This is a genomic window from Streptomyces sp. NPDC048057 (assembly GCF_040653095.1).
Classification (GTDB): domain Bacteria; phylum Actinomycetota; class Actinomycetes; order Streptomycetales; family Streptomycetaceae; genus Streptomyces.
Window position 1 is genome coordinate 1 of record NZ_JBEZNF010000030.1, and the last position, 55662, is coordinate 55662.

At 72.3% G+C, this 55662-nt stretch carries 55 protein-coding genes and 1 pseudogene (1 of these 56 only partly in view); 38 read left to right on the forward strand and 18 right to left on the reverse strand.

The window, feature by feature from the left end:
* Nucleotides 1–260 precede the first annotated feature (260 nt).
* From AB0E05_RS29265 to AB0E05_RS29290, 6 genes are all read right to left on the reverse strand, one after another.
* Nucleotides 261–1544, reverse strand: coding sequence for a hypothetical protein (locus tag AB0E05_RS29265; protein ID WP_361968890.1), 1284 nt, complete (start codon nt 1542–1544; stop codon nt 261–263).
* Complete coding sequence (locus tag AB0E05_RS29270; protein ID WP_361968892.1) at nt 1541–2563, reverse strand: hypothetical protein; 1023 nt, start codon at nt 2561–2563, stop codon at nt 1541–1543. Before AB0E05_RS29270 ends, AB0E05_RS29265 begins: the two co-directional genes overlap by 4 nt.
* On the reverse strand, nt 2560–3519 hold the full coding sequence (locus tag AB0E05_RS29275; protein WP_361968894.1) for a hypothetical protein: 960 nt from the start codon (nt 3517–3519) through the stop codon (nt 2560–2562). The genes AB0E05_RS29270 and AB0E05_RS29275 overlap by 4 nt, the downstream gene beginning before the upstream one ends.
* A gap of 2 nt (nt 3520–3521) precedes the next feature.
* Nucleotides 3522–4286, reverse strand: a complete 765-nt coding sequence (locus tag AB0E05_RS29280) for a peptidase (protein WP_361968896.1) — start codon at nt 4284–4286, stop codon at nt 3522–3524.
* A gap of 438 nt (nt 4287–4724) precedes the next feature.
* Nucleotides 4725–5234 carry an ATP-binding protein gene (locus AB0E05_RS29285; RefSeq protein WP_361968898.1) on the reverse strand — a complete coding sequence of 170 codons (510 nt, stop codon included), beginning with the start codon at nt 5232–5234 and terminating at the stop codon, nt 4725–4727.
* Nucleotides 5235–5497: 263 nt separating this feature from the next.
* The gene (locus AB0E05_RS29290; protein WP_361968900.1) at nt 5498–5869 is read right to left on the reverse strand and encodes an STAS domain-containing protein; all 372 of its coding nucleotides are present in this window, start codon (nt 5867–5869) and stop codon (nt 5498–5500) included.
* Between the two features lie 257 nt (nt 5870–6126).
* Here AB0E05_RS29290 and AB0E05_RS29295 point away from each other — a divergent pair, with 257 nt between their 5' ends.
* The 8 genes from AB0E05_RS29295 to AB0E05_RS29330 all read left to right on the forward strand — a co-directional run bounded on the left by AB0E05_RS29295 (nt 6127) and on the right by AB0E05_RS29330 (nt 16527).
* A complete protein-coding gene (locus AB0E05_RS29295; RefSeq protein ID WP_361968902.1) occupies nt 6127–7044 on the forward strand; it encodes an RNA polymerase sigma factor SigF in 918 nt (305 codons plus the stop codon).
* Nucleotides 7045–7219: 175 nt separating this feature from the next.
* Complete coding sequence (locus tag AB0E05_RS29300) at nt 7220–8461, forward strand: DegT/DnrJ/EryC1/StrS family aminotransferase (protein WP_361969095.1); 1242 nt, start codon at nt 7220–7222, stop codon at nt 8459–8461.
* Nucleotides 8454–10697, forward strand: coding sequence for an oligosaccharide flippase family protein (locus AB0E05_RS29305; RefSeq protein WP_361968904.1), 2244 nt, complete (start codon nt 8454–8456; stop codon nt 10695–10697). The genes AB0E05_RS29300 and AB0E05_RS29305 overlap by 8 nt, the downstream gene beginning before the upstream one ends.
* Nucleotides 10698–10967: 270 nt before the next feature.
* Nucleotides 10968–12932: a glycosyltransferase gene (locus AB0E05_RS29310; protein WP_361968906.1), complete on the forward strand. Its 1965-nt coding sequence runs from the start codon at nt 10968–10970 to the stop codon at nt 12930–12932.
* A complete protein-coding gene (locus AB0E05_RS29315) occupies nt 12929–13468 on the forward strand; it encodes a hypothetical protein (RefSeq protein ID WP_361968908.1) in 540 nt (179 codons plus the stop codon). The genes AB0E05_RS29310 and AB0E05_RS29315 overlap by 4 nt, the downstream gene beginning before the upstream one ends.
* A 20-nt stretch (nt 13469–13488) precedes the next feature.
* Complete coding sequence (locus AB0E05_RS29320; RefSeq protein WP_361968910.1) at nt 13489–14604, forward strand: glycosyl hydrolase; 1116 nt, start codon at nt 13489–13491, stop codon at nt 14602–14604.
* 43 nt (nt 14605–14647) lie between these two features.
* Nucleotides 14648–15661: a DJ-1/PfpI family protein gene (locus AB0E05_RS29325; protein WP_361968912.1), complete on the forward strand. Its 1014-nt coding sequence runs from the start codon at nt 14648–14650 to the stop codon at nt 15659–15661.
* Nucleotides 15658–16527: a DJ-1/PfpI family protein gene (locus AB0E05_RS29330; protein WP_361968914.1), complete on the forward strand. Its 870-nt coding sequence runs from the start codon at nt 15658–15660 to the stop codon at nt 16525–16527. The genes AB0E05_RS29325 and AB0E05_RS29330 overlap by 4 nt, the downstream gene beginning before the upstream one ends.
* 358 nt (nt 16528–16885) lie before the next feature.
* On the opposite strand, the gene AB0E05_RS29335 is transcribed toward AB0E05_RS29330, so the two are convergent.
* The 3 genes from AB0E05_RS29335 to AB0E05_RS29345 all read right to left on the reverse strand — a co-directional run bounded on the left by AB0E05_RS29335 (nt 16886) and on the right by AB0E05_RS29345 (nt 20281).
* The gene (locus AB0E05_RS29335; protein ID WP_361968916.1) at nt 16886–17674 is read right to left on the reverse strand and encodes a polysaccharide deacetylase family protein; all 789 of its coding nucleotides are present in this window, start codon (nt 17672–17674) and stop codon (nt 16886–16888) included.
* A 20-nt stretch (nt 17675–17694) separates the two neighbouring features.
* Nucleotides 17695–19041, reverse strand: coding sequence for a glycosyltransferase (locus tag AB0E05_RS29340; protein ID WP_361968918.1), 1347 nt, complete (start codon nt 19039–19041; stop codon nt 17695–17697).
* A 94-nt stretch (nt 19042–19135) separates the two neighbouring features.
* Nucleotides 19136–20281 (reverse strand): GNAT family N-acetyltransferase, encoded by a 1146-nt coding sequence (locus AB0E05_RS29345; RefSeq protein ID WP_361968920.1) that lies wholly within the window; start codon nt 20279–20281, stop codon nt 19136–19138.
* Between the two features lie 487 nt (nt 20282–20768).
* Between AB0E05_RS29345 and AB0E05_RS29350 the strand changes: the two genes are divergently transcribed.
* The 11 genes from AB0E05_RS29350 to AB0E05_RS29400 all read left to right on the forward strand — a co-directional run bounded on the left by AB0E05_RS29350 (nt 20769) and on the right by AB0E05_RS29400 (nt 30584).
* The gene (locus AB0E05_RS29350) at nt 20769–22622 is read left to right on the forward strand and encodes an ATP-binding protein (RefSeq protein WP_361968922.1); all 1854 of its coding nucleotides are present in this window, start codon (nt 20769–20771) and stop codon (nt 22620–22622) included.
* Nucleotides 22619–23065 (forward strand): roadblock/LC7 domain-containing protein, encoded by a 447-nt coding sequence (locus AB0E05_RS29355; RefSeq protein WP_361968924.1) that lies wholly within the window; start codon nt 22619–22621, stop codon nt 23063–23065. Before AB0E05_RS29350 ends, AB0E05_RS29355 begins: the two co-directional genes overlap by 4 nt.
* Entirely contained in the window at nt 23062–23421 is a 360-nt protein-coding gene (locus AB0E05_RS29360; RefSeq protein WP_361968926.1) for a DUF742 domain-containing protein, read from the forward strand. Before AB0E05_RS29355 ends, AB0E05_RS29360 begins: the two co-directional genes overlap by 4 nt.
* The gene (locus tag AB0E05_RS29365; protein ID WP_361968928.1) at nt 23399–24121 is read left to right on the forward strand and encodes an ATP/GTP-binding protein; all 723 of its coding nucleotides are present in this window, start codon (nt 23399–23401) and stop codon (nt 24119–24121) included. The genes AB0E05_RS29360 and AB0E05_RS29365 overlap by 23 nt, the downstream gene beginning before the upstream one ends.
* 80 nt (nt 24122–24201) lie before the next feature.
* Nucleotides 24202–25383, forward strand: coding sequence for a cytochrome P450 (locus AB0E05_RS29370; RefSeq protein WP_361969097.1), 1182 nt, complete (start codon nt 24202–24204; stop codon nt 25381–25383).
* Between the two features lie 73 nt (nt 25384–25456).
* Nucleotides 25457–25969, forward strand: a complete 513-nt coding sequence (locus tag AB0E05_RS29375; protein ID WP_361968930.1) for a hypothetical protein — start codon at nt 25457–25459, stop codon at nt 25967–25969.
* A gap of 16 nt (nt 25970–25985) precedes the next feature.
* Entirely contained in the window at nt 25986–26621 is a 636-nt protein-coding gene (locus tag AB0E05_RS29380) for a hypothetical protein (RefSeq protein WP_361968932.1), read from the forward strand.
* The gene (locus AB0E05_RS29385; protein ID WP_361968934.1) at nt 26621–28261 is read left to right on the forward strand and encodes a putative T7SS-secreted protein; all 1641 of its coding nucleotides are present in this window, start codon (nt 26621–26623) and stop codon (nt 28259–28261) included. Before AB0E05_RS29380 ends, AB0E05_RS29385 begins: the two co-directional genes overlap by 1 nt.
* A gap of 19 nt (nt 28262–28280) precedes the next feature.
* A complete protein-coding gene (locus AB0E05_RS29390) occupies nt 28281–28604 on the forward strand; it encodes a hypothetical protein (RefSeq protein ID WP_361968936.1) in 324 nt (107 codons plus the stop codon).
* On the forward strand, nt 28601–29872 hold the full coding sequence (locus AB0E05_RS29395; protein ID WP_361968938.1) for a YrhB domain-containing protein: 1272 nt from the start codon (nt 28601–28603) through the stop codon (nt 29870–29872). Before AB0E05_RS29390 ends, AB0E05_RS29395 begins: the two co-directional genes overlap by 4 nt.
* 130 nt (nt 29873–30002) lie before the next feature.
* The gene (locus AB0E05_RS29400) at nt 30003–30584 is read left to right on the forward strand and encodes an HD domain-containing protein (protein WP_361968940.1); all 582 of its coding nucleotides are present in this window, start codon (nt 30003–30005) and stop codon (nt 30582–30584) included.
* Here AB0E05_RS29400 and AB0E05_RS29405 read toward each other — a convergent pair whose 3' ends face one another.
* Nucleotides 30585–31004 carry a hypothetical protein gene (locus tag AB0E05_RS29405; RefSeq protein ID WP_361968942.1) on the reverse strand — a complete coding sequence of 140 codons (420 nt, stop codon included), beginning with the start codon at nt 31002–31004 and terminating at the stop codon, nt 30585–30587. It abuts the gene before it with no gap.
* 62 nt (nt 31005–31066) lie between these two features.
* On the opposite strand from AB0E05_RS29405, the gene AB0E05_RS29410 reads away from it, so the two are divergent.
* Both AB0E05_RS29410 and AB0E05_RS29415 read left to right on the forward strand, forming a co-directional pair.
* Nucleotides 31067–31816, forward strand: a complete 750-nt coding sequence (locus AB0E05_RS29410; RefSeq protein ID WP_361968944.1) for a class I SAM-dependent methyltransferase — start codon at nt 31067–31069, stop codon at nt 31814–31816.
* Nucleotides 31813–32718 carry an aminoglycoside phosphotransferase family protein gene (locus AB0E05_RS29415; RefSeq protein WP_361968946.1) on the forward strand — a complete coding sequence of 302 codons (906 nt, stop codon included), beginning with the start codon at nt 31813–31815 and terminating at the stop codon, nt 32716–32718. The genes AB0E05_RS29410 and AB0E05_RS29415 overlap by 4 nt, the downstream gene beginning before the upstream one ends.
* Before the next feature lie 22 nt (nt 32719–32740).
* On the opposite strand, the gene AB0E05_RS29420 is transcribed toward AB0E05_RS29415, so the two are convergent.
* Together AB0E05_RS29420 and AB0E05_RS29425 are read right to left on the reverse strand one after the other, a co-directional pair.
* Complete coding sequence (locus tag AB0E05_RS29420; RefSeq protein ID WP_361968948.1) at nt 32741–33427, reverse strand: ABC transporter ATP-binding protein; 687 nt, start codon at nt 33425–33427, stop codon at nt 32741–32743.
* A gap of 2 nt (nt 33428–33429) precedes the next feature.
* Nucleotides 33430–34893 carry an ABC transporter permease gene (locus AB0E05_RS29425; RefSeq protein WP_361968950.1) on the reverse strand — a complete coding sequence of 488 codons (1464 nt, stop codon included), beginning with the start codon at nt 34891–34893 and terminating at the stop codon, nt 33430–33432.
* 218 nt (nt 34894–35111) lie between these two features.
* On the opposite strand from AB0E05_RS29425, the gene AB0E05_RS29430 reads away from it, so the two are divergent.
* The 7 genes from AB0E05_RS29430 (at nt 35112) to AB0E05_RS29460 (ending at nt 39723) form a co-directional block, all read left to right on the forward strand.
* Nucleotides 35112–35774, forward strand: a complete 663-nt coding sequence (locus tag AB0E05_RS29430) for a response regulator transcription factor (RefSeq protein ID WP_361968952.1) — start codon at nt 35112–35114, stop codon at nt 35772–35774.
* A complete protein-coding gene (locus AB0E05_RS29435; RefSeq protein ID WP_361968954.1) occupies nt 35771–37078 on the forward strand; it encodes a HAMP domain-containing sensor histidine kinase in 1308 nt (435 codons plus the stop codon). Before AB0E05_RS29430 ends, AB0E05_RS29435 begins: the two co-directional genes overlap by 4 nt.
* A gap of 128 nt (nt 37079–37206) precedes the next feature.
* Complete coding sequence (locus tag AB0E05_RS29440; protein ID WP_361968956.1) at nt 37207–37464, forward strand: hypothetical protein; 258 nt, start codon at nt 37207–37209, stop codon at nt 37462–37464.
* The gene (locus tag AB0E05_RS29445) at nt 37439–37969 is read left to right on the forward strand and encodes a DUF6879 family protein (protein ID WP_361968958.1); all 531 of its coding nucleotides are present in this window, start codon (nt 37439–37441) and stop codon (nt 37967–37969) included. The genes AB0E05_RS29440 and AB0E05_RS29445 overlap by 26 nt, the downstream gene beginning before the upstream one ends.
* 29 nt (nt 37970–37998) lie before the next feature.
* Entirely contained in the window at nt 37999–38847 is an 849-nt protein-coding gene (locus tag AB0E05_RS29450) for a helix-turn-helix transcriptional regulator (RefSeq protein ID WP_361968960.1), read from the forward strand.
* A gap of 97 nt (nt 38848–38944) precedes the next feature.
* The gene (locus AB0E05_RS29455) at nt 38945–39169 is read left to right on the forward strand and encodes a DUF397 domain-containing protein (protein ID WP_361969099.1); all 225 of its coding nucleotides are present in this window, start codon (nt 38945–38947) and stop codon (nt 39167–39169) included.
* Nucleotides 39170–39234: 65 nt separating this feature from the next.
* Nucleotides 39235–39723 carry a hypothetical protein gene (locus AB0E05_RS29460; RefSeq protein ID WP_361968962.1) on the forward strand — a complete coding sequence of 163 codons (489 nt, stop codon included), beginning with the start codon at nt 39235–39237 and terminating at the stop codon, nt 39721–39723.
* An 89-nt stretch (nt 39724–39812) separates the two neighbouring features.
* Here AB0E05_RS29460 and AB0E05_RS29465 read toward each other — a convergent pair whose 3' ends face one another.
* Nucleotides 39813–40019, reverse strand: a complete 207-nt coding sequence (locus AB0E05_RS29465) for a hypothetical protein (protein WP_361968964.1) — start codon at nt 40017–40019, stop codon at nt 39813–39815.
* The gene (locus AB0E05_RS29470; RefSeq protein WP_361968966.1) at nt 40016–40435 is read right to left on the reverse strand and encodes an ATP-binding protein; all 420 of its coding nucleotides are present in this window, start codon (nt 40433–40435) and stop codon (nt 40016–40018) included. The genes AB0E05_RS29465 and AB0E05_RS29470 overlap by 4 nt, the downstream gene beginning before the upstream one ends.
* A gap of 228 nt (nt 40436–40663) precedes the next feature.
* Here AB0E05_RS29470 and AB0E05_RS29475 point away from each other — a divergent pair, with 228 nt between their 5' ends.
* The 3 genes and pseudogenes from AB0E05_RS29475 (at nt 40664) to AB0E05_RS29485 (ending at nt 42797) form a co-directional block, all read left to right on the forward strand.
* Entirely contained in the window at nt 40664–41620 is a 957-nt protein-coding gene (locus tag AB0E05_RS29475) for a helix-turn-helix transcriptional regulator (RefSeq protein ID WP_361968968.1), read from the forward strand.
* A pseudogene (locus AB0E05_RS29480) lies at nt 41580–41705 on the forward strand (DUF397 domain-containing protein); the annotation flags it as partial. The gene AB0E05_RS29475 and the pseudogene AB0E05_RS29480, both read left to right, overlap by 41 nt.
* A gap of 114 nt (nt 41706–41819) precedes the next feature.
* Nucleotides 41820–42797, forward strand: coding sequence for a helix-turn-helix domain-containing protein (locus tag AB0E05_RS29485; protein ID WP_361968970.1), 978 nt, complete (start codon nt 41820–41822; stop codon nt 42795–42797).
* 25 nt (nt 42798–42822) lie between these two features.
* Here AB0E05_RS29485 and AB0E05_RS29490 read toward each other — a convergent pair whose 3' ends face one another.
* The gene (locus AB0E05_RS29490; protein WP_361968972.1) at nt 42823–43125 is read right to left on the reverse strand and encodes a hypothetical protein; all 303 of its coding nucleotides are present in this window, start codon (nt 43123–43125) and stop codon (nt 42823–42825) included.
* A gap of 348 nt (nt 43126–43473) precedes the next feature.
* On the opposite strand from AB0E05_RS29490, the gene AB0E05_RS29495 reads away from it, so the two are divergent.
* The 5 genes from AB0E05_RS29495 (at nt 43474) to AB0E05_RS29515 (ending at nt 51888) form a co-directional block, all read left to right on the forward strand.
* Nucleotides 43474–44886, forward strand: coding sequence for a TerD family protein (locus AB0E05_RS29495; protein WP_361968974.1), 1413 nt, complete (start codon nt 43474–43476; stop codon nt 44884–44886).
* A gap of 81 nt (nt 44887–44967) precedes the next feature.
* Nucleotides 44968–45969 carry an NAD-dependent epimerase/dehydratase family protein gene (locus AB0E05_RS29500; RefSeq protein ID WP_361968983.1) on the forward strand — a complete coding sequence of 334 codons (1002 nt, stop codon included), beginning with the start codon at nt 44968–44970 and terminating at the stop codon, nt 45967–45969.
* A gap of 162 nt (nt 45970–46131) precedes the next feature.
* On the forward strand, nt 46132–50709 hold the full coding sequence (locus AB0E05_RS29505) for an RHS repeat-associated core domain-containing protein (protein WP_361968985.1): 4578 nt from the start codon (nt 46132–46134) through the stop codon (nt 50707–50709).
* 34 nt (nt 50710–50743) lie between these two features.
* Entirely contained in the window at nt 50744–51358 is a 615-nt protein-coding gene (locus AB0E05_RS29510; protein WP_361968987.1) for a hypothetical protein, read from the forward strand.
* Between the two features lie 38 nt (nt 51359–51396).
* A complete protein-coding gene (locus AB0E05_RS29515) occupies nt 51397–51888 on the forward strand; it encodes a hypothetical protein (RefSeq protein ID WP_361968989.1) in 492 nt (163 codons plus the stop codon).
* Here AB0E05_RS29515 and AB0E05_RS29520 read toward each other — a convergent pair.
* Nucleotides 51881–52318, reverse strand: coding sequence for a DNA-binding protein (locus AB0E05_RS29520; protein WP_361968991.1), 438 nt, complete (start codon nt 52316–52318; stop codon nt 51881–51883). The genes AB0E05_RS29515 and AB0E05_RS29520 overlap by 8 nt on opposite strands.
* Nucleotides 52319–52376: 58 nt before the next feature.
* Nucleotides 52377–52955, reverse strand: a complete 579-nt coding sequence (locus tag AB0E05_RS29525) for a TetR/AcrR family transcriptional regulator (protein WP_361968993.1) — start codon at nt 52953–52955, stop codon at nt 52377–52379.
* Between the two features lie 102 nt (nt 52956–53057).
* On the opposite strand from AB0E05_RS29525, the gene AB0E05_RS29530 reads away from it, so the two are divergent.
* Together AB0E05_RS29530 and AB0E05_RS29535 are read left to right on the forward strand one after the other, a co-directional pair.
* A complete protein-coding gene (locus AB0E05_RS29530; protein WP_361968995.1) occupies nt 53058–54173 on the forward strand; it encodes an agmatine deiminase family protein in 1116 nt (371 codons plus the stop codon).
* 56 nt (nt 54174–54229) lie between these two features.
* On the forward strand, nt 54230–55108 hold the full coding sequence (locus AB0E05_RS29535) for an SDR family oxidoreductase (RefSeq protein ID WP_361968997.1): 879 nt from the start codon (nt 54230–54232) through the stop codon (nt 55106–55108).
* 29 nt (nt 55109–55137) lie between these two features.
* Here the strand turns inward: AB0E05_RS29535 and AB0E05_RS29540 are convergent, their stop codons facing one another.
* Nucleotides 55138–55662 carry the 3' portion of an MSMEG_1061 family FMN-dependent PPOX-type flavoprotein gene (locus AB0E05_RS29540; RefSeq protein WP_361968999.1) on the reverse strand. It continues 135 nt past the right edge of the window, so 525 of the gene's 660 nt are visible here — the last part of the coding sequence; its start codon lies beyond the right edge, outside the window; its stop codon occupies nt 55138–55140.

Below are 55662 nucleotides of genomic sequence, written 5' to 3' on the forward strand. Positions count from 1 at the left end.
AACCGTCAAACGCCCCGCGACACTAACCGAACGAAATCAAGCCCGATGTTAAGGATCAAGCCCAGAAGGCGTGGTGGTACCCCCAGCGCCCCTGAACCCCTGCCACAGCCCGCAGACAAGCGACGGGGCAGCGAATCAGGGGCGCGGGGAACTGCGCGAACCCGCAGAGGGAAACGCACCCGAGGGGAAACGGCGGGGTTTGGGAGCGCTGGTGTCCCCCCACTCCCTAGGGGGCGGAGCTGCGTGACAAGCCGCAGGCGTCAGCGGCGGCGCCGGAGGCGGGTCCACGGGGTGAGGGCGAAGATCGCTGCGCCCAGGAGGAGCACCGTGCCGGCTGCCAGGGCCAGCGCGGGCAGGGAGCCCGAATCGTCCGCGCCCGTGTCCGCGAGGCCGCCGTTCGTACCGCCGCCGGACGAGCCACCCGCAGCACCGCCGGACGCAGCACCGCCGGACGCTCCGCCCTGCTGCGCCGCCGTCGTCAGCTCCAGGGACACCCCCACCGCGCCCTTCACCTCGCACGGGATCACGATCTTCTGGCCGCCGAGGTTGACGTCGATCGTCAGCTTGCCGGGGCTGAGCGTGGACTTGCCCGTCGCGCCGGGCTTGTACGTGCCCTTCAGCTCGCCGATGCCGACGGGCTTGCCCGCCTCGATGGGGTCCTTGTTCGGTTGGCCGACGACGGTCACCGCGCCCTTGTCCGCGCCGCCGAGGGCGATGCTCATGGAGCCCTTCATCGCGCCGGCCGGCAGCGGTGCGGGGCTGTTCATCACCGATTCGCCGGTCTTGACCGTGAGGGCGTAGCTGCCGCCGTCCTTCTTCGCGTTGATCGTGATGGGCGCCTTGATGCTGGCGGGGCCGGGGGACGTACAGCCGTACGTCGTCTCGACGGTCCTGCCGGGGAAGTCGGTCTGCCCGCCGTTGCCGCCCGAGCTGCCACCGGCCGCAGCGCCACCGGCAGCCGCGCCGCCGGTCGTACCGCCGCCCGTCGTGCCGCCACCACCCGCCGTCACCTTGATCTTCGTCGCGACCTGCACCGCCTCCTTCGGCGCGCACTTGGTGTCCGTCGAGATCGGCTTGGAGACGTTGATCGCGTACTTGTCCGGCGTCAGCGTGATCTCGCCCGCCTTCTCCAGCTTCAGCTTGCCCTTCATGTCCGAGAGCAGCATCGGGCTGTTCTTCGGGATCGCCGGGTTCTGCCGGGGGCCCTCCACCGTCAGCGTGCCGGTGGCCGCGCCGCCGAGTTTGACGGTGCCGGTGGGCTTGACGGTGTCCTTGTCCAGGTCGAGCACGTCCGGGTTCTTCGACGCCGCCTGGACCGTCTTCCAGACGACCTCGACCTCGTCGCCGACCTTCGCTTCGGCGGGCGCGGTGATCAGCGCCTTGGTGGTGCCCTGCACGGGCGGCAACCCGGAGATCGGCGGCGGGATGCACTCCGTCGCGTACGCCACCTCCGCGGCCTGCGCGGGTGCGGCGGCGAGCCAGATCCCCGCGCCGCCGAGCAGCAGCGCGATCCCGGCCGCGCCCAGCCTCCGTTGCGTCCTCACGGTGGTCCCTTCGTCGTGGGTCGGTTCTCAGCCGGTGCGGAGTCGGGGGTGAACCACGGCAGCGAAGCCGTGGCGGCGATCTCGGACGGGGCCCGGGGCGGTGCCTCGGAGGGGGCGGCGGACGCGCGGGCCGGCCGGGCCGGCCGGACCCGGTCCACCACCGCCATGCCGACGCGGAACAGCGCCGCCGGGACGACGACCGCGAGCAGCACCCAGAAGACCGTGACGCCCCACGGCCGGCCCACGCCCCACGGCTGGGTCGCGATGACCTTCCCGCCGTACCTGACGGAGACCTCGTAGTCCCCGTGGGCGCCCGCGGAGAGTTCGACGGGCAGCGTCACCTTCGCCTTCTGGCCCGGCGCGATGGTGCCGCGCCACTGCCGTTCGTCCCACTGCGGCGCGTACACGCCGTGCGCGGTGCCGACCTGGAAGACGGGGTCCTTGACGGGGGTCGTGCCGAGGTTGCCGACGGTGAAGACCAGCCGGCGGGCGGGCGCGGCGCCGAAGAAGACGAGGACGCCGGAGTCCCCTTCGAGGCGGGTCGTGGCGAGGACGGCCAGCTTGCCCGTGCCGGTGGGGGCGGGCAGCGGCGCGGTGGGGTGGCCGGTGACGGCGAACGGGGCGTCCGCGGTGGTCGGCCCGCCGGTGACCGTCGCGACGTGCACCACGCAGGGGCACGGCTTGGGCGGTGCGACCACGGGCAGCTCCTTGCGGAAGGCGCCCCGGTCGTCCGTGGTGACGGCGCGCCCCTGCGCGTTGGCGCAGGAGTTCGTGCCGCCGAGCATGTTCTCCCCGCAGAGCAGCAGCATGAGCAGGGTCCGCTGCGGCCAGCCGCTGCCGCTGACGGTGACCTTCCCGCCCTTGGCGGCCTGTTGTCGGTCCAGGGCGACCTTCGGCCCCTCCTCGGCCGCGCCGGCGGTGGGGGGTGGCAGCAGGACCAGAAGGAGGGCGAGGAGCAGTACGGAGTACGTCCGCGAAGGCGCCGCGCTGCGGAGTGTGCCGGGCTGGTGCTTCGTCATGTGCCTGCCCTCGTCAAGTGCCGTTCGGTGTCGGGCCGGAGCGGGGACGGGGCGGGGCCGGCACGGCTACGGCGGCGGGCCCCGAGGCGGACGAGGAGGACGAGCACCGCGGCGAGGAGTACGGCGCCCGCGAGCCGGCCCCAGGGGACGAAGGTCACGGTGACGGCCGCGGCGGCGCGCGCGTCCCCCGCGGCCGTCGCGCTGACGCGCACGTCGACCCGGTCGAGTGCCGGTGGGTCGCGCCAGGCCTCGCTGACGGCGACGCGCTGGCCGGGCCGCAGCTCGGCGGGCACGCCCCGCGCGGCGCGCCGGAAGCCGGTGCCCAGCAGGGCGTCCGCGGTGAGGACGACCCGTGGTTCGAGGACCGTGTTGCCCCGGTTGACCAGGGTGTAGCGGAGGGTGGCGCCCTCGGCGGTGAGGCCCTCGACGGTGAGCGCGGCGAGCGCGGGCCCGGTGACCCGGAGCCTGATCCGTACGGCCGTCTCCCGCGCCGGGCGCCCCTCGGCGCGATGCGCGACCGTCGCCAGGACCGCGGCGCGGTGGTCGCCGGGGGCGGCGTCGGCGGGCACGGTGAGGGTGTACGGCACGTCGGCGCGGGTGCGGGGCGGGACGGTCACGGTGGGCGCGGCGAGCGCGATCCACCGGCCGACGCCCTTCGCGGCGCCCTTCGCGGGGCCCTTCTCCGGGCCCGGCGCGGGCTCGTCCGCGGGCTCGTCCGCGGGCCGTAGTCGTACGGTCAGCGGCGCAGCGCCCGGGTTGGTCACCGTGATCCGGTCTTCCAGTACGGCTCCGGGCGCGCCCTCCGCGTACGCGTACGGCCGGCTGCCGTCGCCCGGCGCGGGCCGCACGCTCCAGCCGGGCCGTTCGCCGGGCGCCGCGAGGGCCGGGCCGGGCGAGGGTGCGGTGGCGAGCAGCACCACCAGGCCCACCAGGGCGGTGCGCAGGCGGGCCGGCACGTTCAGCCCGCGGTGCGTCGGGCGCCGCGGCGGGTGAGCCAGAGGACTCCGGCGGCTCCGGTGAGCACGACGGTGCCGCCGAGGGTGGCGAGGGCGACGGCGGAGTCCAGGGGGCCGGTCTTGGGGAGTTCGGCGGCGCCGTCGGCGGAGCTGCCACCGGTGGTGCCGCCCGTGCCGTTGCCGCCGGTGGTGCCGCCGCTGTCGGATCCGGAACCGCCGGAACCACCGGTCCCGCCGGAGCCGGCCGCGCCCGTGACGTCCAGCTCCAGCGAGGGCCCCGGTTTGTTGGACGGCGTGCACGTCGTGGTCGTGCCGAGCGCCTTGATGGTCAGCACCCCGGCGGTGAAGGTCACCTTGCCGTTCTTCTTCGGGGCGTACTTGCCGGTGAGCTTGCCGATCTTGATCGGGGTGTTCGCGGGTACGGCCGCGTCGTTCGGCTTGCCCACGACCGCGACCTCGCCCGAGTCGGCGCCGCCCAGCTTGATCTTCGCGCTGGGGTTCATCGCGCCCTTGCCGAGCTCGATGGGGCTGGACGAGACGCCCTTCTCGAAGGACATCGTCACGTCGTAGCCGCTGCCGCTCTTGACGGCCTTGATGTCGACGGGCGAGACGGCGCCCTTGGGGCCGATGGGCGTCTGGCACTGGTAGTTGACGTCGACGACGGCGGCGTGGGCGGCGGGGGCGGTGAGCAGGAGCACCGGGGTCGCCGCGGTCACTGCGGCCGTTGCCGCCGCGAGTGCGAGAGCTGTCCGCTTCTGGTAGGTCACCTCAGAGCTCCCCTTACGTTTTACTGACGGCACATCAGATCGGCGGCCAAGGTACGCCGGGGGCGATGGGGAAGGAAGACAATGCGCACGCCTTGTTGACGCCCGGGATGCCCGCGCCCTCCCTGCGGGCGCGTTGACCTCTGCGGCCCGGTGGTGGGTTGTTCGCGCAGTTCCGCCCCCTACGCCCAGAGGGCGTGGGGGGACCCCCAGCGCCCCCGATCCCCGCCGTTTCCCTCCGGGTGCGTTCTCCCCCGCGAACCGTGGTGGGCTTGTCGCGCAGTTCCCCGCGCCCCTAAAACCCCTGCCCCTAGCCCGCAGACAAGTGACGGGGCCAGCGAAACAGGGGTGCGGGGAACTGCGCGAGCGAACTCAACGCGCCCGCGGGGGTACAGCGGCTCCGCCGTCAGCCGGCCGCACGCGCTGGGAAGGGGCGGGCCGTCAGGACGGCGCCGCCAGTTCCGCCCAGACCGTTTTGCCGGGGGCGCCGGGGGTCCGCTGGACCCCCCAGTCCAGGCACAGGCGCTGGACGATGAACATGCCGTGCCCGCCGGGGCGGCCCGCGCGGTGGGGAGTGCGCGGGGCCGGCTGGCCGGCTCCGTGGTCGGTGACCTCCAGGCGCAGCACCTTGCCGTCGCAGCCGACGCGGAGTTCGTCCGGGCCCTCCGCGTGCAGGCAGGCGTTCGTCACCAGCTCGGAGACGACCAGCAGGACGTCCTCCGCCGCGGCCCTGCGGTCCGCGGTCGCGGCCGGCAGCCAGCCCCAGTCGTACAGCGCCTGGCGAGTGAAGTCCCGGGCGAGCGGCACGATGCCGCTGGCGCTGGCCAGCGGCAGGCAGCGCACCGGCGGCCGGGCACTCCCGGGGGTGCGCGGCACGGCCGAGGTGCCGTTGCCACGGGCGTCGCTCGGCTCACGACCGAGGTCGCCCGGCTGCGGCCGGGTGGTGCTCATCAGCGCTTCACCTCACCGAATCACCAGATCGCCTGTGCGTGACATATGTGTCCCGCATATATGGAGTCCTGCTCACGCAGTCGCTTTTCACACGTCCGGATCTGCTCGGGCTCGCCCGCGGGTCCGTACTCAGAGTGCCCGACGCCCAACGCTCCGCGCGGGACCTGTGGAAACTCTCCTGCCCCATGCGGCAGTGACAACACTCACCCTCGCCGTGAGCGGAATCCGCTGCGGATCCGCCCCGGGGGTGCTGGGCCGTCGGCTCAGCCGTCGAGGGCCGCCTGCACGGTCTCGTGCATGGTGAAGACGGCGCCCGCTCCGGTGATCTCCAGGACCCGGGCCACCACGGGCTGCGTCTCCGCCAGGTGGACCCCGCCGCCGGCGGCCTCGGCTTTCAGCCGGGCGGTGAGCAGCACGTTGAGGCCCGTGGAGTCGCAGAAGTCCAGTTGGGAGCAGTCGATGACGAGCCGCGAGCGGCCGTCGGCGAGGGCTGCGTCGAGGGGCGTCTGCAGCAGGGCGGCCGTGTGGTGGTCGAGCTCACCCGCCGGTTTCAGCACTGCACTGCGGCCCTCGGTCCTGACGTCGACCCGAAGGCGGCCCTGGTTCACGCTGCCTGCGGCGGTCCCGCCGTCCATGCACGTCCCTTCGCGCCGTGGTTTGCCTCGAACATTACGCCCTTTCCCTGCTCCCCGGCCATGCGACCACCCCTGAAGAAACCCAATAAAACGGACATATAGCGTAATTGGCATTTGCATTCGATCGCGAGAAGCGGGTAGGGCTTGTAGGGAACCGCAACGGGACCTTCCCCACGACCGGCTTGGAGGCGCCGCTCACCCCCAGAGCTCACGTATGGGCATCGGCAGCCATATGCCGAGAACGACGGAGGAGATCCATGTCACCCCGGCTCGACGAATCGCGCACCCCCACCACCGCGCCGTCGGCACAGGCACTGCAGGCACCCCCCCAGACCCCCCTCGGGACCGACCCCGAGACGCACGACCCCCTCGCGGACCTCGACCTTCCCGAGATCCCCTTCGACGAGGTGGCGCCGCTGGACGCGCGCGCCCTGTCGAAGACCCTCTTCGCCCGGCTCCAGGAGCTGGAGGAGGGCACGCACGAGTACGCGTACGTACGCAACACCCTCGTCGAGCTCAACCTCGCCCTGGTCAAGTTCGCCGCCTCCCGCTTCCGCTCCCGCAGCGAGCCGATGGAGGACATCATCCAGGTCGGCACCATCGGCCTCATCAAGGCGATCGACCGGTTCGAACTCAGCCGCGGCGTCGAGTTCCCGACCTTCGCCATGCCGACGATCATCGGCGAGATCAAGCGCTTCTTCCGCGACACCAGTTGGTCCGTGCGCGTGCCGCGCCGCCTCCAGGAGTTGCGGCTCGACCTCGCGAAGGCCGGTGACGAGCTCGCCCAGCGCCTGGACCGCTCCCCCACGGTCGGCGAGTTGGCGGAGCACCTCGGCCTCTCCCGCGACGAGGTCATCGAGGGCATGGCCGCGAGCAACGCGTACACCGCGAGTTCGCTGGACGCCCAGCACGAGGAGGACGACAGCGAGGGCGCCCTCGCCGACCGCCTCGGCTACGAGGACCACGGCCTCGAAGGCATCGAGTACGTGGAGTCCCTGAAGCCGCTGATCGCCGGCCTCCAGCCGCGGGACCGCAAGATCCTCTCCCTCCGCTTCGTCGCCAACATGACCCAGTCGGAGATCGGCGAGGAGCTGGGCATCTCCCAGATGCACGTCTCCCGGCTGCTCTCCCGCACCCTCGTCAGGCTGCGAAAAGGGCTGACGCTGGAGGAGTGAGACCGGCGTCCCGACGACTCCGCACAGGGCCCACCCCCCGAGGGGGTGGGCCCTGTGCCGTGATTGACGACGGAGTCCGCTGAGGTCCACATTTGGGGGCGGGGTTTTCTGGGGGGACGCAATGGGCCTTGGGGAAGGCCGGTCGACGTCCGCGTACGCAGCGATCGAAGGGCTGATGCGCGAACGGCTGGGCCGGGAGTGTCTTTACGTGCCGTCGTGTCGGCTCGCGATGTACCTGGCGCTGCGCCACTGGTGCCGCCCGGGCGGACGGGTGCTGATGTCGCCGGTCAACGACGACGTCATCTTCTTCGTCGTGCTCGCGGCCGGGCTGCGACCGGTGCAGGCGCCGCTGCGCCCCGAGGACGGCTCCATCGACGTCGCCGCCGTGCCCGAGTCCGTCTGGCACGGGCTGTCCGCGGTCCTGACGGTCAATCTGTACGGGAACCCCGACCCCGCCCCCGAACTGCGCTCCCGCTGCCACCTCCTGGGCATCCCGCTGATCGAGGACGGGGCGCACGCGCTCGGCAGCGAGATCGAGGGACGGCTCGTCGGCACCTTCGGCGAGGCGTCCGTCTTCAGCCTCTCCAAGCTGCCCGACGCCGGGACGGGCGGCGTCCTCGCCCTCGCCGACCCCGCGCTGCGCCCCGCCTTCGAGCGGGCCAGGGACGAACTGCTCGCACCCGGAAATCTGCTGTCAGAACTGACGTACGGCATCCGCCCTTATGCTGAGGCGGGCGTTCGGGGACTGCGGTTGACCGCGGCGGCGCGCGCCGCGGTGCGCCTGCTGGGGCTCGTGGACCGGACCGACATCCGCCAGCCGCTGCGGATCGACGAGTTGCGGCGGACGATGCCGACCGCGGGCTACCCGAGCGCACTCGCCGACTTCGACTCCTGGATCCGGGTGGACATGCACGACTACCGCATGCGGCCCGGCGGGCTGCGGCTGCGGCGGACCGAGCGCATGGTCGCCCGACTCGACGACCGCCTCGCCGCGCACCGCGCCGGCACCGCGAAGCTGCTGGCGTCCCGCTGGGCGGTGCGCCGCCCCGGTCCCGTGCAGCCGCTGTTCCGGGTGCCGTTGCTGGTCGCCGACCGGGACGCGGCGATCGCGCTGCTGGACGAGCACCGGATCCCTACCGGCTACCTCTACGACCCCCCGCTCGACGACTACGCCGGCGAGTGGTTCACCGACGCCTCGCCGTCGCCGGACGCCGCCCGCTACTTCGCCCGGCACGCGCTGCCCGCCGACCCGCTCAAGGCCGAACGGATCCTCGCCGTGCTGGAGAAGGGCGCGGTGGCGCCGGCGCCGCCGTTCACGACCGGCCGGACGCGACGGCGTACGGGCCCGGCGGGCGCACCCGCGGTCGACGAGACCGTGCAGCTGCGGGCGTACCCCCACGGCGAGCCCCGTGTCTGACGTCGACACCACCCGACTGCGTGCCCTGCCCCCGTCCGCCGCCGCGGGGCGCCCGGAGCGCGAACCGGCCGGCGACGGGGACGGCCAGGAGGGCGCGGGCTCCGACTCCGGGGACTCGCTCTTCCGCAACGCGTACGCGCTGATGCTCTCCACGGGCGTCTCCGCCGCGCTCGGCCTCGGCTATTGGCTGGTCGCCGCCCGCTACTACACCCAGGAGGCGGTCGGCGAGGGCTCGGCCGCGATCGCCGCGATGCGCCTGCTGGCCTCCGTCACCGCGACGACGATGACGGGCGCCGTGGTGCGGTACGTGCCGCGGGCCGGCCGCCGCACCGGGCCGCTGGTGTGGCGCACGTACCTCACCAGCTCCGTGGTGGTCACGGTCGTCTCGATCGGCTTCCTGTTCACCCTGCCGCTGTGGGGCGAGTCGTACGAACCGCTCGCCGGCTTCTGGCCCGGGGTGTGCTTCGTGACCGCCTGCGTCAGTTGGGCGCTGCTGACCCTCCAGGACGGGGTGCTGACCGGGCTGCGGCGGGCGTTCTGGGTGCCCGTGGGCAATGCGGTCTTCTCGATCGCCAAGCTCCTGCTGCTGGCCGCCTTCGCGACCGCGCTGCCGGTGCTGGGCGTCTTCGTGTCCTGGGCGGCGGCGATCGCGCTCTCCGTACTGCCGCTCGGCTGGCTCGTCTTCCGCCGGCTGATCCCCCAACAGGCCGCGGCCGACCGGGACCGCGAGCCGCCGCGGCTGCGGGAGATCGTGCGGTTCCTCGCCGGTGACTCGGTGGGCTCGCTGTTCACGCTGGCGATGGTCAACCTGCTGCCGGTGATGGTCGCCGTCCGCTTCGACGCCGCCGACAACGGCTACTTCTACATCGCGTACACCGTCGGCGCGACGATGGAGGTCATGGCCATCAACATGGCCGCCTCGCTGACCGCGCACGCCTCCCACAGCCCGGAGACCCTGGCCGCCGGGGTGCGCGGGGCGCTGCGGCGGATGACGCTGCTGCTCGTGCCGGTGGTGCTGGTGCTGGTGCTGTTCGCCCCGCTGATCCTCGCGCCGTTCGGCGCCGCGTACGCGGAGAACGGCACCACCGTGCTGCGGCTGCTGGCCGCCGCGGCGCTGCCGCGCGTCGCGGTGGAGCTGTACCTCGCGGTGCTGCGGGTGCAGGGGCGCACGGGTGCGCTCGCCGTGGTGCAGAGCGCCATGTGCGCCCTGGTGCTGGGCAGTGCGGCGCTGTTGTTGGGCCCGACCGGGATCTCCGGCGCGGGCTGGGCGATGGTGCTGTCGATGACGGTGATGGCGCTGGCGTCCGCGCCGGGGCTGCGGGCCGCGCTCGCCGGTCGGGACCCCCAGCCGTCGAGGCTGTGGGCGCGGCTGACGGCCCGGCGGACGAAGCAGGAGACCGCGCGCGACGCGGACCGGGCCCGCAGGGCGGCCGAGCGGCGGGAGCGGCTCGCCCGGCACGAGCAGGAGTACACCAGCCCCGCGCCCGCGTACGTGTGGAGCGGGCACGACACGGCGACGCCGGCGTACGGCATCCCCGTCTTCGTGCCGCCCGAGCGGCAGCCGGAGCCGCAGGCCGTCGCGGCGACCGCGGGCGAGGTGGTGGAGCGGCGGATCGCGCTCGCGCTGTGGGGGCTGCTGGGGCTGGCGGTGGCCCTGTTCTGGGGGCCGCTGCTGTCCGCGCCCGACCTCGCGCAGGACGCGCTGTCCGGCAAGGAACTGCTGAAGGCGCTGCCGCCGGTGACGGTGACGGCGGTGGTGCTGCTGATCGTGGTGCAGAGCGCCGCGCTGTCGCTGCTGCGTCCGCGCACCGCGCTGCTCGCGGCCGGGATGCTGGTCACGTTCGCCGCGCTGCACACCGCGCCGGCCGTGCTCGGCTGGGAGCCGGAGCCGGTGGAGGGCGCGTGGTACGGGACGCTGGCGCGCTTCCTCGCGTCGGCGGCCGGCTGGGAGAGCGCGGACGGGCTGCTGCGCTGGCTGCCGACCGCGTGCCAACTGCTCGCGCTGCTGGCGGTGTCGGCGATCGCCCGGACGCTGGGGCTGCCGGCGCCGGCCCGGTGGGGGGCGGTGTGGGTGCTCGTGGTCCTGGGCTGGGCCCTGCAACGACCGCTGGCGCCCGTCGCACTGCCGCTCCAGCTCGCCCTGACGGCCGTGGCGCTGGGGCTGGTCCTGTTCCAGCGCCGCCCGCCGCGCGGGGCCCGGGCCAAACCTCGAACGAAGGCGCCGAAGGCCCCCTAGGGCGTGTCTTATGGATCAGGCTGGGTGAGGGAGCGTGGTTTGGTGCCGTGGATCGCAAGGCGGAGGAGGGAGGCTACGCGGAGCGTAGGTGACCGACGAGAACGCGGCGAGGCGCGGTGCCAGGGCACGCGAGCCCAGCAAGATCCATAAGACACGCCCTCAACGCAAGCGGCCGACCCGAACCATCTGCACGACTTGCATGACCTGCACGAACCGAACCATCTGAACGATCCGAGTGATCTGAACGACCTGAGCCACCCGAGGTGATCCGTGCGACGACCAGCCACCGATTCCGGCAGACCCGTGCCGCCGCCCGGTCGGCCCGACCGGGACCCGGCGGCCACCGGCACGGACCGGCCCACGATGGGCCTCGACGTCTCGGGTCTGCGCGCCGCCCGCGCCGGTGCCGCCGCGCCCGGCGACGGCGGCGCGCCCGGGCCGCGCGCCGCCCGTCGCGCCGCCGGGCCCGACCGGAAGACGCTCGTCGCCCTGGTCGCCCCGCTGGCGCTCGCGCTGGTGCTGTGGGCCGTCGCCGTCGCCACCACCGACGTCTCCGACCTCACGGACTTCGGTCTCACCGCCGAACTGCCGGTGGTCTTCTGGCTCGGTCTCGCCGTGCTGACGGCCGGGTTCTGGCACTGCGCCCGCGACCCGCGGCGCAGCCACTGGTGGCCGCTGGCGTACACCGTCGGCCTGTTGGTGATGGAGCGCGCCACCCAGGCCGTCGTGTATCCGAACCCGCTGTACGCCTGGGCGTGGAAGCACGACGCCGTCATCGAGCACCTGATCGACGCCGGTCGGCTCCAGCGCGGCGCCGAGCTGGGCGACATGGCCGTGTACGACCAGTGGCCCGGGTTCTTCGCGGCGCAGGCGGCGCTGGTGGAGCTGACCGGGGCGGAGAACGCGCTGGCGTTCATGGCCTGGTGGCCGCTGCTCTCCAGCCTGCTGCTGCTCCTTCCGCTGCTGCTGCTCTTCCGCACCTTCACCCAGGACCGCCGGCTGATCTGGACCGCGGTGTGGATCTTCTTCGCCGCGAACTGGGTCGGTCAGGACTACTTCTCGCCGCAGTCGACGGCGTTCGTGCTCTATCTGGGCGTGCTCGCGGTGGCGCTGCGCCGCGCCGAGGCGCCGACGCCGGGCAGGCGGGCCCGGCAGGTGGTGTGGACGGCGCTGCTGATACCGCTGATCGCCGCGATCGTCGTCTCCCACCAGCTCACCCCCGTGATGCTGGTGGTGAGCCTGGCCGCGCTGTGTCTGATGGGGCGCTACCGGGACTGGACGCTGCCGATCGTCCTCGCCCTGGTCTTCGCCGCCTGGAACCTGACGGCTTCGCTGCCGTACCTCAGGGAAGCCGTGCCGGACATGATCAAGACCTTCGGTGACCTGGGGAGCAATCTGGAGCGCGGCTACGGCGCGGTGCCCACCGGTACGGGCGCGCTGTTCGCGTCCTGGTCTGCGCGGCTCCTGTCGGCGCTGGTGGTGCTGCTCGCCGCGGTCGGGTTGCTGCGCGGCGGGAAGGCGCTGCGCCTGCGGGCCCGGCCGCTGCTGCTGCTCGCCGCGGTGCCGCCGCTGCTGGCGGTGGCCAACGGCTACGGCAGCGAGATGGTCTTCCGGGTGCTGATGTTCATGCTGCCGTTCCTGAGCTTCTTCGCCGCGGCGGCGCTGCTCCCGAAGGCCACGGAACCGAAGCCCGCAACGGCTTCGACTGCGACCGACCGTTGGCCGCGGCTCGCGACCGGCTTCCGCTACGGCGTCGCCCCCGCCCTCGCCCTGACCGTGCTCACCGTCCTGTTCGTCCCCAGCTACTCGGGCAAGGACCGGCTCAGCTACTTCCCGCCCGACGAGGTGGAGCTGGTCAAGGACCTGCTGAGCACCGCGCCCGAGGGCTCCCTGGTCGTCGCGCCGCACCGCAACTACCCGGCCGCGTACGACCGTTACTGGGACGTGGACCACTACTGGTTCCTGGACGACTCGAAGGTCCACGTCGACGAGATCGTGGCGGCCCCGGCGAAGACCCTCGCCAGCGACATGTCGGCGGTGGAGCCGCCGGGCGAGGCGTACTTCCTCTACACCCGCGGCCAGGTGGCGAACTCGGAGATGAACGGACTGCTCACCGGAGAGCAGATGGCCGACATCGAGAAGGACGTGGCGGCCTCGCCGCTGTTCGAGAAGGTGGCGAGCAACGAGGCCGGCGTCGTCTACCGGCTGAAGAGCTCCGCGGGGAGGACGTCATGAGATCCGAGCAGCACCCCCGGCCGGCATCGGCCCCGCAGCAGCCGCAGGTCGACCGGCTCCGGTCCGCCGTCCGCGCCGCCCAGGCCGGGCAGTCCCGCTCCCGCCGGGCGCTCGTGCTGCGTTGGGCCCCGCCGGCCGCCGGCGCCGTCGCGCTCCTCGCGACCCTCCTGCCCGACGGGAACCCGCTGCGCTGGCTGCCCGTCGTGCTCTTCCTGCTCGTCGGCCCCGGCGCGGCCCTGCTGCGGGTCTGTGCGCCGCGTCTGGGCCGGCACCCCGCGGTCGGCCCGGTCGAGGACTGGGACCCGCACTTCGGCCGGGACTCCGACCGGCTGGAGGCGGCACTGCTCGCGGTCTTCCTCAGCGTCAGCCTCGCCGTGCTCGGCGCGACCGGGCTGATCGCCGTCAAGTCGCTGAGCGGTACGGGCCTGTTGGTCCTCCTCCTGGGGGTGACCGTGGCCGCCGCGTGCTGTCCCCAGCTCCCCGCGGGGAAGCATCGCTACGAGAACCCCACCGCACCACCGCCCCGCAAGGGGTGACCGAAGGAGGCTGAACCTCCGTGCCCTCCGGCCCCGCCGTGCCCTCTGAGAACCCAGCGCACCGCACGCCCCCCGCCGAGCACTCCAACCCGAGTTCCCGTACGAGACGGCGGGGGCTGTACGCCGTGGTCCTCGCCGGCGCGCTGCTCCTCGGCGCGCTGGCGCTCGGCCGGGAAGCCGCCCCCTCCGACGACTCCCGCCCGCCCGCCGACTCCCCCGAGTGCCGGGTGACGGACCTCCTGGTGCCGCCGTGCGGGGCCTGGTTCGGCGCCTACGTGCGACACGAGAAGCCCGAGCTGGTGGAGAAGGTCGCCGCGTACGAGCAGCGGATCGGCCGGAAGTTGGACATCGTGTACGCGTACCACGACATGTCCACCGACGGGCTGGAGGGCCAACTCGTCACCGAGCAGGAGCGCGAGGTCGGCCAGGAGCGGATGCTGCTGCTGTCGTGGGAGAGCAAGTGGTGGGGCGGCACGGCGGCCCAGCAGCCGCGCTGGACGCAGATCTCCTCCGGCGCGCTGGACGCGACCGTGATCGACGTCCAGGCGCGCCGGATCAAGGAGTACGGCAAACCGCTGTTCCTCTCCTTCGACCTGGAGATGGACACGCGGGTGCCCGACGCCGGCACGCCGGAGCAGTTCGTCGCCGCCTGGCGCCACATCCACGACCGGTTCCGGCAGCTGGGCGTCACCAACGTGGTGTGGACGTGGACGATCACCGGCTACCCGGGCAACAACGAGCTGTTCCCGAAGCTGTACCCGGGGGACGCGTACGTCGACTGGATCGCCTACGACCGCTACAACTACTACCGCTGCCACGACACCGAGTGGGAGAGCTTCGCCGAGACCCAGGAGGACGTGCACCGCTGGATCCGGCAGAACCTCTCCGCCGACAAGCCGCTGATGCTCGCCGAGTTCGGCACCGCGGACGATCCGGACCGGCCGCAGCGGCAGGCCGAGTGGTACGAGGAAGTGCCGCGGGTGGTGAAGAAGATGGACGGGGTGCACGCCGCCCTCCAGTGGAACTGGCGCGACCCCGGCCCGTACTGCGACCTCTCCCTCGCCCGGGAGTCGTCGTGGCGGGCCCTGCGCAAGGCGGTGGCGGACCCCTTCTTCCACCAGGTGCGCCCGTGGTGACCGCGGCCTGCGGGGCGGGTGCGCCGCGTGATGGCATCACGGCATGGAGAGCGCGGAGAAGACCCGACGGGTGCTCGTCGTCGCCTACGACGACGCCCAGATCCTCGACATCGCCTGCCCCAGCGGGGCGCTGGACATCGCCAACCGGTACGGGGCCGATCCCCCGTACTCCATCGAACTCGGCACCCTGGGGCGGCGGGCCGTCCGCAGCTCCACCGGGATCGTGCTCGGCGCGGGCCGGCGCCTGGAAGGGGTGACGGGCCGGCTCGACACGCTGATGGTGGTCGGCGGGGCGGGCTCGGAGGTGGCCGCGGCCGATCCGCGGCTGGTGGCCCAGGTGGTGCGGCTCGCCGAGCGCAGCCGCCGGGTGGCGTCCGTGTGCACCGGTGCGTCCGTCCTCGCCGCGGCCGGTCTGCTGGACGGCCGCCGGGCGACCACGCACTGGGGGTACGGCGAGGGCCTGGCCGCCCGGCACCCCGAAGTCGCCGTCGACGTGGCGCCGCTGTACATCCGGGACGGGAACGTCTACACGTCCGCGGGCGTCACCAGCGCCCTGGACCTCACGCTCTCGCTGATCGAGGAGGACCACGGCGCCTCGCTGGCGCGGGCGGTGGCCCGGGAGCTGGTGACCCATCTGCACCGCCCCGCCGACCAGGCGCAGATCAGCGTGTACCTGTCGGCCCCGCCGTCCGGCAGCCGCGCGGTCGGCGACCTGATGGCGTACGTGGCGGGCCATCTCACCGCGGACCTCAGCCCGGGCGCGCTCGCGGCCCGCGCCGGGGTGAGCACCCGCCATCTGACCCGGCTGTTCGCGACCCACGCGGGGACGACCCCGGCGCGGGCGGTGCGGGCCGCGCGGACGGAGGCCGCGGCGCACCTGGTGCGCACCTCACGGCTCTCCCTCGCCGCGGTCGCCCGCCGCTGCGGGTTCCGGTCGGCGCAGACGCTGCGGCAGGCGTTCGTCGACCGGTACGGCACGAGCGGGGACACGATCCGCAGGATGCCGGACATGCCCGCGGTGAAGGCGCCGCCGGGCCGTGAGACTCCGGAGGCATGACGACGACACCAGCACCAGCGCCTGCACCAGCACCACGTCCGGCGGCCTCCCGGCGGGCCCTGATCCGTACGACCGTGGGCGCCGGGGCCGCGCTCGCGGCCGGCGTGGTGGCCGCGCCGCAGGCGTCGGCCGCCGAGCGCCCCGGGCCGCGGCGGAGCGGGGGCCCGCGCGTGGGCATCGTGCTCTACGACGGCTACAGCCTGCTGGACCCGACGGGCCCGGCCGAGGTCCTGTCCCGCCTCCCCGGCGCCGAGGTGACGATGGTCGCCGCGCGCCGGGGCCCGGTGCGCACCGACACCGGCGACGTCCGGGTGATGGCGGAGCGGGCCCTGTCCGAAGTCGACCGCCTCGACGTGCTGGTGGTGCCCGGCGCGGGCAACCGGGGCACGGTCGCCGCCATGAACGACCGCGCGCTGCTCGACTTCATCCGCCGCATCCACCGCACCAGCCGCTTCACGACCTCGGTGTGCACGGGCAGCCTGGTGCTCGCGGCGGCCGGCCTGCTCGACGGCCGTCAGGCCACGACGTACTGGGCCTCCGCGCCGTATCTGGAAGCCACGTTCGACGTGACGTACCGCCCCGAGCGCTACGTCCGCTCCGGCCGGATCGTCACCGCCGCGGGCGTCTCCGCCGGGCTCGACATGTCCCTGTACCTGGCGTCCCTGCTCGCCGACGACACCACGGCGGAGGCGATCCAACTCGCCCTGGAGTACGACCCCCAGCCGCCCTTCGACGCGGGCGACGCGGCCGAGGCCGACGAGCAGCGCAAGGCGTTGGCGCTCCGGCTCCTGGAGGAGTCGCAGACGGGGGCGGGCCGCGGCTGGGAGCCGGGCTACGCGAGTGCGCGCCCCGTCGCCTCGCCGTAGCCCGCGCGCCCGGTCCCTGCGGCCCGGTGTTGAGCTGTTCGCGCAGTTCCGCCCCCTGTGCCCAGAGGGTATGGGGGGGACCCCCAGCGCCCCTGGCGTACCCGCCGCTTCCCTGCAGGAGCATTGACCTCCGCGGCCCGTGGGTGGTTCTCGCGCAGTTCCCCGCGCCCCTGATTCGCTGCCCCCGTCATGTGCCTGCGGCGCGGAGGACGGGGTTTTAGGGGCGCGGGGAACTGCGCGACAAGCCACAGATAGGCCGCACAAGCCAACGCTCCCGCAGGGAAACGGCGAGAGGCTCTCGGGGCGCGGGGCTTCCGCTCCCGCACCCGCACCCGCAGGACACGCGCCGCGCGGGGTGTCAGCCCGCGAAGGTCGGGCCCTTCAGCGCCGCGCGCGCCCGGCGGTAGGCGCGCCAGCCGACCGTGGGGAGCGCGTCGCGGAACGGGGCCGTGCGGGCGCCCCGGCCCTCCATCCACTGCGTGACGTCCGCCACCGTGTGCGTCCGGCGCACGATCAACCGGGCGATCCGGTACGACTCGTCCCGCTCGGAGCTGAGCGCGTGCCGCACCGCGACGGCGGAGGAGTAGCCGGCGCGCAGCGCGGCGCGGCGCACCCGTCCGCTGTTGTAGCCGTGCGGATAGGCGAGGTGGGCGACCTCGTGGCCGAGCAGGTCCTCCAGCACTTCCTTGGGTTCGCGCAGCTCCTGTTCCAGGGCGCGTGCGCCGAGGGTGTCCAGTTGGGCGTGGGTGATGGTGTGGGTGCCGATCTCCATGCCGCGCTGCTCCAGCTCGGGGACCTGGGCGAGCGTCATCATCGGCGCGGGCGGCAGCAGGCTGCGCCGGCCGGGGGTGATGGCGCCGGTCGTCAGGTACGCGGTGGCCGGCAGGGCCCGTTCGGCGAGCGCGTCGGCGGTGGGGCCCGGCAGGTCGGCGAAGCCGTCGTCGAAGGTGATCACCACCGGTCGTGGCGGCAGCGGCGCGCCGTGCGTCAGATGGGCGACGAGGGTGCTGATCGGCACCGCGGTGCGCCCGCTGGCCACGATCGCGTCGAGGTGCGCCGCGAAGTCCTTGGGGGTGATGCTGAACTCGGCGATCCAGGCGGGCGGGTCGTCCGTGACCCCGTGGTACAGCAGTACGGGCACGTGCATGCGAGGACTCTCACGATCCGTCATGACGACGTCCCCTCACGCCTCGTCGGCTCCCACGGCAGACGCACGCCCCGCACCTTGCGGCGCGCCCTGACGTATCCGATGGGCCCGGCGAGCATGCCGCGCCGCTCCAGCCGGGACAGTCGGCGCGGCCACGGGTAGTCCTGCGCGCCGTGCGCGCCGGGCACGGCCGCGCCGGCCGAGTCGCGGTGCGCGGTGATGGTGCGGGCGCGGGCGAGTCCGCGCGGCAGTTTGCGCAGCAGCGCGGGGAGCACGGCGGGCCGCCGCACCAACAGCGCGGTGAGGTACGCGGTGAGCCCGGCGCCGTATCCGTACGCCTGGTTCTCCAGGTCCCGCCAGGTCTCGCGGTGGTGGTGCCACACCAGGGCTTCGGGGCTGTAGCGCAGCCGGTGGCCGGCGACCAGCACGCTCACGAAGGCGTACAGGTCGTCGCCGCCGCGGGCGGGCGTGCCGGTTCCGGTCGCCGGGTCGAAGCCGCCGGCGGCGCGCAGGGCGGCGGCGCGGAAGGCCATGTTCGCGCCGGAGCCGAAGCTGCCCGCGGTGAAGGGGAACAGCGGCTCGTCGGCGGGCGGGTCGTTCGGGTCGTACGTGGTGGGCGTGAAGCCCTTCGCGAAGCCGCCGTGGCTCTCCAGCAGGATCTGCGCGGGCGTGCCGAGCCGGGCGGGCAGGATCAGCCCGGTGGTGCAGCCGAGACCGGGGTCGTCGGCGAAGGGCCGGGTGAGCGCGGTGAGCCAGTGCGGGTCGGCCACGACGTCGTCGTCGGTGAACGCGACGACCTCGCCGTCGGCTTCGGCGACGCCCCGGTTGTGCGCGACGGCGAGCCCGGGGACGGGCTCGTGCACGTAGCGCACGCCCTGCTTGGCGTAGGCGTCGGCGATCAGGTCCCGGGTGGCGCTGGTGACGGGCGCGTTGTCGACCACGACGACCTCGAAGTCCGGGTGGTCCTGGGCGAGCAGGGAGTCCAGCGCGCGGGCGAGTTGGTCAGCGCGCTCGCGGGTGGCGACGACGACGCTGGTGCGCGGCGGGGGGGCGGCGGGCGCGGGGTCCGCGGCGGGCACGCCGGTACGGGCCAGCAGCGCGCGGGCTTCCGTCGCCACCACGTCCGCCGCGGACTTGCCCGGCGGCACGCGGCACACGACGGTGGCGACCGGGCGGCCCCGCAGTCGGACCAGCGCGTAGACGTCACTGCTCGCAGGGCCGTCGTCGGGCCCGGCGGGCGGCAGGGCGGGTCCGAAGGACAGGACCTCCCCGTCGGGTCCCGCCAGGTCGAGTTGGGCGACCCTCAGCGGCGTGGGTATCGCGCCGCGCCCCGGGGAGGCGGGGGGATTCGACTGCTGCGTGCTCATGGATGCGTCTTCCTCGGTGCGTGCGTGTTCCGCGCTGCGGTTCAAGGTGGCGTCGGGCCCGCTCGGTGTCGGTGGCCGCGCTCAGTGGCCGCGCTCAGTGGCCGCGGACCTTCGCCGCGCGGACCAGCGTCCGCTGGGCGAAGCCGGCGAGCCGGGGCCTGTTGCGTACGTACCCGTGGGCCATGCGCGAGGGCTCGCGGCTCAGCCAGGACACCACCGCCCCCGGCCCGGGCCGCATCGCGGCGCCCGCGAAGACCCGCAGCTCACCGGTCTTGAACGCGTCCTTGTACACGGCCGGGCCCTGCCCCAGGTCGAAGGTGGTGATCCCGGCGTCGGCCGCCGCCTCGGCCATCCGCAGATGGAGCACGAGGCCGGGCGAGTAGCGGGCGTACCGGATGTCGTACGCCGGGAACCAGCAGGCGAGGACGGTCCGCGAGCGCAGGCCGAAGTGCGCGGAGACGGGCCGCCCGCCCGCGTACAGCACGGACAGCACCCCGGAGCAGTCCGGGTCGCGGCCCGTGTGCAGATCGCGCACCAGACCGGCGATCCAGTCGGTGGCGAACCGGTCGCCGCGGTGGGTGCGCCGGTACTGCGCGGACTTCCACTCCATCAGTGTGCGCAGCGCCGCGGGGTCGCGCTCGTCGAAGACGAACCGCAGGTCGCCCTCGCGCCGGCCCAGTCGGCGCTCCTTGGCGCGGGTGGACTTCAAGAACTTCGGGGACCGGTCGCGGAGCTGGTCCTCGTACGCGGTGAATCCGTCGGCGAGGTCCATCACCGGGGAATCGAACTCTTCGGTGGCCGCTGCCGCGAAAAGGTTTTGACCGTCTTCGAGGTTGTCGAATTCCCACGTCGACAACGCGCATGCGGACAACAACTCGCGTGCGGTGATCTCCGTTTCGACACCGGGGGCGAGAATCGCGCCCTGGCAGTCGGAGACGCCGAGGCCGATCGCCCGGCCGCGGCCGAGCGGTCCGCGTTCGAAGGGGAAGAAGCCGACAGCTTCGCCGTCCCTCCACAGAACCGCCACTCTTGCGGCGGGCCGCGCCCGTCCGGCGGCGAGGGTGAACTCGGGCTCCATGAACGGACTGGCCGTCCCGCCGGCGGCGGCGTGCGCCGCGCGCAGCGCGCGCCAGCGCTCGACCTCGGAACGGCCCAGTTCGGCGGGGGGCACGAGCTGGACGCGCACCCCGCGGACGGCGGTCCCTCCGCCCCGCGCGTCACTGGTGCGTACAAGGCTCATCGCAGACCCCCCGGTCCTCCCCGTGAATTCCCCGGGACAGGACGGTACCGGGCCATATGCCGACAGGATAGGCAGTCCCTGCCCGGCTGTGTCGATGATGTGGAGACTTGGGGAACACGTTACTCGGGCCGCGCGCCGGGCCTTCGCCCAAGCCGACGAGCCGGCGCGGATCCGACTTCGCCAACTCATATTCGAACACGGTCAGTTGATCGTAGGATTACGGTGCGCTCCCGTCCCCCTGCGGGAGTCCGACGTGTCCGGGAAGGACTCTGTCTTCAGTGATCGTCGTTTCGAAAGTCGTGGTCGTCCCCGACGACCCGATCACCCTCCGCCGATTCCCACACGACCTCACGTCCCATCCCTCTCTTTCGTCTCGCGCGCCACATTCACCTCGCGCGTCACATTCGCGCCCCCTCCCGCCTTTGTCGGCGGGGCCGCACCGCAGCTCCTCCACGCTGCCGCCGCCGCGCCCCGGAGCGGAGCACAGATGGTGAGCCGAGCCGCCGCGCGGGCCGGCGCACCGCCCCCCGCCCCGGTCAGGACGCCCCTGTGGTGGCCGCTCGCCACCCTCACCGCCGTGGCCGCCGCGGGCGTCTTCACCGGTCTCCACACCCCCGTCGCGCAGTGGCGGATAGCCGCGGGCGGCGGCGCCGCCGTCGCCGTCCTGACCTTCTCCTGGGCCCTGCTGCTGGCCCGGCTGCTGCATCTGCAACGCAAGGGGTTCGCCGCCCAGTTACGCACCGGCGAGGTGCGCGCGGCCGAGGTGACCCACCTCGCGTCCGTCCGCCTCCCGGCCATCGTCGCGCGCAAACGCGCCGGCCAGGACGTGACCGACGTCCCCGGACCCCTCTCACCGGCCGCCGACACCGGTGAGGAGTTCGCGAGGGAGTTGGCCGAGGTCGTCGCCGCGCTGGGCTCGGACGAGGGCGCCCGCCGCGAGCGGGCCCTGCGCGACTCGGTGGAAGCCGCCTTCGAGACCGTGGCCCGCCACATGCACGCGATGGCCACGGTGCAGCAGCAGGTCCTCGACGACGTCGAGCAGTCCATCGAGGACCCCCATCTGATGGCGGGGGTCATGAAGGCCGACCACGCCGCGGCGCAGCTCACCCGCAAGGCGCAGACGCTGCTGGTGATGTGCGGGAGCTGGCCCGCGCGCCGGGAGACCCGACCGGTGTCGCTGTACGACTGCGTGCGCGGCGCCCAGTCGCGGATCGTCGAGTTCGGCCGGGTGGAGATCCACGGCGGTCAGACGCTGTACGTGGTGCCGTCCGCCGTCGAGGGCCTGATGCACACGATCGCGGAGCTGTTGGAGAACGCGACCGTGTTCTCCCCCTCCCGCACCCAGGTCGTGGTCACCATCCGCGAGGTGGGCGCCGGGGCCGTCGTCGAGATCGACGACGCGGGCCTCGGCATGGCGCCGGACGTGCTGGAGCTGGCGACGGCCCGGCTGCGGGACGGCCTGGACCTGACGAACCTGGGCGCGGTGCCGCGGCTGGGGCTGGCGTGCGCGGGCCGTTGGATGCGGGAGCTGGGCTTCGGCCTGGAGCTGTCGACGGCGTCGGCGTACGGCGGCACGCGCGCCGTGGCCTTCCTGCCGTACCGGCTGCTGACGGAGCCGTTCGCGCACTTCGCGTCGGCGGGCGAGGCGGTGCTGCCGCAGGCCCGGCCGACCGGGTACGGGGTCGATGCGGGCGCCGGAGTCGTCGGCGTCAGGGGTGGCGTCGCGGTCAGCGGCGGCGTCCGCGCGCGCTACGAGGAACGGGCCTACGAGGAACGGACGTACGACGAGCGGGCGCCCGGCGCGCACGCGCAGGTGCCGGATGCGTACGCGTCGGAGGCGTACGGCACCTGGCCGGAACAGGGCGTCGCGCACCCCGTGGGCGGCCCGCCCGTCGCTCCGCGGGAGGCGTTGCCGCGGCGGCGCAGCAGGCGGGGCGCGGCGTTGGAGGCGGCGGCGCAGCAGGCGTTGCAGCCCCCGCCCGCGCCGGAGCCGCCGGCCCGGGCCGGGTGGACGCCGGAGGCCGCGCGGACGTCCGTCGCCAACGTGGTGTCCGGCTCGCGCCGGGGGCGGGCGTCCGTTGCCGACGCGCAGGCCAGGTCCCGCACCCCCGCGCAGATCCACCCCCAGGCACAGGCGCAAGCCCAGGCACAAGCACAGATCCAGGCGCGGGCTCAGGCACAGGCCGAGGCCCAGGTGCCGGTCCAGGCACGGGGGCGGGCGGTCCGCGCGCAGGCTCCGGCCTGGGCCCAGCCCCGGGAACGGGTCCCGGGCTCCGTCCCGGTCCCCCTGACCGAAGCACACCCCACCGACCCCGACGCTTTCCGTGGAGGCAGACCGTGACCGGGACCCTTTCGACCCTTCCGGATCTCGGCTGGCTGCTCCGGCCGTTGATCGAGATCCCCGGCGTACGGCACGCCGTCGTCGTCTCCGAGGACGGCCTGCGGCTCGGGCACGCCTCCGCGAAGAAGCTGTCGGGTCCGGTGCCGGCGCTGAGCATCGGCGAGGCGGAGGCGCTCTCGGCGGCCTGCGCGGCGATGAACATGACCAGCCGGTCCACCACGTCCCTGCTGTTCGGCGCGGGCGCCGGGGTGCGCCAGTTGATGCTGGAGTCCGACCACGGCTTCGTGCTGTTCACCCACGCCGGGGTCGGCGCGCACCTGGGGGTGGCCACCGACCCGGACGCGGACATCGGCATGGTGGCCCAGCAGATGCAACTGCTGGTGGTGAAAATCGGCGCACACCTGAGCAGCCAGCCCAGAGATCCCGTGCCCAACCCGTCATGACGGACCGTCCGGAGGAGCGGACGCACCGGGCGGTGCGGCCGTACGTGATCACCGGGGGCCGGGCGGGTGCCGGCGGCGAGCCGCTGCCCTGGGAGGCCCTGGTGGTGGCCACGGACGCCGCGTTCCCCTCGTACCTCCAGCCGGAACACCACACGATCCTGCGGCAGTGCCAGGGGCTGCTGTCGGTGGCCGAGGTGGCCGCACACCTCGGCCAACCGCCGTCGGTGGTCCAGGTGCTGCTCTCGGACCTGGTGCAGTGGGGCCTGGTGGCGGTGCGTCCCCCCATCCCGCCGGCCGACCGCACCGACGTGACCATGCTGAGAAAGGTCCTCGATGGGCTCGAACGCCGTCTTTGACGCCGGTCACCGGGAGACCCCCGGGGACCGGGCGCGGCGACAACCCGGGCCGCCCGACCCGCAGGGCGCCCCCGCCCCCACGCACGCCACCCCGCACTCGGCGCACTCCGCGTACTCGTCGAAGTATCTGGCGCCCACCGTCACCGGCTCGGCCAAGATCCTGGTCGTCGGCCCGTTCGGGGTGGGCAAGACCACGCTGATCGGCACGGTCTCCGAGATCAGGCCGCTGTCCACGGAGGAAGAGCTGACGGAGACGGGCGCGGCGGTCGACGGCGCCGCGGCCAGTCCTTCCAAGGCGACGACGACCGTCGGCCTGGACTTCGGCCGGATCACGATCAACGGCGTGCTCGCGCTCTACCTCTTCGGCACCCCGGGCCAGCAGCGCTTCCTGCCGACCTGGCGCGACCTCGCGAAGGGCTCGCTGGGCGCGCTCGCGCTCGTCGACGCGCGGGACCCGGAGTCCTCCTTCGAGGCGCTCGACAACCTGGAGGACCTGGGCCTGCCGTTCGCGGTGGCGGTCAACCACTTCCCCGGCAGCCCCGACTACCCGGACGCGGAGCTGCGCGAAGCGCTGGACCTGCTGCCCGGGACACCGCTGGTGAACTGTGACGCGCGCGATGCGCGGTCCTCCGTACGGGCGCTGATCGCGCTGCTGCGGCACCTGATCGACGACCGCGCGGCGGGTGGGAGCCCCGAGTGAACCACCCGCCGCCGCACGCGTACCCCTCGTCCCGGACCGAAGCGTCCCGCACCGGTGGTGCGCGCCGCGCCGTCACGCCCATGCTGTACGGCCCGGAGCTGGACGGCGACGCCCTGCCCGCGTTCTACGAGGAGCTACGGCGCTCCCACGGCCCCGTCGCGCCGGTGACGATCGCGCCGGGCATCGCCGCATGGCTCGTGCTGGGCCATCGCGAACTGCTCCGGCTCACCCGCGACGAGCAGGACTTCTCCCACGACCCGCGCCGCTGGACCCCGTTCCGCGAGGGCCGGGTGCCGCCCGAGTCCCCGATCATGCCGACGGTGGGGTGGCGCCCCGCGCTGCTGTACGCGGACGGGCAACTGCACCGCCGGATGCGCTCCGCGGTCTCCGCCGCGCTCTCCCGCATCGACGGCCACGAGCTCCGGCGTGACGTGCGCGCCACCGCGGAGGCCCTGATCGCCTCCTTCGCCTCCCGCGGCGAGGCGGACCTGGTGGCGCACTACGCCCGCCGGCTGCCGTCCCAGGTGATCATCCAGCTCCTGGGCCTCGACGAGCGCACCGGCCAGCAGTTGGTGCACGCGATCACGGGCGTGGTCGCCGCGAACGCGGACTCGGTGAACGCGAGCAGGCGGATGAACGCCATCCTGCTCTCCCTCATCGCCGAGAAGCGCCGCACCCCGGGCTGCGACCTCACCTCGGCGCTGCTGCACCACCCGGTGGCCCTCTCCACCGACGAGGTGCTGCACAACCTGGTCGTCATGTTCACCCTCGGCAACGGCACCACGGTCGACTGGATCGCCACCACCCTGCGCGTGCTCCTGTGCGACCCCGCCTTCCGCTCCTCCCTGACGGGCGGCCACCTCACCGTCGACGACGCCCTCGACCTGGTCCTGTGGCGCCACCCCCCGACGCAGAACGTCCCGGCCCGCTACGCCACCCGCGACCTCACCTTCGGCGGACGCCACATCGGCGCCGGCGACATGCTCCTCCTCGGCATCGCCGCCGCCAACCAGGACCCGGAAGCCCTCCCTCCGACCGGCTCCCCCGTCATCGGCAACCGCGCCCACCTCGCCTTCGGCGCGGGCCCCCACACCTGCCCGGCCCAGGACCCGGCCCGCCTGATCGCCCGCACGGCGATCGACACCATCCGCCACCACCTCCCGGACCTGGAACTGTCGGTCCCGGAGTCGTCGTTGGCATGGGTGAAGTCCCCGTGGAGGAAGAGCTTGGCGGCGCTGCCGGTGCGTTTCCGGCCACGGTGACCACGCCCCGATCCGACTGCTCCCGGCCCATGGTTAGGGTCGTCAAGCCGTAGGAGCAGTGCGGAGGGTGGGGATGAGTTCCGGAACGGATCCCGGTTTCGCCGAAGAATGGCGCCAGTTGAAGGAACGGGCGCTGGCCCGCCGTGCCACGACGGCTCCGTCCGCCACGTCCGGCGCAGCGGTGGCCTCGCCGGTCGCCGTGGACGTCGAGGGCCCCGTGGAGCAGGCCCGGGCCCGGCTCACGGCCTTCCGCAGCCGCCTTGCGCTGGTCCCGCTGGACGAGGGAGACGGCCTGCTGACCGTCTCCTTCGGCAGTCTCGACTGGATCTGCGCGTTCACGGACGAGGATGCCCTTGCCCGGTTCGCGCGCGCCCGCGACGAAGCCGGACGGGAATGGACCTACCGAAAGGTCACCGGGGCCCTGCTGTTGGACGAGGTGGTGCCCGCCGCCGGCTTCCCGTGTGGGGTGGCGCTGGACCCGGCCGGGCCGGACCCGGTCATGTACCCGCCCCTGCGCGGGATCGTTCCGGACCGGGCAGCCCTGGACAGGGGCGACATTCGGCCAACAGGTCCGCTGAGCAGCTGACGACACATGGGGGGACATGAGCAAGGGTGACGGCGACCTCGCCGCGTCAGAGGCGGCCATCGCACAGATCACGGGTGGCATCGCCAAAGCGCTGGCCGAGCTACGCGAGCTGGGCATGGTGGGCTCCGCGAACGCGGGGCGGGGCTTCTCGGACATCGCGCTGTCGGGCCTGCAGACCGGCCACGACGGGCTGACGTCCGCCTTCGGCACGTACTGCGAGCGCTGGGAGTGGGGCGTACGGAAACTGATCGGCGACGCCAACGAGTTCGCCGAGGATGTCGGTCTTGCCGCGGGGGCCCAGTTCGAGACGGACCAGTACGTCCAGGGGAGCTTCAAGGTCCTGGTGAACGCGGGCATGGGCAACCCCTACGCGTCGGAGGAGGAGGTGATCGCCAAGGACTGGGGCGATGTGCTGTCCAGCAACCCCTACACCCACTTCCGGGACGCCGATTACAGCAGCGAATCCTTCGAGCGCGCCGACGAAGCCTCGAAGCAGGCGTGGCAACAGACGCTCCGGGACGTCAACGAGTCCAACACCGCGCTCGCCCCCCGTCTCGTCGACGCGGTGGGTCTGCGCGACGAGGTGGACGGCTTCGTCGACCGCGTGGCTCCGCCTCAGCCCCCTGCGCCGGAGCGGGAAGGCGAACGCTGATGGTCGATCTCGGCGACCTCGCCAACAAGGGCTTGGGCAAGCTGGAGGACGGCCTGGACGCCGGCAAGAAGGCCGTCGGCGAAGGCATCGACTGGACGACCGACCGCATCGGCGACGGCTTGGAGTACGTCGGGGCCGAGGGGGTCGCCGACGATGTCGAGGACTGGGGTGACGGCGTCGCCTCCCGTCTCGGGGCTTCCATCAGGGAGCAGCGCCTGGGAGAGACGGAGCAGGCGAACGAACTGGTCCACGGCTCGCCCTCGGCGATCAGGGCGTCGGCGAAGCACCTGGGCGACTTCCGGTCGGCGTTCGACGGCGTCGGCGAGGGCATGAAGGCGCTGAGTTCGGAGAGCTGGCGGGGAGAGGCAGCGGATGCCTTCCGCGCGAAGTTCGCGATGCACCCGGCGGAGTGGTTGAAGGCGGCCGACTCCTTCGAAGCCGCCGGCAAGGCGCTCGCCCGGTACGCGGACACCGTGACCTGGGCACAGGAGCAGGCCCACCAGGCAATCGACCTGTACAAAGCAGGTCGGCAGGCGTCCCGTGACGCGGCGAGGGCGCACAACGACAAGGTGGACGCCTACCGGACGGCCGTCTCGTCCGGAGGTGACCCCGGCCCGGCACCGGAGCCGTTCTCCGACCCCGGACTCGCCCAGCGCAAGCAGGCGCAGGACGTCCTCACGGAGGCCCGCCGCCAACGCGACGCGGTGGCCGGCACGGTCCAGGAGGCCGTCGAAGCCGCGACGCGCCACGCCCCGGCCGAGCCTCCCCCGCTGGACCGCGCCCTGGCGAACCTCTCCGACACGCGCACGGCACTCAACACCGAGCTGGCCCACGTCGGCGGCGGCATGATCAAGGGCACCGCCGGCATGCTGAACTTCGCCCGGGGCCTCAACCCGCTGGACTTCTACAACCTCTCGCACCCGGCGGAGTTCAAACAGAACCTCAACCTGACGGCCGCGGGCATCGTCTCGACGGCGGCGAACCCGGAACGCATTCCGGGGGCGCTGATCGCCCCTTTCAAGGACGACTTCAGCGAGGGCTTCGGTCGTCTGCTGCCCGAGCTGGCAGGCACGAAGGGCGCGGGCGCGGCCCGCAAGGGCACACAGGTGGCGGGCAAGCCGGGAAGCCCGCCGAACGTTCCCGAGAACAATTGGGCCTCCCTCGCGCGCAAGACGAAGGAGGTGAAGGAACCGTCCATCCACGCGGACTCGGTCTCGCCCGATGAGGCGCAGAAGTTCCTGGACGACCGGTATCCGTGGCTCAAGGACGTGAACAACACGGGGCATCCCGGCTATGTCGACAACTGCTCCTACAATGTCGTCACGGTTGACAAGCGTCTCGACGGCATCGAAGTCGGAGCTGCACGTAGGGACGAACCAGGGCACGTCCCCCTCAAGGAGTTGGGGGTTGATTGGGACGCGTACAAGCCTGTTGACAACTACGACGACATCATTAGCAGTCTGAAGGAGCGCGGGGACGGCTCACGGAGCATCGTGCACATCGAGCGACCAGACGGCACTGCCCATGTGTTCAACGCGGTCAAAACACCGGACGGCGTCGTGTTCCTGGACGGGCAGAGCGGGACGCTGGCCGTGCTGGAGCGCGGGACCACGCAAATCTGGCACGTCCCCTATCGATAGGTAAGGCGAAATTCTTCCCATGCTCACCAAAGAACAAGCCATTGAGGCTGCTCGGGCCCACATCGAACAGGCCTATGCCCACAGGTTGCCCGACGAGGCGCCGTGGACCTTGGTCGTTCTCCCCGACAAGTCTTATGCCTACTGTGCGGGCTGGATCATCTGGTACGACTCCGAGGAACGACTCAAAAGCGGACGGCCGTGGGACGGTCCCTTCACGAAGGTCCTGATCGTGCCCGGCGACGGCTCCGCACCCTACGGTCCGCCGACGAACGCCTCAGTCGAGGAGTTCCAGCAGTTCCGTGACACCGGCGTGTGGCCGCCCCACCTGCGGGCGTCGTCGTGATCGCCACCCCTGTGGACGTCGTTCGCCACTGGCTCCAGCACACCTACCACGGACTCGTCGAACTCGCCGTCCCCCAGCCCGTAGCACAGGACGCCCACACCTGGCTGTTCTCCTGCCGGACCGTCGCGACGCCCGGGTATCCGCAGACGCCGATGCTGGCCGCGTCCGTGGTCGTGCCCAAGGACGGGAGTCAGCCCTTCCACCCCGCCGCGGACGACCCGTTCGGTGACGCCTCCGCGTACCCCCGTACGCCCCCGGAGCAACGCACTCCTCAGGCCCGGGCGCGGCGGTTGAACGCCCGTGGGTGCATCGTCACGTCGGCCGCGCAGATCGCCGGAGGGGCGGCGTCCTCCCCCCTGCCGTGGCAGCCTGCGCATGAGGCGCCCGGGTGGTGGGAGCTGCTGCTCCGCCGCTACTTCCCGACCGCGGAGCAACTGCGCTGCCGAACCTGGGACGAGGTCATCCGGCACGTCAAGGAGACCGGCCCGGGTACGCACGGCGTGGTGTGGGTGCGCCGCGCCGTCGGCGGTGCGGAAGCCAGCGGACACCTGATGAACGTCCTCAACGACGGCGGTGACGCGGTGTTCCTCGACGGCATGAGGGGCGGCCTCGGCCGTTTGGACACGACCGGTGTGGTCGAACTCGTCCTCGCCCGGGCCGGCGGCTCCGCGCCGGCGACCGCCGGCGACCTCGACGCGGCGCGCCGCAAGGCGGAGGCATGGCTCCGCGGCGCGTATCAGGAGCCCGTGGAGCTGGTCGCGCCGAACCCCGGTGACGAGACCGCCCGCGGCTGGTTGTTCGCCATCCAGACGACCGCACATCGACGCGGGGGCGACTGGCAGGACGCGATGGTCGACGCGTCCCTCGTCGTCCCGAAGGACGCCGAGCCGCCCTTCCTTCTCCCGAACTCGGATCCATGGGCCCGCTTCGCCGCGTGGGACCGCGGCGAGCCCGTCGGCCCCACGCCCGCACCGGGTCCGGCGGCCTGGTTCGCCCCCACGATGCGGCAGCTCGGCCAGGTGCTGTCCGTCACCGACCACACGACGCTCAGCCAGGCGGTGGGTGCACTCCACGCGCTTCCACCCGGTGCGCGGGCGTTGGTGTGGGTCCTGCGGGCGGACGGTCAGGGTCGTTCGGCGACCGGACTCCTGCTCACCGGGTTCCACTCGCCGCAGGGCGTCGTGGGTCTGGTCGACGGCTCGGCGCGGGAGTTCACCGGAATCGACGGGCTGCGGGAATGCGGGGTCCGGGTCATCCGATACCGGTGACTGGGATCCTGTACGTCCGCTGCGCGGGCTCGCCGCAGAGCTGCGCCAGGCACCGGCGTAGACGGGAGCTCGCCGAAGTGCACTACGTTCCACGCGACAACCGCGCATGACACCCCGGAGGACGCACTTCATGGCGGACCAAGAGCAGGAGCAGGCGAGGGGCACAGCGGGCTTCCTGCTGGAAATGGGGGCGTTGAAGCGCGCCAAGCGGTCCGGATGGTGGATCGCCGGGGTCAAGGACCCCGAGACCATCGCCGAGCACAGCTTCAGGGTCGGCCTCATCGGCTCCGTGCTCGCCATGATGGAAGGGGCCGACCCCGCGAAGACGGCCCTCCTCGGGCTGTGGCACGACACCCAGGAAACCCGTGTCGGCGACATTCCGCACATCGGCCGGCGTTACCTCGAAGCCGCCAGCAATGAGAAGGTCACCGCCGACCAGGTGTCGGCCGCGCACCCCGCCGTGAAAGCCGGTGCCCGGCAGATCGTTGAGGAGTACGAGAACGGCGACTCCCTCGAAGTGGTCTGCGCGCACGACGCGGACAAGCTGGAATGCCTGCTCCAGGCCATCGAGTACCGCGAGCAGGGCTGTTCGAACGTCCAACCGTGGATCGACAGCAGCATCGCGAAGCTCAGGACGGCCTCCGCTCAGGCCCTCGCCGAAGCCGCACTCAGCATGACCTCGATCGATTGGCAGCAGACGTATCTGCGCTGATCAATCCCCCGACGGTGCCTCCGTCGCCCCGCCGTCGCCCAGCGCCGCCAGCACCCGCGCCCGCAAAAGCTCGTACTCCTCGTGGCGGCGCGGCAACCGGCCCGGGGGGCGCTGGACGACGCGGCCGGGGGTGACTATCTGGCCCTGGCGGAACTGCTCGCGCGTCAGGTCGGCCTCGGTGGCGTCGGGGAGTTGGTTCCACCAGTGGTAGCCGTGGTCCGCGCCGTCGAGGGTGACTTCGCCGACGACGAGGGCGCCGCCGAGCAGGTCGTGGACGACGAGGGCGGTGACGTCGCACTGGCCCCACGCCGGGTTGTCGGGTGTCCACGCCGACCGTTCGGCGTCGTCCGGGGAGCAGGTGTCGGCGGCCCAACTGGCCTGCAGGGCCCGGGCGATGTCGCTGAGTTGCCAGGTGGTCATGGGGTCACCGTGGCGGACGGCACTGACAATCCGTCCCGGGGGCGCCTGACTACGCTGCTCCGATGGAGCGCCCCGACGAGACGAACGACTACGACAGCTTCTCCGCCGCGTACTCGGCGGAGAACGAGAACAGCCTCGTCAATGCCTACTACGAGCGGCCCGCGATGCTGGCGCTCGCCGGCGACGTGGCGGGGCGTCGGGTGTTGGACGCCGGCTGCGGGGGCGGGCCCCTCAGTGCCGCGTTGCGGGAGCGGGGGGCGGTCGTCACCGGGATCGACGCCAGTGCTGGGATGGTCGCGCTGGCCAGGGAGCGGCTGGGGGACGGCGTCCCGCTGCACGTGGGCGATCTGGGCGACCCGCTGCCGTTCGGCGACGGTGCGTTCGACGACGTGGTGGCGTCGCTCGTGCTGCACTATCTGGAGGACTGGGGGCCGACGCTGGGCGAGGTGCGGCGCGTGCTGCGGCCCGGGGGGCGGCTGATCGTCTCGGTGAGTCATCCGTTCACCTCGTACGCGCATCGGGAACCCCGGCCCGATTACCACGCGACCACCAGCTACACCTTCGACTGGGCGTTCAACGGGCGGTCCGCGCAGATGCGGCTCTGGCGCAGGCCGTTGCACGCGATGACGGACGCGTTCGTCGCGGCCGGGTTCCGGCTGTCCGCCGTCAGCGAGCCGCTGCCCGATCCGGCGGCCCGGGAACTGTTCCCGGAGGGCTTTCGGGACCTTTCGACGCGGCCCAACTTCCTGTTCTTCGTGCTCGAACGGCCGGGCGGTCGCGGTTCGCCCGCCCCGTACAGTGGATTGGCATGACCGAGCCCCAGATCGAGATCACCGCAGACCTGGTCCGTGACCTCTTGCAGGAGCAGCATCCCGACCTCGCGGGGCTGACCGTCCGCGAAGTGGCGGGCGGGTGGGGCAATCAGATGTGGCGCCTCGGGGACGACCTGGCCGTGCGGATGCCGCGTACGGAAGGCGCCCCGGACCTGCTGCGCAAGGAGTGCCGGTGGCTGCCCGTGCTGGCGCCGCGGCTGCCGTTGCCGGTGCCCGCCCCCGTGCGGGCCGGGGAACCCTCCGCGCGCTTCCCGAAGCCCTGGACGGTCATGACGTGGGTCCACGGCGAGCCGCTGGACCGCACCGTGATCAGCCGTGCTGAGCACGCCGCCGACGCTCTGGCGGGCTTCCTCAAGGCGCTCCACGTGGAGGCGCCGGGCGACGCGCCGGCCATTGCGGACCGCGGCGCCCACCCCGGCAAGTACACGGACGGCTTCGACTACTTCTTCCGCGCCGTGGACGACCTCGGCGCCCTCGCGGACGGCGTCCGGGCCGTCTGGGAGGACGCGGTGGCGGCGCCCGCGTGGCAGGGGCCGCCGGTGTGGGTGCACGGTGACCTCCACCCCGCGAACGTCGTCGTCGTGGACGGGACGCTCGCCGGGGTGATCGACTTCGGTGACCTGTTCGCCGGCGACCCGGCGTGGGACCTCGCCGCCGCGTGGGTGCTCCTTCCCGAGGGCGCCGCCGCGCGCTTCTTCGCCGCGTACGGGGACGCGGACGAGGCGGCGGTACGGCGCGCCCGCGGGCTGGCCGCGTTGAAGGGGCTGTTCCTGATGTTGATGGGGCAGAACGGGGACCGGGGCCTGCCCGGCGGCAAGCCGGCGTGGGGGCCCGCGGGCCGGGCGGCGCTCCAGCGGGTGGTGCGGGACGGTTCGGTGTGAGGACAGGGCGTACAAGTTGGGGCTAGCGGGCGCTCAGCTTGCCCCGCTTGAGTTGCAGCACCTCGTCCGATGCGTCCGCGACCTCGCGGGAGTGCGTCACCACCACCACGCACTTGCCCTCGTCGTGGGCGAGCTTCTGGAAGACGGCGACGATGTCGGCCGCCGTCTCGTGGTCGAGGCTGCCGGTGGGTTCGTCGGCGAAGAGGATGTCGACCTCGCAGGCCAGCGCGCGGGCGATGGCGACGCGTTGCTGCTGGCCGCCGGAGAGTTGCAGGGTGCGGCGGTGGTGGTCGGCGGGGTCGACGCCGAGGAGGTCGAGGAGTTCGGCCGCGCGCTGCGCCTTCCTGCCGCCCCGCACCCCGGTGATCTCCATGGCGGAGGTGATGTTCTGGACCGCCGTCATGTACGTGAGCAGGTTCAGCGACTGGAAGACGGTGGCGACGTGGCGGTTGCGGTAGCGGCCGAGGCCCAGTTCCGCGACGTCCCGGCCGCGGAAGCGGACGCTGCCGGAGCTGGGTGAGTCCAGGCCGCTGGCGAGCGAGAGCAGGGTCGTCTTGCCGCTGCCGGAGGGGCCGATCACGGCGTACATGCGGCCGGGTTCGAAGGCGTAGCTGACGCCCTTGAGCACGGTGCGCTTGCGGTTGCCGCTCTGGTAGGAGCGGGTGACCTCGGTGAGTTCGAGGACGGGTGCCGGCGTGGGGGAGGTCATCGTCAGGCGCCCTTCGTGAGGATGTCGCGCGGGTGGAGGCGCAGCACGCGCGCGCCGGGCAGGAGCGTGGCCAGGGCGGCGATGCCGAGGCCGGTGGCGCCGACCTTGGCGATGTCCGCGGCGCCGAGTCGTACGTCGAGCGAGTCGATGGGCTCGGCGTCCGGGTCGTCCTCGGCGGGGACCGGGACGGGGCCTCCGGAGCCGATGGTGGTGCTGCTGTTGCCGGCGGCGTCGTCGTCCTCGTTCGCCGCGGACTCCTTGGCGGAGGACACCTCGCTGGACAGCAGCCGGTCCCCGACGGCCTGGGACAGGAACTGGCTGCCCGCCGCGGCGAGTCCGATCGCGATCAGCGCGCAGGCCACGACCTCCACCAGGTGCTGACCGAGCAGCTTGGGCTTCTTCTCGCCGAGCGAGAGCAGGATGCCCAGCTCCATGCGGCGTTCGCGCAGCGAGGAGGCGACGATGAGGGCGAGGATCACGGTGCCGGCGAGGGCGACGAGCCAGACGGTGACGGTCGCGAAGTCCGCGGTCTTGGTGATGGGGCCGACGAGTTGCCTGTACTGCTTGTCGTTGACGGTCATCGGGAAGATGTCGAGGTCGGCGCCGGCGGCCTTCGCGTCCTTCTTCAGCCGGGTCATGTCCGCGGGGTCGGCGAGGGTGAAGGTGGCCTGCTTGACCACGCCCCCGTCGGCGGCCGGTTTCAGGCCGAGGAGCAGGGTGCCGCCGTCCGGGGTGACGTACAGCTGGTTCGCCGGGTCCATCATGGGCGGTACGTAACGACCGGTGTCCGCGGTGCCGCTGGCGTACACGCCGACGATCCTGAACGTGAACTCGCTCTCGTTCTTCTTCTGTCCGGGCATCGGCAATTCACCGACCTTCAGCTTGATCCCGTCGCCGACCTTCCAGCCGTTCTGCTGGGCGAGGCGCTGTTCGACCACGACTTCGTCGCGCTTGCTCTTCGGGCCGATTCCGCGTCCGGCGACGATTTTCGCGTCCCCGTTCCGGAACGCGGCAACGGACTGCTGGTCGCGTACGCCGTCGGCCTTGAAGAGGTCGATGGCCGCGTCGGCGGCGCCGGGCGGCGGCGGCACGGCCCGGTACAGCTTCGCCGCGGCGGTGGGCGCGGCGGACGTCTCCGTCATGTAGTTGCACTGCTTGACCACGGGTGACGTGCAGATCTTGTCGACCAGCCCACGCGGCAAGTCACCCTTCGGACCGATCAAGCCGGGCATGGCGCCGTTGCTCTCGGTGCCCCCTCCCGAGTCGATCAGGGCGTTCACGTCCAACTGCATGGTGACGACGGCGCCGACGCTCTTCTTCGCGTCGTCGGCCGCCCGTGCCGCCGCGGACTGGATGAGGAATCCGGAGAGCACCAGGGTGCAGATGACGAAGAAGAGACCGACCAGCATCAGGGTCTTTCCGAGGTGGCTGGTCAGCCGCCACCACGCCCGTTTGAAGAGGTTCATTGCGTACGACGACTCCTTGCCCGGCGAATTCGGTGAAATCGGAAGTCAACGTAGCCAGGCGCCGATTTGGGTGGCGTTTGTCGGGCGGACGGTCCGGGCCGGCGCTCATACACGGTTCACATACCGGGTCTGATAGGTGTGGGGAGCGTTGGTGTCCGGGGTGTCGAATGCGCCGGGAATTCACAGGAAACGGGTGCGGGATAAAGGGGGCGCGGGTCGTGCGCGTGCTGGTGGTGGAGGACGAGCAGTACATGGCGCGGGTCCTGGAGATCGGGCTGCGCCGCGAGGCCATCGCCGTGGACGTCGTGCACGACGGGGAGGCGGCCTTGGAGAAGCTGGCGGTGTACGACTACGACGCCGTCGTCCTCGACCGCGACCTGCCCGGCGTCCACGGCGACGAGGTCTGCCGGCGCGTGGTCGCGATGCGTCTGGAGTGCCGCGTCCTGATGCTCACCGCCGCGGGGCGGCTGGGCGACAAGGTCGAAGGGCTCGGCCTCGGCGCGGACGACTACCTGGCGAAGCCGTTCGACTTCCCGGAGCTCGTGGCCCGGCTGAGGGCCTTGTACCGGCGCAGCCCCATGGTCCACTCCCCCGTCCTCACCTTCGCCGACCTGGCCTTCGACACCCATCGCCGCCGCGTGTTGCGCGCGGGGCGCGAGGTGCGGCTCACGCCGAAGGAGCTGGCGGTGCTGGAGCTGCTGATGCGCGCCGAAGGCGGCGTGCTGAGCGCGGAGTACCTGTTGGACAAGGCGTGGGACGCGCACACGGATCCGCTCACCAATGCGGTGCGTCTGGTCGTGCACACGTTGCGGCGCAAGCTCGGTGAGCCCCGGTTGGTGCACACGGCGATCAGCGCGGGCTACTACCTGGGCATCAAGTGAGGCGCCCGTCCTGGCCGGGCCCGAGGTGGCCCGGGCGAACCAGGTGGACCGGGGAGGCCGTCCCGACCGGGCGCCCCCTCCGCCCCGGGCGGACCCGCAGCATCCACGCCCGGCTCTTCCTCGGCTTCGCGGGCGCCCTCGCCGCCTCCGCCGTGCTGATGGTCGCCGTCATCTACACCGGCATGCGGTTCGTGCCGACGTACGACTTCCAGGAGACCGTCCTCGTCACGGACCCCGACGTGCCGCACTCGAAGCCCTGGTCGGAACTGAACCCGGTGCCCGGCATCGGGGAGCCGTTCCCCGAGTCCAGCGCACCACCGGGGGTCCGCCCCGGCCCCACGGTGGGCGGGTCGATCAGCAGCAAGGAGGACGTCTGGAACGCCGTGCTGTGGCTGTCCGTCTGCGGGCTCCTGCTGGTGACGGCGATCGGCCTGGCCGTCGGCTGGCGGCTGTCGAAACGCCTGCTCGCGCCCCTGGGCGACATCAGCCGGGCCGCCGCGCAGGCCGCCGACGGCCAGTTGCAGTACCGCATCAACGCGGACGGCCCCGCCGACGAACTCAAGCAGCTCGCCGACACCTTCGACACGATGCTCGCCCGTCTTGAGGAGTCCTTCGCAGCCCATCAGCGCTTCGCGGCGAACGCCTCGCACGAACTGCTGACCCCGCTGGCGACCACCCGCGCCGTCCTCCAGATCGCCGCGGCCGACCCCAGCGGCGAGGAGTTCGCCGAGCTCGCCCCGATGCTCGTCGAGACGAACGAACGCAACATCACCATCGTCCAGGCGCTCCTGGCCCTGGCGTCGGCCGACCACGCCCCCTTCGACCCCGAGCCCGTCGACCTCGCCTCCCTCGCCGCGGACGTGACCGCGGAGCGCACCGCGCGGGCGACCGCGGCGGACCTGCGCCTCGACGCCGACGTCGAGCCCGACTGCACCGTCCCCGGCAACGCGACCCTGCTCCGCCAGCTCCTGCTGAACCTCCTCGACAACGCCCTTGCGTACAACGAGCCCGGCGGCTCGGTGCACCTCGCGGTCCTGCGCGAGGACGACGTCGTGATCGAGGTGGAGAACACCGGCCCCGTCGTCGACGACGTCGTGGCCGGCCGTCTCTTCGAGCCCTTCTACCGCCAGCAGTCCCGCGTCACCAGCGACCGCTCGGGCCACGGCCTGGGCCTCGCCATCGTCCGCTCGATCGTCCACGCCCACCACGGCACGGTCACGGCCCGCGCGAACCCGAAGGGCGGGCTGACGGTACGCGCGGAGCTGCCGCGGGCGTCCGGACGTCAGCAGGGCGCCGGTCGGTAGGCCGGGCGAGAGCGTGGCCGATACCCAGCGCCTCCGCCCACCGAAACGTCCCGTCCGCCTTGACGACGCGCCCCCGGGGCAGGACGCTCGTGCAAGCTGGCGCAAGCCACACCACACCGGAGGCAGCCATGACACTGCGATTCATCGGGATCGATCCGGAATCGGGCCAGCACGGCTCCCCCACCGTCTGGGTGGACACGACGAACCGGGAACTCGTACTTCAGGGGTGGAAGCCGGGCAAGAAGTTGAAGGCCGAGTGCGCAGCGTTCGCGGCGCCGGGTCACGCGCCGGGCATTCCGTCGCACGAGGCGGTGATCCGGATTCCGGCCCGGATGGTCCCAATGCTCAGGAAGGCGTGTGATGTCGCAGAAGGCACGGAGCTTTGACGAACTCCTCGCATCGGCACGCCGCTCGGCCGTGCACCTGGAGATGCGTGACTCCTACGCCGTCGGCGACGAGGCCGCCGATTTCGCGAACTGGCGGCGCACGGGCCGACGGGACGTCGACCCGGCGTCCGACTACTGGGTGCCCTGGGTCGACCTGGTGCGCGCCACGGTCGCCCGGGGCGTGGCCGTCCGGCGGGCCCGGGTCGTGTCGGAGCCGGTGACGGAGTACATCCGCTACGAGCACGCCGGCACGGTCGTCAACGTGCACGCCGGCGAAGAGGTCCGCTGGCTGCCGCGTCGGCGCGCATCGGACATCGCCCTCCCCGGCAACGACTGCTGGATCTTCGACGACGAGACCGTGCTGTTCAACCACTTCACCGGGGACGGCGCCTGGTCGGAACCCGGGTGGGAGGTGCGGTCCGAACCGGCCGTGCTGCGCCTGGCGACGGCCGCGTTCGACACCGTCTGGTCGCGTGGCGTTCCCCACGCCGAGTACTCCGTCTGAGCCGCCGAACGAAGACCGCCCTCCACTCCATGTCTGCGTCTCCGTCCTCCAGCGCCCAGACCGCCCGTGCAGCCATTGCCGAACGTCTCGGCGGCTTGCGCAGAGAAGCGGAGCTGAGCGGGCAGGAACTGGCCCTCCGCTGCGGCTGGAGCCCTTCGAAGTCCTCCAGGATCGAGGGGGCCAAGACCCCTGCGTCCGACGCCGACATCCGCGCGTGGTGCCAGGCGTGCGGGGCGCAGGACCAGATCGACGACCTGATCGCCGCCAACCGCCGGGCGGAACAGATGTGGGTCCACTGGCGCAAGCTCCACCGGCACGGCATGCGCCGGGCTCAGGACGAGGTCGTCCCGTTGTACCGACAGACCCGTCACTTCCGCGTGTACTGCTCGAACCTGGTCCCGGGGATGCTGCAAACCGAGGCGTACGCGACGGCGCTGCTCTCGACCATCGCCGCGTTCCAGGCGACGCCCGACGACTCGAAGCAGGCGGCGGCGTCACGCGTCGAGCGCTCGAACGTGCTGCACGACGGCGACCGGCGCTTCGCGTTCCTCGTCGAAGAAACGGTGCTGCGCTACCGCATCGGCGACGCGGACGTCATGGCAGGCCAGCTCGGATACCTGCTGGCCGTTATGGCCCTGCCGAACGTGAGCCTCGGGGTCGTCCCCTTCACGGCGAGCCGGCGCGTCTGGCCCTTGGAGGCGTTCTACCTGTTCGACCGCCGTCAGGTGAGCGTGGAACTCCTGACCGCTGCGGTGAACGTGACGGCGCCGAGCGAGATCACCACGTACGCCGAGGCGTTCGCCGAACTCGCGGAGATGGCGGTGTACGGGGCCGCAGCCCGGAGCCTGATCTCGGACGCGATCAACTCTCTCGGGTAGTCCGCGTGCAAGCCTGTGCAAGAACGTGGCCCGCCGCCTCCGCCCGTCCCTACCGTCAGGTTCCGTCAGCCTCCGACAGAGCAGGAAGGGCATGACGATGACCGATCTGTACGGGCTCCCCCTCGCGGACGCGGAGTTCTCCACGGCGTGCGGCGGCAACACCCATCCGGACGGCGAGTCCTGCGTGACGCTCGCCCGCATCGGCCCGGACGCGTGGGCGCTCGGCGACAGCAAGCGGCCGGACCTCCAGGCGTTGCGGTTCACCACCGCGGAGCTGGACGCGGCCGGGGTCGACCCGACGCGGTTCGGGCTCTCGGCCTGACCCCACCCATCGGCCCTCGCCCCGCGCGGGGGCCGTTCAGCGTCCAGGACGGGATCGGAGCAGTCGTGCACCACCACGGCTACGCGTGGGTCGGCGAGAAGAGGACGTTCGACGACGAGGCCGTACGTCGCCCTCCGCACCCGCACCCGCCCCCACCCGCCGCGCCCGGCGACGCCGTCGCTCAGCGGCTCCTGGACCGCTACCGCGAGGTGGTGGCGGAGTTCGCCGTCACAGACCTTCCGCCGATGCAGACCGCGCACTGGCTCCTCAAGCCCGCCGCCACGGTCCGCGGCACCTGGACCGAGCCCAAGGAAGCCGGCACTTGGCTTGCCGACCGCCTCGCCGAGTACGCGCCGCGCTTCGCCCACGGACCCGAGCGCGACCCCGCACGGCTCGCGCTCCTCGTACGCGTCGCGGTGGAACGATCGGCCTGGGGCGGTGACGTGTCCCTGGGCCACTACCTGACCGGCACGCTCTTCCACTCCGTCGCACTGGTCACCTGCTCTCCCAACCGCACCGACCCCGTTCTCCCCTGCCCGGTCCGAAAAGACTGAGCCCGCTCAGAGGCCGCCCCCGCGCCCGCCCGCGGACAGGGAATCGCGGGAGGGCGTGGGCGCAGGGGCGGCCGGTTCATGGGGTGGGGTCAGAAGAGCGCCGGTTGGTACGCGCAGGAGGGGTGCTCCCCGGGCGTCGGGCCCGGGGTGAGCAGCGGTACGCACTCCGGGCACGCGTAGTGGATCGCACCGTCCACGCAGCCGTACGGAACCGGCGCGTACGTCACCCGGCAGCACAACGCGCACACCGCGGTGAGCAGTTCCGGCGCCGGCCCCGTCAGCCCGTTCACGTTCACGGTCCCGGCGTGAAGGTCTTGGGAGCCGGCGGCCGGTCCGGTACGGACAGCTCCGCCCACACGCATTTGCCCGGGCCCATCCGGTTGGCCACGCCCCACCCGTCCGCCAGCGCCTCCACCAGCCACAGCCCGCGCCCGCCGACCGCCTCCGGACCCGGCTTGACCACGTGCGGCCAGCCGTCGCCCGTGTCGTGCACCTCGATCCGCACCGCGCCGCCTTCGACCGCCACGGAGCAACGCGTCTCGATCTGGCGGCCCGGGGAGGTGGACGCGTGCCGCACGGCGTTCGTCAGCAACTCCGAGAGCACGATCAGCGCGGCCTCCTCGATCCCCGCTAAACCCCACCCCGCGAGCTCCTTGCGGAACTCCACCCGCGCCCTGCCGACGGACCGGGGGTGACGACTCCACCGCGACACCCAAGTTCCCCCGTGGCAGGGCCCGTTCATGTCTTGCCTCGCTTCCTCAGTCCTTCTCGAATGGCCCGCTCCGGATGCGAATAAAACAGCTTTTAATAACCGGAATCATCTGATCCTTAATCAGATCAGGTGAAAAGCTATGGGCCTGGTGATTCAAGGATGCCGGCTCGGAGTTAGCTTCGACAGGTCAAAAGCGTGTCAGCGAGGGACTGTCACAAGGAGACGGCCATGGGGCGACGCAACGACAACCAGAACGAGCATGCCAGCGCGGCGACTTCCGCGGCGCTGTTCGGAGCGCTGCTGCGGGAGCACCGCAAGGGCGCGGGCCTGTCGCAGGACGAGCTTGCGGGCAAGATCCCCTGTGACCGGTCGCTGGTCGCGAAGGTGGAGGCAGGGGTAAGGGTTCCCCAACTGCCGTTCGTCATGCGGTGTGATGAGGTGCTGGGCACGGAGGGGCTATTGGCCAGGCTCTGGCCCAAGGTGGACTGGTACCAGCGGGTGGACCATCCGGACTGGTTCCAGCGCCGGGCGGACATGGACGCGCAGGCGACGTGCTTGCGTTCGTATCAGGCTCTCGTCATGCCAGGACTTCTCCAGTCCGACGAGTACGCCTTCGCCCTGTTCTCTCGAAAGATGGATGCGGACGCCGCCAGGGAGCGCGCCGACGCGCGACTCAGTCGACAGCAGCGGTTTCTGGACCCGGACGGTCCGGTGCTGATCGTCGTCCTCGACGAGAGCGCTCTTCGCAACGTGGTGGGCAGTCAGTCGATCATGCGTGCCCAATGTGAGCATCTTCTCGCTCTCGGGCAGCAGCCGAACATCCGCGTGCAGGTCGCGCCGGCCCACCTTCCTCTGATCCGTCCCAACACCTCAATGTCGCTGATCACACTGCCCAATGGTCATCGCTGGGTGTATTCGGAGTCACTGGACCAAGGCCACTTCACCGACGATCCCACGGTCTACGAGCGACATGCCCAGACCTATGATGTGCTTAGAGCGGACGCCCTGTCCGCACGTGAATCCGCCTTGTTGATCGGCGACTTCATGAAGGGGTACGCCTGCGATGGATGGCCAGCTCAGCGCGGCAACGTGGGTCAAGAGCAGCTACAGCGGGGACAACGGCGGCGACTGCCTCGAAGTCGCCCTCGCATCTACATGCGGCACCACTATCGCCGTCCGCGATAGCAAGAACCCGACCGGCCCGGTCCTGCACCTCGCCCCCCGTGCCTTCCGCGGGCTCGTCTCCTACGCCAAGAACTCCGCCGCCTGATCCGCCGTCGTGGCGGCGGCAGGCGGTGCGTCCTCGGAGCAGGTCCCGTCACCGCTCGTCGCCGTCTCCACGGACGGGGTCCCTCCGGAAGAGCGGTTTGCCTGGTGGGCCGACATGGTTGGCGAGAAGGTGGTGCCCGTCGCCATCGACAGCCCGCATGCACCCACATTCCGCGGGTCCGCCCTGGGCATCGACTTCGGTGACGGGGCGCAACTCGCCGGATTCTCCTTCTCTCCCATGGTCGCCACCCGGCAGCACCGGCACATCCGGCGCTCCGACCCGGAGGCCCACTACCTGATGCTCGTCCATGGGCCCCCGATCGGCCTGGCGCAACGGCGGTCCGACGTGCTTCTCAAGGTCGGGGACATGGCTCTCTACGACACCTCGCACCCCCTGGACGCCGAGTTCGTCGACCACGGCCGGCTCTCCCGGACGACCCTGTTACGGCTGCCCCGCGCCTCGCTCCCGTTCCCCCAGGACGACGTGGACGGACTTCTCGCCCAGCGCTTGGCACCCGGCACCGGTACGGGCGCGTTGCTCGCGCACTTCATGGCCTCGCTGCGGCAGCAGTCCCCCGGGCCCGAAGAGGTGCGGCGGCTCGGGCGGATCGGGACCGACCTCGCCCACGCCTTCCTCGCCGAACGGCTGGACGCGGGGCGCGCGCTCCCCGTCGAGTCCCGGCAGCACGTCCTGCGCGTTCGGGTGGACGCGTTCATCGAACGGAACCTGCACGAGCCCGCGTTGACGCCGCCCGTCATCGCCGCCGCGCACCACGTCTCCGTACGCACCCTGCACCTGCTCTTCCGGGACCGGCCGGAGACCGTCGCGGCCACGATCCGGCGTCGGCGGCTGGAGCGCGCGCGGGCCGAACTCGCCGACCCGCGCGCCCGGCACCGTACGATCGCGGACGTCGCGGCGCGGTGGGGCTACCGCAGCGCCGCCGACTTCAGCCGGGCCTTCCGGGCCGCGTACGGCACCACGCCCTCCGAGGCGCGCCGGTCCGCCGTGGCACCCCGTGCTGCCACGGACCCGGACGCGCCCCGAAGGAACCCACTCAGCACGAGCGGCACTCCGCCGTCGCACTCCCGCTGACGCGCCTGCCGTCCTGGAACCGCATTCAGACGACGACGTGCACGCGGAGGAGGTACAGGAAGAAGGGATAGGTCCCTCCCACGAAGAGGCACTGGAAGGAGGACCGGTAGCCGCGCGACGCGTGGTAGAGCCTGTGCTGCTGGCCGGTTACCACGCACTGCGGGTAGATGTGCACGCCCGCGTGGTAGGTCCACACCGCCGAGGCTGACGCGCGGGGTGCCGCCGCAGCCGGCGGAGCGGAAACCGCGACTCCTCCGAACGCGATGGCGAGCGCGGCCAGCGCCGCTGCGATCCGCTTCTTCCGGACCGTTGGTCTTTGGTTGCTCATGAAGGCGCCTCCAAAAGGGCTCGTGCGCGCATGCCGTCGACTGGCTGTCGATGGGCTCGATGGGCCGTCCGAAGACAGGTCCACTGTCGGACCCACCGCCCCCACCGGTCGCTAGCACGGAGCGCAGACCCGCTTCACATCGCGCGCAGGCGCGGCCCGCGCCGCTGAACCGAGCACCACCTCGGCACGTGTCCTCAAGCACCGGGCGGAAGGACAGGAGGACGCCGTGGACGAGTTGTTGGTGCGGGTCGGCTGAGCGCCCGACGGGTGGATGGTGGGCGGGGGTTAGGATCCGTCCACGATTCATCCGAGGGGTTCAGGGGTTCATCCGAGGTCGGGGGGCGACCAGTGGCGGATTTGATCAAGGGAGCCAATTCCTTCGTGCCGACCGTGGCGCTGCGGGTCGGGGTGCAGCGGGGGCTGGACACCTCGGCGCTGCTGCTGGCCGCGGGCGGGCGCGTGCGGGGCGACGCGGACATGGTCTTCTACGGGCAGCAGGTGCATCCGTCCGGCGCGGTGCGCCACCTCGGTCCGCACACCGGGACCGATTGGCTGCACGTCGACCTGCCGCAGGTCGAGGACGCCGTCGAGCGGGTCGTTATCGTCGCGTCCGCCGACGGCGGCACGATCGGGGACGTCCCGGAGCCGGCGGTGGAGGCGTACGCGCCGGACGGCACGGTCGTGGTGCGGTACGTCGTCACGGACGCCAGCACCGAGACCGCGTTCGTCTTCGGGGAGTTCTACCGGCGGGCGGGCGGATGGAAGTTCCGGGCGGTGGGGCAGGGGTACGCCGACGGGCTCGCCGGGCTCGCGACGGACTTCGGCATCGACGTGGCGGAGGACGACGCGGAGAACGGTGCCGGTGCCGGTGCTGCACCTGCCGTGGCACCGGGGCCGCCGCCCTTCAAGGTGCCTGCGCCGCCGGTGCAGCCGGCGATGCCGCCGGAGTTCCAGGCTCCGGCGCCTCCGCCGGCGCCGCTGTCGGCACAGCCGCTGCCCACCCAACCGCCGTCCGCCCAGCCTTTGGCGGCCCAGCCTCAGTCGTACCGGCCGATGCCGCCCCCGCCGCCGCCCGCCTTCCCCTTCCCGCCGATGCAGCCCATGCAGCCGGTACAGCCGATGGCGATCCCGGCACCGGCACCGGCACCCGTACCGGTGCCGGCACCCGCCGTGCCCGACTGGACCTTCGGCCCGGTCTTCGAGCCGTTCGTCTACGAAGGCCGCGGCGACCAGGTCGTCTCCGCGCCCCGCACCATCCCGACGGGGCCGGTCATGGTGGAGTTCGACCTCACCCGGTGCCGGGACCAGTACGCGTACGCCTACTCCCTCGACAAGTGGAACAAGGACGACGACCTGCTGCTGAACACCAACCTGGACAACACCTGCCACCGCGCCCTCGCAAAGGTGCCGAAGGTCCGCCGGCTGCGGATGAACGTGCACGCCAGCGGCGCCTGGACCCTGCGCGTGCTGCCGCTGGTCGCCGCCCGCCGGCTCCAGGGGACGTTGGAGGGCCGCGGCGACGAGGTCGTGCTGTACACCGGCCCCATCTCCGACCTGCGGTTCGAGTCGCGGGGCGAGGGCCACGTCTACATGTACGGCTACGAGGTCGACGGCCGCACCGAAGTGCCCGAGGACGACAGCCTCCTCCTAGTCAACGACAACGACGACGTCAACACGAGCACCCCGCTGCCCGCCGGACCGCTGCTGCTGAAGCTGGTGGCGGAGGGCTCCTGGACGATGCGCGCCGATCCCGTCGACTGAGCCGCTTCGGCCGACCCGCGTCGGCTGAGCCGTCGGCGAACGTCCCTGGATCTCTTCGAACCCCGCTGGTTGCATGACGGGATGGAGATCCTCGTACTGGGTGGAACGGCGTGGGTGGGCCGCGAGGTGTCGCGGCAGGCGGTCGAGCGGGGGCACCGGGTCACGTGTCTGGCCCGCGGGTCGAGCGGGGCCGTCGCCGACGGCGCCCGGCTGGTCGTCGCCGACCGGCGCGAGTCGGATGCGTACGAACAGGTGGTGGACCGCGACTGGGACGCCGTCGTGGAGGTGTCGTGGCAACCGGGCTTCGTGCGCGGGGCGCTGGCCGCGCTGCGCGACCGGGCGGGGCACTGGACGTACGTCTCCAGCGTCAGCGCGTACGCCTCCCACGGCGTCGTCGGCGCCGACGAGTCCACGCCGCTGCTGCCGCCCGTCCCCGCCGACCGGGACGAGGCCGACCGGGACGCGTACGGCGGGGCGAAGGTCGCGTGCGAGCAGGCGTCGGCGGGCGCGGTGGGCGACCGGCTGCTGATCGCGCGCGCCGGTCTCATCGGCGGTCCGGGCGACCACAGCGGACGGACCGGCTACTGGGTGGCGCGCGCCGCCCGCGACCCCCGCGGACCGCTGCTGGTGCCCGACGCGCCCGCCCTCCCGACGCAGACCGTCGACGCCCGGGACCTGGCCTCCTGGCTGCTGGACTGCGCCGGGGCCGGGCGCACCGGCACGTACGACGCGGTCGGCCCGGTGGTGCCGTTCGCCGAGTGGGTCGCGCTGTCCCGCGCCGTCGGGGGCCACGCGGGCGAGGTCGTGTCCGTCGACTCGGCGTGGCTGCTGGAGCGGGGCGTGGCCGAGTTCATGGGCGCCGAATCGCTGCCGATGTGGGTGGTCAAGCCGGGCTGGGAGGGCTTCTCGGCCCGGAGCGGCGCGGCGGCGTCGGCGGCGGGCCTGCGGCACCGCTCGCGCGAGGAGCTGCTGACGGACGTGCTGCGGTGGGAGCGGGAGGAAGGGTTGGACCGGGAGCGCCGGGCGGGGCTCAGCACCGGTCGGGAGCGCGAACTGCTGGCGGCGCTCGACCGGACGGTGTGACCCGCTTCCCGTACCTCACGTCTGGTGAAGGCCATCATGTGGTGAAGGGCGTCACCGGCGCGGCGCAGAGCCTGTCCGAGAACGACGTGGGTCATTCACGGCAACCGTGCGATGGTTGTTCGCAGTTGAGGCACTGATGACCACAACGGGGGTTGGTGGGTCGTGGGTTACACGATTCCTGAGGGCGTCGACACGATGTTGGACGTCGTGGGCGTGGGCTGGCCGAACGTCGACGAGGACGCGTACCGCGACATGGCGGACGCGCTGCGGGAGTTCGCGACGGACGCGGACGACGACGCGGGCGCGGCGCACGGGCACATCCAGCGGTTGTTGTCGACGGGGCAGAGCGAGTCGCTGACGGCGCTGGATGCGCATTGGAAGAAGGTCCAGGGGAAGAACAAGGACCTCGCGGGCGCGGCCCGGATCATCGCCGGGGCGCTGGACCGGGTCGCGGACATCATCGTGGCGCGGAAGATCGCGGCCGTCGGTGAGTTGGCTGATCTGTGTGCCACGGTCGGGATCGCCCTGGCGGCGGCCCCGTTCACCATGGGACTCACCACGCTCCTCGCCGGTGGGAAGATCGTCGCCACCCGGATCGCGTTCAAGAAGATCCTCAAGGAGATGGCGGAGGCGGCGGTCGCGGAGATCACCGCCACCCTCACCCAGCCCGCCGTGGCCGCGCTGGAGAGCATCGTCACCGATCTGGCGATCCAGACCGCGATGGACGTGACCGGCGCGGACGGCAGCACGCAGATCAACTCGGCGGGAGGCGGCGGCAGCGGTGGTCCCGGCGGGACGTTGGGCATCGATCACGACGCGCACGGCTCGACCGGCAGCAGGCTGGCGAACGTCCAGGTGTCGATGGACGGCCGCGCGAAAGGCAAGATCGACAAGGCCAAGGGGCACCACGGCCGCGCCAAGGGCAAGGACTCCCTCACCGCCGTCCTCGACGGCACCATCGAAGGCGTCGTCGAGAAACTCATCAAGGGCCACAAGCACCTCGGCGACCACGTGGGCAAGAAGCTCCCCGACGCCCTCGGGCAGAGCTCCAAGACCCACAAGAACACCGACAAGGACGTCGACGACCGCCTCAAGAAGATCACCGGCAGCGGCAAACGCGACACCGACGACCTCACCGGCAAACGCACCAACCCCAGCGACCCCGCCCGCAAACACCCCGACGACGTCTCCACGAACCCGAACCGTGCACGGCGGGCCTTCGACGACGCGGACGGCGACCGCAAGCACTCCGACGGTCCCAACCAGGACAAGGACCGGGACAAGACGGACGACGGCACCGACCCGATCGACCTCGCGACGGGCCGGATGTACCTGCCGCAGACGGACGTGCTGCTGCCGGGCGCGCTGCCGTTGGAGTTCAGCCGCCGCGTGGAGTCCGGCTACCGCTTCGGGCGGTTCTTCGGCCCGTCGTGGTCGTCCACGGTCGACGAGCGGTTGGAGGTGGACGCGGAGGGCGTGGTCCACGTCCTGCCGGACGGCCGACTGCGGACGTATCCGCATCCGACGCCCGGGGCGCCGGCGCTGCCGGCGGTCGGCTCGGACCTGACGGAGCTGGTGCGCACCGAGTCCGGCGACTACGCGCTGACCGACCCCGTCACCGGTCTCGTGCACCACTTCGCCGCCCCGCTCGTGCCCGGCGGGGACGGGAACGGGGGCGGGGACGCGTGGCTGGTCCAGGTGTCCGACCGCAACGGCAACACGGTGTCCGTGGACCGGGCGGACGACGGCACCCCGCTCGGCCTCGCGCACTCCGGCGGCTACCGGCTGGCGCTGACCGTGGCCGAGGGGCGGGTCACCGCGCTGGACCTGGTGACCGCTCAGGGCGATCTCCGCCGCATACGTACGTACGGCTACGAAGACGGCAACCTGACCGCCGTCACCAAGCCGTCGGGCGCGGTGCTGGCCTTCGGTTACGACGAGCGGCGCCGGGTGACGTCCTGGACCGACTCCAACGGCCGCCGCTACGACTACGCGTACGACGAGCGGGACCGCTGCATCGCCGAGGGCGGCGAGGCGGGCCACATCGCGCTGAGGCTGGCGTACGGCGAGCGGGATCCGCAGACGGGCCACCGCACGACGACGCTGACGACCGCGGACGGCGCGGTGACCCGCCACCTCATCGGCCGCGGCAACAGGATCCTGGCGACCACCGACCCGCTGGGGAACACCACGCGCCACACGTACGACGTACGCGGCAACCTGCTCACCACGACGGACCCGCTGGACCGGACGACGGCGTACATCTACGACGGTCAGGGCCGGCTGGAGGTCGGCGTCCGGCCCGACGGCACCGAGGTGCGGCTCGTCCGGGACGAGTCCGGGCAGCCGGTGGAGGTCGTCCGCCCGGACGGGACGCGGCTGCGCGGGGAGTTCGACGCGCGGGGCAACCAGGTCGCCCTGACGGACGGCGCCGGCCACACCACGCGGTACGACTACGACGACCGGGGCCGGCTGACGTCCGTCACGGACCCGGCGGGCGCGGTGACGGGGATGCGGTGCGACGCGGCGGGCCTGCCGGTGGAGGTGCGCGACCCCCTCGGCGGCACGACCCGCTACGAACGGGACGCCTTCGGCCGCCCGGTGCGCGTCGTGGATCCGCTCGGCGGGGTCGAGTCCTTCGAGTGGACGGCCGACGGGCACCTCGCGCGGCGCACGGCGCCCGACGGCGCGAGCGAGTCGTGGACGTACGACGGCGAGGGCAACTGCACCACCCACACGGACGCGATGGGTGCGGTCACCCGCTTCGAGTACACCCACTTCGACCTGCTCGCCGCGCGCACCGACCCCGACGGGACGCGGTACGCCTTCGAGCACGACGCGGCGCTACGGCTGACCCGGGTCACCAACCCGGCCGGGCTGACGTGGAGTTACGTCTACGACCGGGCGGGCCGGCTGGCGTCCGAAACGGACTTCGACGGCCGCACCCTCGCGTACGCGCGGGACGCGGCGGGCCAGGTCGTGGCGCGGACGAACGCGTTGGACGAGACGGTGGCGTACGAACGCGACCGGCTGGGCCGCGTGGTCCGCAAGGACGCGGCGGGCGCGGTGACGACGTACGCGTACGACCGCGCGGGCCGCCTCGCCCAGGCGGCGGGCCCGGACACGGAGTTGGTGCACCAGTACGACCGGCGCGGCCTGCTCAAGACGGAGCTGGTGGACGGCCGGGCCACGACGTACGCGTACGACGCGCTCGGCCGCCGCACGCGCCGGGTGACGCCCACCGGCCGCCGCACGACCTATGAGTACGACGCGGCCGGCCGCCGCACCCGGCTGACCAGCGGCGGCCACCGGATCGACTTCGCGCACGACGAGCTGGGCCGGGAGGTCGAGCGCTCCGTCGGTGACGTCCTGCGGATCACGTCGACGTGGGACGCGGCGGGCCGCCTGGCGACGCAGCAGCTCACGGCCCACGCCGGCAGCATCAACCACCGCGCGTACACCTACCGCGCGGACGGCCGCCTGACCGCCCTGGACGACGCCCTGCGCGGCCCCATGCGCTTCGACCTGGACGGCGCGGGCCGGGTCACCTCCGTCACGGCGCGGAACTGGACGGAGTCGTACGCCTACGACGCCACCGGCAACCAGACCGAGGCGTCCTGGCCGGACCGCCACGCGGGCCACGAGGCGACCGGCCCCCGCGCGTACTCGGGCACGACGATCACCCGCGCGGGCGCGGTCCGCTACGAACACGACGCCCTCGGCCGCATCACCCTCCGCCAAAAGCCCCGCCTGTCGCGCAAGCCGGACACCTGGCGCTACGAGTGGGACGCAGAGGACCGCCTCACCGCGGTCACCACCCCCGACGGCGCCCGCTGGCGCTACCGCTACGACCCGCTGGGCCGCCGCATCGCCAAGCAACGCCTGGCGGACGACGGCGCCACGGTCCTGGAAGAGACCCGCTTCACCTGGGACGCCACCACCCTCTGCGAACAGGTCACCCACTCCCCCGACCTCCCCCACCCGGTGGCCCTGACGTGGGACCACCAGGGCCTGCGCCCCCTCTCCCAGTCCGAGCGCCGCCTGTCCGCGGACGCGTCCCAGACGGAGGTCGACGAACGCTTCTTCGCCATCGCGACGGACCTCGTCGGCACCCCCACGGAACTCATCGACGAGTCGGGCGAGTTGGCGTGGCACACCCGCGCCACGCTGTGGGGCACGACGACATGGGCCCGCACGAGCACGGGCTACACACCGCTGCGTTTCCCGGGCCAGTACTTCGACCTGGAAACGGGTCTGCACTACAACTACTTCCGCCACTACGACCCGGAATCGGCGCGGTACGTGACGCCGGACCCGCTGGGGTTGGCACCGGCGCCGAACCCGGTTTCCTACGTCCCGAACCCGCTACGGGAGATCGATCCATTCGGGCTCTCTCCTTACAAGGTGCTGTACCACGGCACTCGCAACTGGCAAGGTGACGAGTTCTCACTGGACACGTCCACCTCGGAAAAGCGTGAGTACACGCCCAACGCCGGGGTGTACATGACCGACGACTTCAACCGGGCGGCCACCCAGTACGCAGGGCCTGATGGCGTCATCGTCCGCGCAGAGGTACCCAGCGACGTCGCGGAACGCGCCCTGCGGCTCCACGAGGGCCCCGCGGGCAATCTTCCGGAGTACTTCTTCAACACCCCCGAGGGCGTGGCACACCTCAATGCGAACTTGCGGGTGTTGCCACAGCGGGACGCGATCCTTCAGCATCTAATGGGAAATTTCTAGCGACATGGCAAGCACGGTAAAGAAAGGCAAGCGCATGCCTTCGGAAACGAGTTCCGCACGAGCGGTCTTCGGACCCCTCGGCGGGATCGTGGAGATCGGGGCCGTCGTCGCGGCCGGGGCAACACGACCCCTCGCTGAAGTGTCGGTCGGTGAGTTCGTGGCTCAGCACCGGGACGAGATCAACTCCGTGCTGGAGGCGGTCCGGGACATCGGGGGCTACCACGCCGAGACGATGGCGATCGTCGACGAACTCGGTTGGCTGCGGGAGCACGAGATCACAGCGCCATCGCTACTGCTGTGGTCCGCCGTCATCGAGGCGTACTCGCCCGAGATCGAGCGCCCCGAGGCCGTACGGCGCATGGTGGACATGGGGGCCGACCTGCAACTATCGGAGTTCTTGCACGCTCTCGTCGGCGCAGCGGTGCAGCGGAGCGGGGCAGCGGAACAGCAGGTCGAGCGGATCGTGCGGGCGGTGGGGAGCGCGGGGCGGCTCGTGGGGCGGGAGCCGGGGGTCGCGGCACGGGACACCTTCCGCGCCTGGCGGGTCGCGCACCTTCCGGATGTGTTGCCTCCGTCTTCGCCGTCGCCCCCGGAGGTCAAGGCCGGTTTCCGTTCGTACGCCCACGCACTGGGGGGCCTGCTGCTGTGAACGAGCGGTGTGCCGCGTCGGCGCGGAGCTATCGGTACGTGGGGCCGATCGCCCTGAGGGCCGCGGTCCGGCCCGGTGGTGACGGTCGTCGGATCGGGTCGGCCGGTGACTTCGAGGGCTGGGTCGCCGAGCGGTCGGCGGCTGAACTCGTCGAGCCGTTCACCTTCGTGGTCCGCACGGACGGCGCGCTTCGGCTGGCGCCGCGGCGGAGTGAGCACGTGGCCTGTGCCAGCGGAGAGCCGGTGCTGAGCGCGGGCGAGATCGGCTTCGTCCGTGATGCGGACCGATGGGTCGTGGGGATCGTCAGCAACCAGTCGACCGGGTACTGCCCCGACGTCAGCTCCTGGCCTGCAGTCGCCCGTGCGCTGGATCTCCCAGGGCTCGGGCGACCGTCCGGCTTCACCCACGAGGTGGTGTTCCGGCGCTGTCCTGAGTGCGGGGAGCACAACATCGTGCGCGAGGGCCACTTCGTCTGCGTCTTCTGTGACAGCGACCTGCCTGCGGTGTGGAACGTGGACACCGCTACGTAGCAGACGGCTCCCCGTCCGGCGACGTCGTGCGGCTCGCGAGGCGTTCGAAGCGCTGGCGGGCCGCCTGGGGGGTGCCGAGGCCCAGGCCGAAGGCGATGTCCTGCCACGTCATGCCGCGGCCTCGGGCCATCTGGAGCAAGCCCGTTTCCAGTTCGTCCAGTTCGCCTCGGACGAGGGGGAGGAGGGTGAGGGCCGCGGTGATGTCCGCCTGGTCGACCTCTGGTTCGTTCTCGTCGCGTTGGGCCGCGCCGCTGAGGAGGAAGGAGACGAGGCGGACCGCCTCGTGCGGGGCGAGCAGCATGGGGTTGGTCTGGCGGTGGCGTTGGGCGTCGGTGGTCGCGTGGCGCTCGGCGATGCGGAAGAGGGACGCGGGGACGCGGTGCGCTCGCGCCTCGTCGGGGTGCGGTGGGGTGAAGGGGTCGTTGGACATGCCACGAGGATGGCGCCGCACACACCCTGATGTCAACGAAATATTTTAAACGAGCCGTTTAAACACGGTTTCCCAGCTCGCGGTCGATCGCCCCTCCCAGCAGCTCGCGAACGCGCTCAAGCGGCGCGATACCGGTCAGCCAGCGTTCACTCAGCGCCTCCGTCAGCGCCGTGAGGCGTTCCGCCGCGGACTCCGGCGTGACGTCGGGGGCCGCGAGGCCGGCCTCCTGGGCGCGGCGGATCAGGTGGGCGACGTCGTCCGACCAGTCCCGGGTCGCCGCGGCGAGCTGTTCGCCGAGGTCGGGGGCGAAGACCGCGCTGGCCCGGAGTTCGCCCCAGGCCGCGCTGTTCTCCCGTACCTCGGGGGTGTCCTGGAACTCCAGCAGCAGCATCTCGGTGAGCCGGGTGCGCGGGTCCGTCGTGGTGTCGAGGGCGGCGTCGGTGTAGCGGACGGCGCGCTTGTTGATGAACTCCAGGGTGTGCCGGAGCAGGCCGGAACGGTTCTTGAAGTGGTAGTAGATCAACGCGGTCGAGACCCCCGCCTCCGCGGCGACCTCCTCGACGCGCAGCCCGCGCACCCCGCGGCGGGCGATCAGCCGGGCGGCGGCTCGGAGGATCTGGGTGCCCCTGTCCGGCATCGACAACTCCTAGGAGGACGGTGAGTACGGCGAGGTCCTGAACCACGATGATGCCTTACTCTCGAACTGACTAAATTTTCAGTCAGGAGGAACGGGATGCCCATGTCCAGGCGTCGAACACTGCAAGCTGCGCTGGTCACCGCGGTCGGGACGGCCCTCGCGGCCTGCGGCCGGCCGGAGGGCGAGCGGGCCACACCCGTGGCCTCGGCCCGCGGCTGGCGCATGCCCGACGAGACCCATCCCCACGAGCTGACCTACATGGCCTGGCCCACTCGGCGCATCTGGGGCGCCGACACCTCCGGCGTGCGCAACGACATCGCCGGCATCGCCCGCGCCGTCGCCCGCTTCGAACCCGTGGTGCTGCTCGCCGACGGCCGGGACGCCAAGGCCGCCGCGAAGGCCTGCGGCACGGGGGTGGAGGTCCTGCCGGTCCCGGTGGACGACCTGTGGATGCGGGACACCGGGCCGAGCTTCGTCCTCGGGCCCGCAGGCACCGGGGGCATCGCCGGCGTCGACCTCAACTTCAACGGGTGGGGCGGCAAGCAGCCCCACACCCGGGACTCGCAGGTCGCCCGGGAGATCCTCGCCGACGCGGAGATCCGCCGGATCAAGGCGCCGATCGTCGGCGAGGGCGGGTCGATCGAGGTCGACGGGCAGGGCACGCTCATGGCGACCGAGAGCTCGTGGGTCAACGACAACCGCAACCCCGGCAGGTCCCGGGACGACATCGAGCGGGCCCTGAAGGACCTCTTCGGGGTCACCACCGTGATCTGGGTGAAGGGCGTCAAGGGACAGGACGTCACGGACTACCACATCGACGCCCTCGCACGGTTCTCCGAACCCGGGGTCGTGGTCATGAGCACACCCGACCCCGAAGCCCCCCGGGACGTCTGGACGGCCGCATACGACCAGGCCCGCGGCGTCCTGGACCGAGCGGTCGACGCGCGGGGCGAGCGGCTGGAGGTCGTCGAGCTGCCCGAGCCCGTCGACGTCGGCCGGCGCGGCTCCGACTTCCTCGCCAGCTACGTGAACTACTACGTGGTCAACGGCGGAGTCGTCCTGCCGCGCTTCGGCGACGCGCGGGCCGACCGGGACGCCGTCGCCGTCGTGCGCGACCTGTACCCGGGGCGGCAGGTCGTGCAGGTGTCGGTCGACACCCTCGGCGAGGGCGGCGGCGGCGTCCACTGCGCCACCCAGCAGCTCCCCAAGGAGCGGTGACCGCCGCAGTGGTCGACACTGGGCCGTGTCCGCCGTCGTACGAGGAGAGCCACCGCGTGGAACCTGCACCCGTACCCGTCATCGCCGTCACCGGAGCCACCGGCAAGCTCGGCGGACGCGTCGCCCGGCGGCTCGCCGCGCGCGGGGTGCGGACGCGGTTGGTGGGGCGGGACGCCGGAAGGCTGCCCCAGGTGGAGGGCGGGGAGCACGCGCAGGTCGCCGGGTACGGGGACGCGGACGCGATGCGGCGGGCCTGCGACGGGGTCGGGACGCTGTTCCTGGTGTCCGGGCACGAGGACCCCGGGCGGGTGCGGGAGCACCAGATCGCCGTCGACTCCGCGGTCGCCGCCGGCGTCGAGCGGGTGGTGTACGTGTCGTTCCTCGGCGCCTCGCCCGACGCGACGTTCACCTTCGCCCGCGACCACTGGTACACGGAGGAGTACGTCCGCGCCTCCTCGCTGCGCTACACCTTCCTGCGCGACAGCTTCTACCTCGGCGCGCTCGCCGCGATGGCCGGGGACGACGGGGTGCTCCGCGGGCCCGCCGGGCAGGGGCGGGTCTCCGCCGTGGCGCACGACGACGTCGCCGACGCGGCCGTGGGGGTGCTGCTCGGCGAGGGCCACGACAGCGCGACGTACGAGATCACCGGGCCCGCGGCGATCACGCTCACCGAGGCCGCGGAGGAGTTGTCGCGGTTCGCCGGGCGGACCGTCACCTACGTGGCGGAGAGCGAGGCGGAGGCGTACGACTCCCGCGCCTCGTTCGGGGCGCCGGAGTGGGAGGTGGCGGGGTGGGTGACCTCCTACCGGGCCATCGCGGCGGGCGAGATGGCCACCGTCTCGGACGCGGTGGTGCGCCTGGCCGGCCGGCCCGCACAGGGCTTCGCCGAGTACCTGCGGGAGCATCCGCGGGCGTACGCCCACCTGGCCCGCTGAGCGCGCACCCGGTCTCGCTGGTCGGCTCGTCACTCGTACCGGTACTTCAGCGAATCCGCCTCCCGCTGCTCGATGTCGGCGATCGTCAGCTCCGGCAGCCGCAGCTGGGCCAGCGTCACCTCGGCCGAGGTCGGCTGGGCGTCCGCCGGCAGCCACTGCTCCGGCTTCCAGGCACCGCTGCGCAGCAGCGACTTGGGGCAGTGCGGATAGACCTCCTCGATCCCCACCACCAGCGCGCTGGCCGGCGGCTTGCCCACGGGGGTGAGCTGCGCCAGCAGATCGGGGCGGGTGGAGACGCAGGCCCGGCCGTTCACCCTGAGCGTGGTGGTGCGGCCCGGGACGACGAACAACAGCCCGGCCCGTCCGGTGGCGACGACGTTCTTGAGGGTGTCCAGGCGCTTGTTGCCGGTCGCGTCCGGTATGGCCACCGTCCGGGCGTCGAGGACGGCGACGAAACCGGCGGGGCCGCCGCGCGGGGAGACGTCGCAGTTGCCCTCGGCGTCCGTGCTGGCGACCAGGACCAGCGACGAGCAGGCGATCAACCGCCGGGTCTG

Coding starts and splice junctions, on each gene's coding strand:
- AB0E05_RS29410 (WP_361968944.1), top strand. CDS start 31,067: ATGGAGCGCCCCGACGAGACGAACGACTACGACAGCTTCTCCGCCGCG.
- AB0E05_RS29380 (WP_361968932.1), top strand. CDS start 25,986: ATGAGCAAGGGTGACGGCGACCTCGCCGCGTCAGAGGCGGCCATCGCA.
- AB0E05_RS29525 (WP_361968993.1), bottom strand. CDS start 52,955: ATGCCGGACAGGGGCACCCAGATCCTCCGAGCCGCCGCCCGGCTGATC.
- AB0E05_RS29415 (WP_361968946.1), top strand. CDS start 31,813: ATGACCGAGCCCCAGATCGAGATCACCGCAGACCTGGTCCGTGACCTC.
- AB0E05_RS29440 (WP_361968956.1), top strand. CDS start 37,207: ATGACACTGCGATTCATCGGGATCGATCCGGAATCGGGCCAGCACGGC.
- AB0E05_RS29345 (WP_361968920.1), bottom strand. CDS start 20,281: ATGAGCCTTGTACGCACCAGTGACGCGCGGGGCGGAGGGACCGCCGTC.
- AB0E05_RS29455 (WP_361969099.1), top strand. CDS start 38,945: ATGACCGATCTGTACGGGCTCCCCCTCGCGGACGCGGAGTTCTCCACG.
- AB0E05_RS29490 (WP_361968972.1), bottom strand. CDS start 43,125: ATGAGCAACCAAAGACCAACGGTCCGGAAGAAGCGGATCGCAGCGGCG.
- AB0E05_RS29365 (WP_361968928.1), top strand. CDS start 23,399: ATGGGCTCGAACGCCGTCTTTGACGCCGGTCACCGGGAGACCCCCGGG.
- AB0E05_RS29285 (WP_361968898.1), bottom strand. CDS start 5,234: ATGAGCACCACCCGGCCGCAGCCGGGCGACCTCGGTCGTGAGCCGAGC.
- AB0E05_RS29485 (WP_361968970.1), top strand. CDS start 41,820: ATGGTTGGCGAGAAGGTGGTGCCCGTCGCCATCGACAGCCCGCATGCA.
- AB0E05_RS29445 (WP_361968958.1), top strand. CDS start 37,439: ATGTCGCAGAAGGCACGGAGCTTTGACGAACTCCTCGCATCGGCACGC.
- AB0E05_RS29340 (WP_361968918.1), bottom strand. CDS start 19,041: ATGAGCACGCAGCAGTCGAATCCCCCCGCCTCCCCGGGGCGCGGCGCG.
- AB0E05_RS29360 (WP_361968926.1), top strand. CDS start 23,062: ATGACGGACCGTCCGGAGGAGCGGACGCACCGGGCGGTGCGGCCGTAC.
- AB0E05_RS29330 (WP_361968914.1), top strand. CDS start 15,658: ATGACGACGACACCAGCACCAGCGCCTGCACCAGCACCACGTCCGGCG.
- AB0E05_RS29290 (WP_361968900.1), bottom strand. CDS start 5,869: ATGGACGGCGGGACCGCCGCAGGCAGCGTGAACCAGGGCCGCCTTCGG.
- AB0E05_RS29385 (WP_361968934.1), top strand. CDS start 26,621: ATGGTCGATCTCGGCGACCTCGCCAACAAGGGCTTGGGCAAGCTGGAG.
- AB0E05_RS29420 (WP_361968948.1), bottom strand. CDS start 33,427: ATGACCTCCCCCACGCCGGCACCCGTCCTCGAACTCACCGAGGTCACC.
- AB0E05_RS29335 (WP_361968916.1), bottom strand. CDS start 17,674: ATGCACGTGCCCGTACTGCTGTACCACGGGGTCACGGACGACCCGCCC.
- AB0E05_RS29325 (WP_361968912.1), top strand. CDS start 14,648: ATGGAGAGCGCGGAGAAGACCCGACGGGTGCTCGTCGTCGCCTACGAC.
- AB0E05_RS29350 (WP_361968922.1), top strand. CDS start 20,769: ATGGTGAGCCGAGCCGCCGCGCGGGCCGGCGCACCGCCCCCCGCCCCG.
- AB0E05_RS29400 (WP_361968940.1), top strand. CDS start 30,003: ATGGCGGACCAAGAGCAGGAGCAGGCGAGGGGCACAGCGGGCTTCCTG.
- AB0E05_RS29270 (WP_361968892.1), bottom strand. CDS start 2,563: ATGACGAAGCACCAGCCCGGCACACTCCGCAGCGCGGCGCCTTCGCGG.
- AB0E05_RS29300 (WP_361969095.1), top strand. CDS start 7,220: ATGCGCGAACGGCTGGGCCGGGAGTGTCTTTACGTGCCGTCGTGTCGG.
- AB0E05_RS29510 (WP_361968987.1), top strand. CDS start 50,744: ATGCCTTCGGAAACGAGTTCCGCACGAGCGGTCTTCGGACCCCTCGGC.
- AB0E05_RS29475 (WP_361968968.1), top strand. CDS start 40,664: ATGGGGCGACGCAACGACAACCAGAACGAGCATGCCAGCGCGGCGACT.
- AB0E05_RS29315 (WP_361968908.1), top strand. CDS start 12,929: ATGAGATCCGAGCAGCACCCCCGGCCGGCATCGGCCCCGCAGCAGCCG.
- AB0E05_RS29500 (WP_361968983.1), top strand. CDS start 44,968: ATGGAGATCCTCGTACTGGGTGGAACGGCGTGGGTGGGCCGCGAGGTG.
- AB0E05_RS29450 (WP_361968960.1), top strand. CDS start 37,999: ATGTCTGCGTCTCCGTCCTCCAGCGCCCAGACCGCCCGTGCAGCCATT.
- AB0E05_RS29520 (WP_361968991.1), bottom strand. CDS start 52,318: ATGTCCAACGACCCCTTCACCCCACCGCACCCCGACGAGGCGCGAGCG.
- AB0E05_RS29425 (WP_361968950.1), bottom strand. CDS start 34,893: ATGAACCTCTTCAAACGGGCGTGGTGGCGGCTGACCAGCCACCTCGGA.
- AB0E05_RS29405 (WP_361968942.1), bottom strand. CDS start 31,004: ATGACCACCTGGCAACTCAGCGACATCGCCCGGGCCCTGCAGGCCAGT.
- AB0E05_RS29370 (WP_361969097.1), top strand. CDS start 24,202: ATGCTGTACGGCCCGGAGCTGGACGGCGACGCCCTGCCCGCGTTCTAC.
- AB0E05_RS29530 (WP_361968995.1), top strand. CDS start 53,058: ATGTCCAGGCGTCGAACACTGCAAGCTGCGCTGGTCACCGCGGTCGGG.
- AB0E05_RS29390 (WP_361968936.1), top strand. CDS start 28,281: ATGCTCACCAAAGAACAAGCCATTGAGGCTGCTCGGGCCCACATCGAA.
- AB0E05_RS29375 (WP_361968930.1), top strand. CDS start 25,457: ATGAGTTCCGGAACGGATCCCGGTTTCGCCGAAGAATGGCGCCAGTTG.
- AB0E05_RS29295 (WP_361968902.1), top strand. CDS start 6,127: ATGTCACCCCGGCTCGACGAATCGCGCACCCCCACCACCGCGCCGTCG.